Origin of the sequence: Microvirga aerophila, assembly GCF_003332305.1 — a bacterium.
Taxonomy (GTDB): domain Bacteria; phylum Pseudomonadota; class Alphaproteobacteria; order Rhizobiales; family Beijerinckiaceae; genus Microvirga; species Microvirga aerophila.
In genome coordinates, this window is record NZ_QOIO01000007.1 from 1 (window position 1) to 56,171 (window position 56,171).

General features: G+C 61.8%; 54 protein-coding genes and 5 pseudogenes (1 of these 59 running past the window's edge). 24 read left to right on the top strand and 35 right to left on the bottom strand.

Translation table 11 applies throughout. The features are described 5' to 3' along the window. Positions 1-778: LuxR C-terminal-related transcriptional regulator (locus DRB19_RS05025; RefSeq protein ID WP_114184953.1), on the top strand; the 778-nt coding region annotated here is incomplete at its 5' end. A gap of 214 nt (positions 779-992) precedes the next feature. Here DRB19_RS05025 and DRB19_RS05030 read toward each other — a convergent pair. Continuing rightward, positions 993-2,906 (bottom strand): adenylate/guanylate cyclase domain-containing protein, encoded by a 1,914-nt coding sequence (locus tag DRB19_RS05030; RefSeq protein WP_162815588.1) that lies wholly within the window; start codon positions 2,904-2,906, stop codon positions 993-995. Between the two features lie 414 nt (positions 2,907-3,320). Here DRB19_RS05030 and DRB19_RS05035 point away from each other — a divergent pair. The 3 genes and pseudogenes from DRB19_RS05035 to DRB19_RS05045 all read left to right on the top strand — a co-directional run. Further along, positions 3,321-3,689, top strand: a pseudogene (locus DRB19_RS05035) (adenylate/guanylate cyclase domain-containing protein); the annotation flags it as partial. A 56-nt stretch (positions 3,690-3,745) separates the two neighbouring features. Then, entirely contained in the window at positions 3,746-4,444 is a 699-nt protein-coding gene (locus DRB19_RS05040; protein ID WP_114184955.1) for an IS6 family transposase, read from the top strand. 77 nt (positions 4,445-4,521) lie between these two features. Next, positions 4,522-5,244 carry an NAD(P)H-binding protein gene (locus DRB19_RS05045; protein WP_114184956.1) on the top strand — a complete coding sequence of 241 codons (723 nt, stop codon included), beginning with the start codon at positions 4,522-4,524 and terminating at the stop codon, positions 5,242-5,244. Between the two features lie 216 nt (positions 5,245-5,460). Here DRB19_RS05045 and DRB19_RS05050 read toward each other — a convergent pair whose 3' ends face one another. From DRB19_RS05050 to DRB19_RS05100, 11 genes and pseudogenes are all read right to left on the bottom strand, one after another. Next, positions 5,461-7,062: an N-acyl-D-amino-acid deacylase family protein gene (locus DRB19_RS05050; RefSeq protein ID WP_114184957.1), complete on the bottom strand. Its 1,602-nt coding sequence runs from the start codon at positions 7,060-7,062 to the stop codon at positions 5,461-5,463. Positions 7,063-7,315: 253 nt separating this feature from the next. Continuing rightward, a complete protein-coding gene (locus DRB19_RS05055; RefSeq protein ID WP_114184958.1) occupies positions 7,316-8,377 on the bottom strand; it encodes a D-TA family PLP-dependent enzyme in 1,062 nt (353 codons plus the stop codon). 12 nt (positions 8,378-8,389) lie between these two features. Further along, positions 8,390-8,596, bottom strand: a complete 207-nt coding sequence (locus DRB19_RS05060) for an SDR family oxidoreductase (protein WP_245439283.1) — start codon at positions 8,594-8,596, stop codon at positions 8,390-8,392. A 56-nt stretch (positions 8,597-8,652) separates the two neighbouring features. Beyond that, positions 8,653-9,666 carry an ABC transporter ATP-binding protein gene (locus DRB19_RS05065; RefSeq protein ID WP_114184960.1) on the bottom strand — a complete coding sequence of 338 codons (1,014 nt, stop codon included), beginning with the start codon at positions 9,664-9,666 and terminating at the stop codon, positions 8,653-8,655. Continuing rightward, positions 9,663-10,715 carry an ABC transporter ATP-binding protein gene (locus DRB19_RS05070; RefSeq protein WP_114184961.1) on the bottom strand — a complete coding sequence of 351 codons (1,053 nt, stop codon included), beginning with the start codon at positions 10,713-10,715 and terminating at the stop codon, positions 9,663-9,665. The genes DRB19_RS05065 and DRB19_RS05070 overlap by 4 nt, the downstream gene beginning before the upstream one ends. 3 nt (positions 10,716-10,718) lie before the next feature. Further along, positions 10,719-11,585, bottom strand: a complete 867-nt coding sequence (locus DRB19_RS05075; protein ID WP_114184962.1) for an ABC transporter permease — start codon at positions 11,583-11,585, stop codon at positions 10,719-10,721. After that, positions 11,585-12,526 (bottom strand): ABC transporter permease, encoded by a 942-nt coding sequence (locus tag DRB19_RS05080; RefSeq protein WP_162815589.1) that lies wholly within the window; start codon positions 12,524-12,526, stop codon positions 11,585-11,587. Before DRB19_RS05080 ends, DRB19_RS05075 begins: the two co-directional genes overlap by 1 nt. Positions 12,527-12,592: 66 nt before the next feature. Next, positions 12,593-14,068: an ABC transporter substrate-binding protein gene (locus tag DRB19_RS05085; RefSeq protein WP_373867405.1), complete on the bottom strand. Its 1,476-nt coding sequence runs from the start codon at positions 14,066-14,068 to the stop codon at positions 12,593-12,595. Positions 14,069-14,162: 94 nt separating this feature from the next. After that, positions 14,163-14,924 carry a creatininase family protein gene (locus tag DRB19_RS05090; RefSeq protein WP_114184964.1) on the bottom strand — a complete coding sequence of 254 codons (762 nt, stop codon included), beginning with the start codon at positions 14,922-14,924 and terminating at the stop codon, positions 14,163-14,165. Positions 14,925-15,394: 470 nt separating this feature from the next. Further along, positions 15,395-15,541, bottom strand: a pseudogene (locus DRB19_RS31015) (MurR/RpiR family transcriptional regulator); the annotation flags it as partial. A 146-nt stretch (positions 15,542-15,687) separates the two neighbouring features. Next, positions 15,688-16,491: an IclR family transcriptional regulator gene (locus DRB19_RS05100; RefSeq protein WP_114184965.1), complete on the bottom strand. Its 804-nt coding sequence runs from the start codon at positions 16,489-16,491 to the stop codon at positions 15,688-15,690. Between the two features lie 146 nt (positions 16,492-16,637). Here DRB19_RS05100 and DRB19_RS05105 point away from each other — a divergent pair, with 146 nt between their 5' ends. The 8 genes and pseudogenes from DRB19_RS05105 to DRB19_RS05135 form a co-directional block, all read left to right on the top strand. After that, the gene (locus DRB19_RS05105) at positions 16,638-17,462 is read left to right on the top strand and encodes a transporter substrate-binding domain-containing protein (protein WP_373867404.1); all 825 of its coding nucleotides are present in this window, start codon (positions 16,638-16,640) and stop codon (positions 17,460-17,462) included. 20 nt (positions 17,463-17,482) lie between these two features. Further along, the gene (locus tag DRB19_RS05110) at positions 17,483-18,142 is read left to right on the top strand and encodes an amino acid ABC transporter permease (protein WP_114184967.1); all 660 of its coding nucleotides are present in this window, start codon (positions 17,483-17,485) and stop codon (positions 18,140-18,142) included. 17 nt (positions 18,143-18,159) lie between these two features. Beyond that, on the top strand, positions 18,160-18,813 hold the full coding sequence (locus DRB19_RS05115) for an amino acid ABC transporter permease (protein ID WP_114184968.1): 654 nt from the start codon (positions 18,160-18,162) through the stop codon (positions 18,811-18,813). Between the two features lie 11 nt (positions 18,814-18,824). Next, complete coding sequence (locus tag DRB19_RS05120) at positions 18,825-19,589, top strand: amino acid ABC transporter ATP-binding protein (protein ID WP_276330598.1); 765 nt, start codon at positions 18,825-18,827, stop codon at positions 19,587-19,589. 42 nt (positions 19,590-19,631) lie between these two features. Continuing rightward, on the top strand, positions 19,632-20,093 hold the full coding sequence (locus DRB19_RS05125) for a RidA family protein (RefSeq protein WP_114184970.1): 462 nt from the start codon (positions 19,632-19,634) through the stop codon (positions 20,091-20,093). Between the two features lie 205 nt (positions 20,094-20,298). Further along, on the top strand, positions 20,299-20,772 hold the full coding sequence (locus DRB19_RS31020; RefSeq protein WP_245439284.1) for an ATP-binding protein: 474 nt from the start codon (positions 20,299-20,301) through the stop codon (positions 20,770-20,772). Then, complete coding sequence (locus tag DRB19_RS31025; RefSeq protein ID WP_245439293.1) at positions 20,742-20,978, top strand: response regulator; 237 nt, start codon at positions 20,742-20,744, stop codon at positions 20,976-20,978. Before DRB19_RS31020 ends, DRB19_RS31025 begins: the two co-directional genes overlap by 31 nt. A 306-nt stretch (positions 20,979-21,284) precedes the next feature. Then, a pseudogene (locus tag DRB19_RS05135) lies at positions 21,285-21,606 on the top strand (transposase); the annotation flags it as partial. Here DRB19_RS05135 and DRB19_RS05140 read toward each other — a convergent pair. Beyond that, positions 21,603-21,953 (bottom strand): annotated as a pseudogene (locus DRB19_RS05140) (IS6 family transposase); the annotation flags it as partial. The pseudogenes DRB19_RS05135 and DRB19_RS05140 sit on opposite strands and share 4 nt — an antisense overlap. A 564-nt stretch (positions 21,954-22,517) precedes the next feature. On the opposite strand from DRB19_RS05140, the gene DRB19_RS31820 reads away from it, so the two are divergent. After that, a complete protein-coding gene (locus DRB19_RS31820; RefSeq protein WP_114184971.1) occupies positions 22,518-23,396 on the top strand; it encodes a lytic transglycosylase domain-containing protein in 879 nt (292 codons plus the stop codon). A 134-nt stretch (positions 23,397-23,530) separates the two neighbouring features. After that, complete coding sequence (locus DRB19_RS05150; RefSeq protein WP_114185073.1) at positions 23,531-24,832, top strand: YeaH/YhbH family protein; 1,302 nt, start codon at positions 23,531-23,533, stop codon at positions 24,830-24,832. A 281-nt stretch (positions 24,833-25,113) separates the two neighbouring features. On the opposite strand, the gene DRB19_RS31660 is transcribed toward DRB19_RS05150, so the two are convergent. Next, positions 25,114-25,611, bottom strand: a complete 498-nt coding sequence (locus DRB19_RS31660; RefSeq protein WP_338067352.1) for a DUF2934 domain-containing protein — start codon at positions 25,609-25,611, stop codon at positions 25,114-25,116. On the opposite strand from DRB19_RS31660, the gene DRB19_RS29760 reads away from it, so the two are divergent. Further along, positions 25,610-25,837 (top strand): hypothetical protein, encoded by a 228-nt coding sequence (locus DRB19_RS29760; protein WP_147021779.1) that lies wholly within the window; start codon positions 25,610-25,612, stop codon positions 25,835-25,837. The genes DRB19_RS31660 and DRB19_RS29760 overlap by 2 nt on opposite strands. 552 nt (positions 25,838-26,389) lie before the next feature. On the opposite strand, the pseudogene DRB19_RS05160 reads toward DRB19_RS29760, so the two are convergent. Both DRB19_RS05160 and DRB19_RS05165 read right to left on the bottom strand, forming a co-directional pair. Beyond that, positions 26,390-27,274, bottom strand: a pseudogene (locus DRB19_RS05160) (enolase C-terminal domain-like protein); the annotation flags it as partial. Between the two features lie 60 nt (positions 27,275-27,334). Continuing rightward, the gene (locus DRB19_RS05165) at positions 27,335-28,036 is read right to left on the bottom strand and encodes an IS6 family transposase (protein WP_114184973.1); all 702 of its coding nucleotides are present in this window, start codon (positions 28,034-28,036) and stop codon (positions 27,335-27,337) included. 41 nt (positions 28,037-28,077) lie between these two features. Between DRB19_RS05165 and DRB19_RS05170 the strand changes: the two genes are divergently transcribed. The 3 genes from DRB19_RS05170 (at position 28,078) to DRB19_RS05180 (ending at position 30,748) form a co-directional block, all read left to right on the top strand. Next, positions 28,078-29,067 carry a sensor histidine kinase gene (locus DRB19_RS05170; RefSeq protein WP_114184974.1) on the top strand — a complete coding sequence of 330 codons (990 nt, stop codon included), beginning with the start codon at positions 28,078-28,080 and terminating at the stop codon, positions 29,065-29,067. A 116-nt stretch (positions 29,068-29,183) separates the two neighbouring features. Beyond that, complete coding sequence (locus tag DRB19_RS05175) at positions 29,184-30,389, top strand: gluzincin family metallopeptidase (RefSeq protein WP_114184975.1); 1,206 nt, start codon at positions 29,184-29,186, stop codon at positions 30,387-30,389. Next, complete coding sequence (locus DRB19_RS05180; protein WP_114184976.1) at positions 30,389-30,748, top strand: hypothetical protein; 360 nt, start codon at positions 30,389-30,391, stop codon at positions 30,746-30,748. Before DRB19_RS05175 ends, DRB19_RS05180 begins: the two co-directional genes overlap by 1 nt. Before the next feature lie 228 nt (positions 30,749-30,976). Here DRB19_RS05180 and DRB19_RS05185 read toward each other — a convergent pair whose 3' ends face one another. From DRB19_RS05185 to DRB19_RS05210, 6 genes are all read right to left on the bottom strand, one after another. Beyond that, on the bottom strand, positions 30,977-31,423 hold the full coding sequence (locus tag DRB19_RS05185) for a hypothetical protein (protein ID WP_114184977.1): 447 nt from the start codon (positions 31,421-31,423) through the stop codon (positions 30,977-30,979). Positions 31,424-31,450: 27 nt separating this feature from the next. Continuing rightward, the gene (locus DRB19_RS05190) at positions 31,451-32,842 is read right to left on the bottom strand and encodes a TfuA-like protein (RefSeq protein ID WP_114184978.1); all 1,392 of its coding nucleotides are present in this window, start codon (positions 32,840-32,842) and stop codon (positions 31,451-31,453) included. After that, on the bottom strand, positions 32,839-34,113 hold the full coding sequence (locus DRB19_RS05195; protein ID WP_162815591.1) for a YcaO-like family protein: 1,275 nt from the start codon (positions 34,111-34,113) through the stop codon (positions 32,839-32,841). Before DRB19_RS05195 ends, DRB19_RS05190 begins: the two co-directional genes overlap by 4 nt. Before the next feature lie 4 nt (positions 34,114-34,117). After that, positions 34,118-37,258, bottom strand: a complete 3,141-nt coding sequence (locus tag DRB19_RS05200) for an ATP-binding protein (protein ID WP_114184980.1) — start codon at positions 37,256-37,258, stop codon at positions 34,118-34,120. Between the two features lie 60 nt (positions 37,259-37,318). After that, entirely contained in the window at positions 37,319-39,697 is a 2,379-nt protein-coding gene (locus tag DRB19_RS05205) for an AI-2E family transporter (protein ID WP_114184981.1), read from the bottom strand. Between the two features lie 198 nt (positions 39,698-39,895). After that, the gene (locus DRB19_RS05210) at positions 39,896-41,188 is read right to left on the bottom strand and encodes an App1 family protein (protein ID WP_114184982.1); all 1,293 of its coding nucleotides are present in this window, start codon (positions 41,186-41,188) and stop codon (positions 39,896-39,898) included. A 145-nt stretch (positions 41,189-41,333) separates the two neighbouring features. Between DRB19_RS05210 and DRB19_RS31455 the strand changes: the two genes are divergently transcribed. Then, positions 41,334-41,459: a hypothetical protein gene (locus tag DRB19_RS31455; protein ID WP_276330599.1), complete on the top strand. Its 126-nt coding sequence runs from the start codon at positions 41,334-41,336 to the stop codon at positions 41,457-41,459. An 81-nt stretch (positions 41,460-41,540) separates the two neighbouring features. Here the strand turns inward: DRB19_RS31455 and DRB19_RS05220 are convergent, their stop codons facing one another. The 5 genes from DRB19_RS05220 to DRB19_RS05240 all read right to left on the bottom strand — a co-directional run bounded on the left by DRB19_RS05220 (position 41,541) and on the right by DRB19_RS05240 (position 45,119). After that, positions 41,541-42,563 (bottom strand): ABC transporter substrate-binding protein, encoded by a 1,023-nt coding sequence (locus DRB19_RS05220; protein WP_114184983.1) that lies wholly within the window; start codon positions 42,561-42,563, stop codon positions 41,541-41,543. A 46-nt stretch (positions 42,564-42,609) separates the two neighbouring features. Next, the gene (locus DRB19_RS05225; RefSeq protein WP_114184984.1) at positions 42,610-43,401 is read right to left on the bottom strand and encodes an ABC transporter permease; all 792 of its coding nucleotides are present in this window, start codon (positions 43,399-43,401) and stop codon (positions 42,610-42,612) included. Next, the gene (locus DRB19_RS05230; RefSeq protein WP_162815592.1) at positions 43,398-44,216 is read right to left on the bottom strand and encodes an ABC transporter ATP-binding protein; all 819 of its coding nucleotides are present in this window, start codon (positions 44,214-44,216) and stop codon (positions 43,398-43,400) included. Before DRB19_RS05230 ends, DRB19_RS05225 begins: the two co-directional genes overlap by 4 nt. Positions 44,217-44,423: 207 nt before the next feature. Then, positions 44,424-44,741, bottom strand: coding sequence for a 30S ribosomal protein S21 (gene rpsU / locus DRB19_RS05235; protein WP_114184986.1), 318 nt, complete (start codon positions 44,739-44,741; stop codon positions 44,424-44,426). A 168-nt stretch (positions 44,742-44,909) separates the two neighbouring features. Next, positions 44,910-45,119 (bottom strand): cold-shock protein, encoded by a 210-nt coding sequence (locus DRB19_RS05240; protein ID WP_114184987.1) that lies wholly within the window; start codon positions 45,117-45,119, stop codon positions 44,910-44,912. Between the two features lie 379 nt (positions 45,120-45,498). On the opposite strand from DRB19_RS05240, the gene trhA reads away from it, so the two are divergent. Then, the gene (gene trhA, locus DRB19_RS05245; protein WP_245439285.1) at positions 45,499-46,143 is read left to right on the top strand and encodes a PAQR family membrane homeostasis protein TrhA; all 645 of its coding nucleotides are present in this window, start codon (positions 45,499-45,501) and stop codon (positions 46,141-46,143) included. Between the two features lie 80 nt (positions 46,144-46,223). On the opposite strand, the gene DRB19_RS29765 is transcribed toward trhA, so the two are convergent. Further along, entirely contained in the window at positions 46,224-46,394 is a 171-nt protein-coding gene (locus tag DRB19_RS29765) for a hypothetical protein (RefSeq protein ID WP_162815593.1), read from the bottom strand. 186 nt (positions 46,395-46,580) lie between these two features. Between DRB19_RS29765 and DRB19_RS05250 the strand changes: the two genes are divergently transcribed. Together DRB19_RS05250 and DRB19_RS05255 are read left to right on the top strand one after the other, a co-directional pair. After that, complete coding sequence (locus tag DRB19_RS05250) at positions 46,581-47,330, top strand: extensin-like domain-containing protein (RefSeq protein ID WP_114184989.1); 750 nt, start codon at positions 46,581-46,583, stop codon at positions 47,328-47,330. 63 nt (positions 47,331-47,393) lie between these two features. Next, a complete protein-coding gene (locus tag DRB19_RS05255) occupies positions 47,394-48,380 on the top strand; it encodes a L,D-transpeptidase family protein (RefSeq protein ID WP_114184990.1) in 987 nt (328 codons plus the stop codon). Positions 48,381-48,448: 68 nt separating this feature from the next. On the opposite strand, the gene DRB19_RS05260 is transcribed toward DRB19_RS05255, so the two are convergent. The 3 genes from DRB19_RS05260 to DRB19_RS05270 all read right to left on the bottom strand — a co-directional run bounded on the left by DRB19_RS05260 (position 48,449) and on the right by DRB19_RS05270 (position 50,767). Then, on the bottom strand, positions 48,449-48,724 hold the full coding sequence (locus DRB19_RS05260) for a hypothetical protein (RefSeq protein ID WP_114184991.1): 276 nt from the start codon (positions 48,722-48,724) through the stop codon (positions 48,449-48,451). A gap of 155 nt (positions 48,725-48,879) precedes the next feature. Continuing rightward, positions 48,880-49,698, bottom strand: coding sequence for an alpha/beta fold hydrolase (locus DRB19_RS05265; protein WP_114184992.1), 819 nt, complete (start codon positions 49,696-49,698; stop codon positions 48,880-48,882). 313 nt (positions 49,699-50,011) lie between these two features. Further along, positions 50,012-50,767, bottom strand: coding sequence for an EAL domain-containing protein (locus DRB19_RS05270; RefSeq protein WP_114184993.1), 756 nt, complete (start codon positions 50,765-50,767; stop codon positions 50,012-50,014). Positions 50,768-51,042: 275 nt separating this feature from the next. On the opposite strand from DRB19_RS05270, the gene DRB19_RS05275 reads away from it, so the two are divergent. Continuing rightward, positions 51,043-51,987 (top strand): homocysteine S-methyltransferase family protein, encoded by a 945-nt coding sequence (locus DRB19_RS05275; protein ID WP_114184994.1) that lies wholly within the window; start codon positions 51,043-51,045, stop codon positions 51,985-51,987. A 12-nt stretch (positions 51,988-51,999) separates the two neighbouring features. Here the strand turns inward: DRB19_RS05275 and DRB19_RS05280 are convergent, their stop codons facing one another. Beyond that, entirely contained in the window at positions 52,000-52,395 is a 396-nt protein-coding gene (locus tag DRB19_RS05280; protein ID WP_114184995.1) for a DUF1622 domain-containing protein, read from the bottom strand. Positions 52,396-52,546: 151 nt separating this feature from the next. Next, positions 52,547-53,299 (bottom strand): L,D-transpeptidase, encoded by a 753-nt coding sequence (locus DRB19_RS05285; RefSeq protein ID WP_114185075.1) that lies wholly within the window; start codon positions 53,297-53,299, stop codon positions 52,547-52,549. Between the two features lie 245 nt (positions 53,300-53,544). Here DRB19_RS05285 and DRB19_RS05290 point away from each other — a divergent pair, with 245 nt between their 5' ends. Beyond that, entirely contained in the window at positions 53,545-54,120 is a 576-nt protein-coding gene (locus DRB19_RS05290; protein ID WP_114184996.1) for a tyrosine phosphatase family protein, read from the top strand. A gap of 4 nt (positions 54,121-54,124) precedes the next feature. Here DRB19_RS05290 and cueR read toward each other — a convergent pair whose 3' ends face one another. Both cueR and DRB19_RS05300 read right to left on the bottom strand, forming a co-directional pair. Continuing rightward, entirely contained in the window at positions 54,125-54,580 is a 456-nt protein-coding gene (cueR, locus tag DRB19_RS05295) for a Cu(I)-responsive transcriptional regulator (protein ID WP_114184997.1), read from the bottom strand. Further along, on the bottom strand, positions 54,577-56,171 hold the 3' portion of the coding sequence (locus tag DRB19_RS05300; RefSeq protein WP_114184998.1) for a heavy metal translocating P-type ATPase. 937 nt of this gene lie beyond the right edge of the window; only the last 1,595 of its 2,532 coding nucleotides appear in the window; the start codon falls outside the window, past its right edge; its stop codon occupies positions 54,577-54,579. The genes cueR and DRB19_RS05300 overlap by 4 nt, the downstream gene beginning before the upstream one ends.

A 56,171-nucleotide genomic window follows, 5' to 3' on the forward strand; every position in this document is an offset into this window, starting at 1 on the left:
TGAAACTGTCGATCACGAGTATCGCATTGTTCGGCCCGATGGCAGCATGCGTCGGATCCATGCCACAGTGTTTGCCATCTTTGACCAGCATGGAAGGGTTCGGCGGGTGGCCGGCATTGCCCGGGATGTCACGCAACATGACGGCTCGATGGTGTACCTGGTGGACACTGATGAAACCTCCCGACGTGAGCTGTCGCTTCGGCTTCAGGAGGCAGGCTACCAAGTGAACAGGTTCGTATCCGCCCAAGCCTTCCTCGACGTCGCACCCGTGGTGGTGCCAGGCTGCGTGGTGCTGAGAATTCACGGGTCCGACCCCGACGAACTGATGTTACCCAGAGGGCTGAAGGGACGTCGCTTGGCCTTGCCAATTATCGTTGTCGGCGAAGCCGGCGGCAATGTGTTGTTTGGGGTTCAGGCCATGAAGGCGGGAGCGGCCGATTTCTTAGATGTGCCGTATCGTCCAGACCAATTGATGGAGGCGGTGGCGTCTGCGCTTGCGTCGATCCAGGACCGGGTGGAACGGGATCGGGCAGCGGACTTCGTGCGCGCGGGCATCGCCGCTTTGTCTGTCCGTGAGCGGGAGGTGCTGGATGGGCTGCTGGCTGGCGGCACCAACAAGACGATTGCCCGAGACCTCGGGATCAGCCCCCGCACGGTTGAGGCTCACCGGGCCCGCATCATGGAGCGCCTAGGGGCACAAAGCCTGCCTGAGCTGGTGCAGGTTGCCATGGCGGCGGGCTTGCAGGCGTCGGGTCGCTCCGATAACGGCACTCGCTGATCATCCTGAGCAAGGCACGGTGTTTGAAGCCGCGGGTCTACGGCGAAGCCCGACTGCACGCGCCGCAAACGAATGTCTTGTTATGGCACTGAGCCGAAGTAAGCCGAACTTCCGCATAGGTGGGATAAGCGGACCTTCATCCAATCCGCTCAACGTTACACATTGACCCGATCCGGACATTCCATGGATCGCCAACTGACACGTTCGGTCGAGTTCACTCCGGCATGCCCAGCTTGCGCCATGCCGCGTAGATCCGCGACCGCTGGGCCACGTAGGCCGGATGATCGGATTGTTCCAGGGCCTTGTAGCGGGTCAGCGTCATCCCGGGCACGGCCCGCAGCCATCTCACCATCGGTTCACGCGCTTCCGCTTCGCGCCCCGTGAACACGTAGGCCGCCGCCAGCCAGCCATATGAGCTCGGAAAGCCCGGATCGGCATCGATTGCCTGCTGGATTGTCTCGACGGCGGCCTCGTCCTGCCCCAGGTGCAGTTGTGCCCCGCCGATGTACAGCAGCCAGTACACCAGGAACGGATCGCGCGGGCTGAGGCGGATGCCTTGCCGCACGTACCCTTCCGTCTTCTCTGGTTGGCCGAGGAGAGCATAGTTCCACCCCATCTCGGTGTAGGGGACGGCCAGGTTGCGGTTCAGGCTCACGGCCCGCTCGGCCGCCGCAATGGCCTCCGCGCTACGCCGCTGTGCCCGACGCAGCAGCGCCTTGTACTGGTGAGCCGCGGCATCGTCGGGCTTTAGGACAATGGCCTGGGCGATCAGTTCGTCAGCCTTCTGCAACGGGTCCGCAGGCGCATCCGTCCAGCGGTTGAGCACGTCCCGGATGTGCGTGAAGCCTAGGCCCGTGAGAGCAATGACCACGTGGGGATCCACCTTCAGGGCCTCCTCGAACAGGCGTCGCGCCGCCGCATTGTTATCCCTCGTCTGGCTCGCGTAGATCAGCGCCCAGCCGCGCATAGCCAAATCCGTCGAATCGGGATTGACGGGGCGCTCCCGCTGGCCGCGGCGGCTCTCAATGTCAATGAGCTTGACCCTGAGCGCGGAGGCAATCCCCGCCGTGATCTCGTTCTGCATCTCGATCAGGTCGGCGCGCGGACGGTCGAACCGCTCCGCCCATAGGTGAGCCCCTGTCTCGGCGTCGATGAGCTGGGCATTGACCCGCACTAGGCTGCTGCTGCGTCGGACGCTGCCCTCGAGCACGTAGCGCACGCTGAGGTCGCGGCCGATCTGCCGGATGTCGACGGGCTTGTTCTTGTAGGTGAAGGCGGTATTGCGCGCGATGACGAAGCTGCCGTCGATGCGTGACAGGTCCGCCGTGAGGTCCTCCGTGAGGCCGTCGGCGAAGTACTCTTGGTCCGGGTCGCCGCTCAAATTGTCAAAGGGGAGCACGACTAGGGACAGGCGGGATGCGGTGCGGCTCGGATCGGCTCCCACGGTGTTCGGTGCCGCTGCTGCGACAGGGGTGGTGGATGGCTTAGACGGGCCTTGGTTCCTGGCAAGAAAGAAACCGGTGCCGCCGAGAACTACGAGGGCTACCGCCGCGGCGACAGGAACGAGCCAGCGCCGCCTGTCTGGTGCCTCGGACGAGGCGTTAGCCGTGTAGGCGTCGAAGTGAACCCGATAGCACCGGACCGGCCGGGCGATGTTGCGCACGCTCTGCTCCCCCAGGTCCTCGAACTCGACGGGCAGCCGGTCACGAACCTGATCACGAATCGAGCGCGAGACGCAGATGCCGCCAACATCAGCCAAGGCTTGCAGGCGCGCGGCGATGTTGACGCCGTCACCCAGGACATCGCCATCCTCGATGACCACGTCGCCCAGATTGATGCCGATCCGGAACCGGATGCGGTGCTCCTCCGGGAACGATGTCTCGCGACTAGCCATGGCGAGCTGGAGCTCGGCCGCGCAGCGCACGGCCTCGACGGGACTGGCGAATTCGACCAGCAGGCCATCACCCATGGTCTTGACGAGCCGCCCGCCATGCCGGGCGATGGCCGGGTCGATTAGGGCTCGGCGGGACGCCTTTAGGCGTGCGATCGTACCCTCCTCGTCGAGCCCGATCAGCCGCGAGTAGCCCGCCACATCAGCGCACACGATGGTCACCAGCTTGCGCTCCATTGAGCGCTCCATGAAGCGGTTCAACCTAACGTCTGAAGCCTACCCCCAGGGCATCGGCGGGGGAAGCCATTGCCCGCGCTGCGACCTGCGAACAAATCGGAGCATACGTCGCAAGCTCACTGTCCGAACGGCAGGTCTTGGCACCTCTCGGACGTAGGCCCAGAGTCTGCTCTCACGACGAACATCGGACGCTCCTGGAGGTCGAGAGATCGGCAGAGGATGACCCTGAGCCGACTTTGGCGCTGAGGCAGCATAGGTCACGATCCCCCTAAGATGGTCGACCGTCAGACCGTCGCCTCCAGAATGTCCCGATGGTATCATGATCGGGCTGTGTGACGACGGTCGCTTGGTCAAGGACCAAGCGGTCCACTGACACCGACTTCAGCCGGCAGATCTCCTGAAGGAGAAGCAGCCATGGCGACAGCATGGGTTGAGCGGCGGTTGGCAGCGATCCTGGCCGCCCACGTCGTCGGGTACTCTCACCTCGTGGAACAAGACGAGGCGGGCACCCTGGCGGCCCTAAAGACGCTCCGCCGCGAGGTCATTGATCCGCTCCTGGCCGAGCATCATGGGCGCATCGTCAAGTTGATGGGTGATGGGGCGCTCGCAGAGTTTGGTTCGGTCGTTGACGCTGTGGCCTGCGCGGTCGCCGTGCAGAAGGGTGTGGCGGATCAGCAAGACAGCGTCCCATCCGAGCGCCGCATCGTCTTCCGCATCGGGATCAACCTCGGTGACGTTGTGGTCGAGGGCGATGATCTGCTGGGCGATGGCGTCAACATGGCACCGTTGCATTAACCGTGGTCGTGTAGCGAGGGATAGCCAATCGAAGAATCGTTCTGTTGTCTCTGTTCAAGCGCCGCCGTTTTCCCGTCGCGATCATCCTGCTGTGCGTGCGCTGGTACTGCAAGTACGGGATCAGCTATCGCGATCTCGCCGAAATGATGTCCGAGCGCGGGGTCAGCGTCAATCCAAGCACGATCTTTCGTTGGGTCCAGCGCTATGCCCCAGAGATTGAGAAGCGGGTGCGACCATACCAGGGGCATCGTTCAGGCTCATGGCGGGTGGATGAGACCTATGTACGAGTTGGCGGACGCTGGCAATACTTGTTTCGAGCGGTTGATAAACATGGTCGGCTGATTGCCTTCATGCTGTCCAATCGGCGGGATGCTGGAGCGGCTTATCGCTTCCTGCGCAAAGCTCTAAAGGCCATGAGCGGCTATCCTCCCTCATCCATCACGACCGACAAATTGGCTTCGTATCCAAAGGCCATCCGGCGCTTGCAGGGCGAAGGGCTGCTATCGAAGAATGTTGAACACCGCACCTCGAAATATTTGAATAACATCATTGAGGCAGATCACGGCGCGTTCAAGCGGATAATTCGGCCGACGCGCGGCTTCCAAACGATGAAAACCGCCGCCGCGACCCTGACGGGTTTTGAAACAATGCGCATGATCCGCCGCGGTCACTGCATCCAGCGGAAGCGTCAGGCGACAGGCGAAGTCCGTCTCGTCAATCAGCTCTTCGGTCTTGCAGCCTGAATGACCCGCTCGACGGCGTTCGCTATGCCCCTTTCAAGTTGCTGCAATAGTGCCCCCCTGAAAGGGCTGGCTCGGGCGTGGAAGGGCGTGTTGGTGACTACGACCAGCCGGACACCCTGGCCCAAGCCTATTCCGGCCTCGACCGCCTGCTTCTGATCCCCACCTCAGATCAGCGTCCCGGCAAGCGGGGTGAGCAGAACGTTGCGGCCATCAAGGCAGCCATCGCGGCAGGCGTGAAGCACATCATCTTCATGTCGGCCGCTGGCACACGTGAGCAGGAGGAGCCGAACATCGGCGCCTCCTACTGGGTGGGCGAGCAGTACCTGATCAAGAATGCTCCTCGCTGGACCATCCTTCGCATGAACTACTATGCCGAGGCGCTTGCCATGGAGGTGGCCTCTGCTGTGGGATCGGGAGCGCTCACCGGGGTTGCCGAGAACCGCGTGGCATTTGTCACCCGCGATGACATCGCTGCTGCGGCAGCGGGCATCCTGCTCGGTCAGGGACACGCGGGCGCGATCTACAACGCCACGGGTGACAGGGCCTACACAGGTGCGGAGCGGGCCGCCCTGATCTCTGAGATCACTGGCAAGCCACTTGGCTTTGTCGCGGTCCCGGCGGATGCGCTGCGAGGAGGAATGGCGAAGGCAGGACTACCGGAGAGTGTCATCAACACGTGGGTGAGCATCCAGAACGACTTTGCGGCGGGAGCATTCGACATCGTGACAGGCGACGTGGAACGTCTCGCAGGCCGCGCCCCGAAGTCGCTTCGTGACGCACTGTCGCCAGCACTGCGCTGAGGTCCGGAGGCAGGCCGGAGAATTCCGGCCTGCCTCATCATGCACTTGCCAGCTCCATTATGGATTTGGCCTGTCTACCGGTAACGTCAAGAAATGGCACTTTTCGGAAGTAAGACGAATGTCAGGGCAGGAACAGCGGACGTTCCTGAGGAGGAGGGGATCGGCAGAGAATGACCCTTTGCAGACCTTTGATATCACCCCCCGCGCTGACACCTCTCACGACAGAACTGGAAGCATGCGACCGGGTTGAGCTCCAGTCGGCGCACCGTCTTGGATGATGGCTTCGCCATTGACCCAGACATGGCTGATGCCAACAGGCATCAGCGTAGGTTCGTCGAAGGTGGCGCGGTCCGCGACACTCTCTTCGAAGAGAACGATGTCGGCCATCATGTCCGGCCGGACCAATCCGCGATCCAGAAGCGAAAAGCGTTGCGCGGCAATCGACGTCATGCGCCGTACGGCATCCTCGAGGGAAAACCAGCCCTTGTCGCGACGCAACGGGCCAACGATCCGAGGGAAGGTGCCGAAGGCACGCGGGTGCGGTTTCGTGCCGGGGCGAGGCAGGCCGTCCGACCCGACCATGTGCAGACGATGGCAACAGGCCGCATGCAGATCGCTCTCGTCTAGCTGAAAAAGAATGACGCCTGTTTGCCCATCATCCTCTTCGACAAGGCGAATGAGAAGGTCGTAGGGTGCAGTCGTCTCGCGCTCGGCCGCCGCTCGCATGCTCAGGCCCTCAAGATGCTTGAGCCCGGGGTTGTTGACGCCCGAAATGCGCACATTGTCCCAGCCGATCAGGGAAAGTTTGCTCTGGCCATGGAAAGCCGGGCCGCCATTCTCGACCCAGCGGCGCAGGACAGGCCCAATTTCGGGATCGCGCAGCCTCTGCTTGAGCTGATCGAGGCCGCCTTCGAGCGCGGCTGGGGGAAGAAGCTGCAGGAGATAGGTGCTGCCGGCCGGATAGGGGTACATATCGAAGCTGATGTCGATCCCTTCCTTCCGTGCGGCTTCGAGAGCTTCCAGAGTGCGAGGAATCTGCCCCCAGTTGGGTCGCCCAGCCGATTGAAGATGCGAGAGGAGACCAGCCGCACCGGACAGCCGGAGAATCTCGATGAACTCTTCGATCGCGGGCACGAGCTGGTCTTCATAGCTGCGCACATGCGCGGTCATCAGCCGTCCGCGCGCCTTCACTACCTTCGCTAGCGCCACCAGCTCGTCGAGATCGGCGAAGGCGCTCGGGGGATAGACCAGCCCGAGAGAGAGGCCGATGGCACCCTGCTCAAGCTGCCGATCGAGCAGGCTCTCCATGGCCGCAATCTCGTCTGGTGTCGGCGGGCGCCGGTCATAGCCCATGACTGCCAGCCGCAGGGCTGCGTGGCCGACTAGCGAGACGACATTAATGGCGACGCCTTGATGAAGACGCTCACGATAGTCCGAGAAGTCATCGAAGATCTCCTCAGGCGCCAATTGCCCGAGCAGTCCCGCGAAATGCTTGCGCAGGTCCTCCCGGGATCGTTCCCGAGCCGGATAAAGAGAGAAGCTGCAGTTGCCGACGACCACAGTGGTGACGCCCTGTAGCGCCTTTTCAGGTCGGTTCGGTTCGCGAATGCAGATCAGATCGTCATGGCAATGAGCATCGATGAACCCCGGCGCAAGATAGCGGTCCTGGGCATTGATGATGGTCGTCTTTGTTCCTGCTGCGAGATGCGAGCCAACGGCGGCGATCCGTCCGTCTACCACATGCACGTCACCCCGAAACCAGGGAGATCCTGTTCCGTCAATGATCCGGGCGTTCCGGATAAGCCAGTTCTGCGTCATTGTATCCTCGATAGCACAAAAGGGGAGTGTGGTCCTAACGTTTCAGCCTCTGGCCTTGCCTATCGGGAGGGGCATGTATTCGGCGAAACCCGTGATTTTTCAGCAACCGGCCAGCCGCGAAAAACGCGCTAACGTCGCGCCCGACCAACCTAGTCCAGACCTCGCGCCGGTCGGCATCGGATTGGCGTTGGGGCGCGGGATACCACGATGGGATCTCCAGACAACGCGTCGGACCAGGGCAGGTGGAGACACGTCAGGCAACCTTGCCGCGCGCGGCGACGGGAACCGTGCCGACGACGTCATCGCCGCGCACGAGCGTCACCTCGTCGAAGAGATTTGACACGGGGCAGGCGTGGTTGGGAATGATGCGGACCATATCGCCGACCCGGGGCTTTGCCGTCGAGCGTGTCAGATCGACGGTGCCGTGCTCCTCGCTCAAGGAGGCAATCACGGCGTCGGGGTATTCGACGATGCGGCCGAAGCCCTGAAGGCCCAAAGTGTCGCTGGTGAGCGTCTTCGAGCCTGCATCGAGGATTGCACGCGTGTTGGTCGGGCGCGACACCACAGTCGCGAGAACCGACAGGGCGCAGTCCTCAAAGCCGCCGACGCCCTCATGAACCTGGAACCGGTCAAGATAGATGTAGGTGCCGGGACGGTACTCGGTGGCCGCACCGTTTTCGCCGCTGTGCCAGAGGTCCGGCGTCCCGCCCGTCGAGACGATCTCCGGCGCAAGGCCGGCTTCCCTTAATAGAACGGTGGCGCGTGCGAGCCACGCATTCGCCTGCGCTGTTGCGCCTTTGGCTGGATAGGTCATTAAGCCAGCAAAGCGCAGTCCGTCGGACGCATTGATGTAACGAGCAAGGGCAAGCGCCTCCTCGGGCGTCTGCACGCCTGCCCGCGCTCCGCCCGTGTCACATTCCACAAGCACGGGGAGGGTGATGCCGGATTCAGAGAATGTTCGCGAATATCCGTCGATGGTGGTGATACTGTCTGCAGTAACCTTGAGAGCCGCGCGCTTGGCGAGCGCCAGAAGGCGTTTCAACTTGGGCTCACCGAGAAAGTTGTAGGGCAGAAGAATGTCCCTAAGACCGGCGTCGACCATCACTTCGGCCTCGCCGATTTTCTGGCAGGTAATCCCGATGGCGCCGAGCTCCATCTGCCTCTTGGCAAATTGCGGCAGTTTGTGCGTCTTGATGTGGGGGCGCAGCTTCACGCCGTTCGCATCGGCATAATCCTGAGCGCGTTTCAAATTGACTTCAACGCGGTCGATGTCGATCAGGACGACAGGGGTATCGAGTTCATGAATCTTGGCCATCGGGAATTCCTCTCACGAGATCGCTCGGACGAAGGGCAGGTTGCCGGCCGTGAGGCCGCCAACCACCGGCAGGGCGACTCCCGTAATTCGGGCCGCCAAAGGCGATGCGAGAAATACTGCCGCATTCGCCACGTCGACGGGCTCTACAATGCGGCCGAGAGGGTATGGGCGGGGACCTTCTCCAGCAGGCGAGAAGCCTTCCTGACCCGATGGTCTCACGCTTTGGTCGCGAGGATCGCTTAGGGCCATCCTATGAGCGACGTGACCACAGGGTATCACAAGAGGTTCTCCTGGTTTTCGAACTCACGTTGTCCGGCGAGTTCTGCCTGCCGGATACACGCAACGCTGTGGTCTCGTGAGACGTCCTCCCGCGGGGGCACGATTTCCGCGCAGGCCTGTACGGCATAGGGACAGCGCGTGCGGAACACGCAGCCTGAAGGTGGGTTGAGCGGGCTCGGGATATCACCTTTTAGAATAATGCGATCACGCTTGGCGCGGGGATCGGCAACAGGCACAGCCGACAGAAGCACCTGGGTATAGGGATGACGTGGATTGGCATAGACCTCCTGGGCGGGTCCCATCTCCATGATACGCCCGAGGTAGAGAACAACGATATCATCGCAAAGATACTCGACGACTGACAGGTCGTGCGAAATGAACACCATCGTCAAACCGAGCTGCTGCTGCAACTCTTGCATCAGGTTCAGTACCTGCGCCTGAACGGATACGTCGAGGGCGGACACCGGTTCGTCGGCGATGATCAGTTCGGGCTCCACGGCGAGTGCGCGGGCGATACCGATGCGCTGACGCTGGCCCCCGGAGAATTCGTGCGGATAGCGACGCGCGTGCTCCGGCCTTAAGCCGACGCGGCCAAGCAACTGCGCTATGCGCTCCTCGCGTGCTGCGCCCCTGGCAAGGCGGTGGGTGTCGATGGCCTCGCCGATGATGTCTCCGACGCGCATGCGCGGATTGAGGCTGGAATAGGGGTCCTGAAAGATGATCTGCAGGCGCCTACGATAGGCGCGCAGCTCCTTTTCCGACAGCTTGAACAGGTCGACGCCATCGAAAATGGCCTCGCCCCCGGATGGTTCTATGAGCCGGAGAATGCAGCGCCCAGCTGTCGTCTTGCCTGAACCCGACTCTCCCACAATGCCGAGGATGCAGCCACGACGCACGTCGAAAGAGACGTCCGACAAGGCACGCACAGTGCCGCTGCTGGTCGGAAACTGTTTCTCGAGGTTACGAACCGACAAAAGGGCGCCGTCGTTAGGTTCACTCGCGTTGGTCATAGGTCGTCGTACCTCCAGCACCGCGACAGGTGATCTTCGGACACGGGGATAAGCGGTGGCAGCTCACGACAGCGGTCCACGACCAACGGGCAGCGCGGGGCAAAAGCACAGCCCGTCGGCAGGTCGAGTGCGCTCGGGACGTTGCCTGGGATGGCGTTTAGCAGGCGTCGGCCACCCCCCTCGGTACGGTCGCGCCGCACATCCGGGATGCAGGCGAGGAGGCCGCGTGTATAGGGGTGGCGCGGACGTTCGAAAACGTTGAGCACCAGTCCTTGCTCGACCACCCGGCCTGCATACATCACGACGACCTCGTGAGCGATCTCGGCCACAACGCCGAGATTGTGCGTGATGAACAGGATGCTCATGCCGATCTCCTTCTGGAGACGGCGCAACAAATCCAGGATCTGGGCTTGGATGGTGACGTCGAGGGCGGTCGTCGGTTCGTCGGCAATGAGCAGCGAAGGGTTGCACGAAAGCGCGAGGGCGATCATGACGCGCTGGCGCATGCCGCCCGACATTTCGTGCGGGTATTGATCGAGCCGGCGCTCCGGCGCCGGAATCTCGACGAGTTCCAGCATGCGCTTGGCCCTGACTCTTGCCTCGTCCCGGGACACAGACTCATGCAGGAGGATCATTTCCATGATCTGATCGCCGACGGTAAATAGCGGGTTCAGGCTCGTCATCGGTTCCTGAAAAATCATCGCAATCTCGCGGCCCCTGATGGCACGCATGCGCTTTTCGGGCAGCTGCGCGAGGTCGACCACGTCGCCTCCGCGCAACCGGTAGAGCACACGGCCGCCGACGATGCGGCCTGGATGGGCGAGCAGCCGCATGATCGTGAGGCTCGTCACCGACTTTCCCGATCCCGATTCGCCGACGACCGCGAGCGTTTGCCCCCGGCTCAGCGAAAAGCTGACGCCATCGACCGATTTCACTGTACTAGCGCCCTGAATAAAATAGGTCTGCAGGTCCTCGACCTTGAGCTGAACGTGAGGAGGGAGCGCCAGAGCGGCACCGGTCCCCACTCCTGAGGAAGCTGTTATAACCATCGCTCAGAGATCCTTTCTCAGGCGCGGGTCGAGAAGATCGCGCAGGCCATCGCCAACGAGTTGCAGCGACAACACGGCGAGCACAATGGCAATCCCCGGAAATAGAGTCATCCAGTCTGCACTTCCTACATATTGCCGGCCAGCAGCGATCATGGTGCCCCAGGTCGGGACCTCCGGGCTCACGCCGACTCCGAGGAAGGACAGGCTCGCCTCTGCCAGCATGGCGTAGGCGAAGATGAAGGTCGCCTGCACGAGAATAGGCGAAACGAGATTGCGCAGGACGTGGCGGAGCATGATCCGCCACGTTGGAACACCGAGAGCCCTCGCGGCCTCAATGTAGGGCAGTTCGCGGATGATGAGTGTGGATGCGCGTACGATGCGGGCGAGGCGCGGTGCATAGACGATGCCGAGTGCGACAATGACCGTAGCCAGGGAGGGGCCAAGTGCAGCGACGAGCGAGATCGCCAGCAGGATGTCCGGAAAAGCCATCATGGCATCGATGATCCGCGCGACAATCCCGTCAGCCTTACGGAAAAAGCCCGCAACGAGGCCGAGCGTGATACCAATGGCAGCCGCGAGCAAGGTCGCGGCTGCCCCGACAAGAAGCGACAATTGTCCCGCATAAATCGTCCGGCTGAAGATGTCGCGGCCGAATTCGTCGGTGCCGAACCACCACCGCCCGCTCGGTGGTTGCAAGCGGTTGACCACCGAGAGCCTGTTAGGAGCATAGGGCGCGATCAGCGGGGCCAGCACCGCGAAAACAGTGATAGCTCCAAGCACGACCAAACCGATCAGGAGTGATTTGCGCTGGAAGACGAGGCTCACGAGGCCTGGACGCCCAGCAATCGCAGGAGACGAGGTGACAGCCATCAGTAACGCACCCGTGGGTCGACGACCAAATAAAGCATGTCGATGACAAAGTTGATCAGCACATAGAGGGCTGCGATGACGAGAAGCGCGCCCTGAATGACAGGATAATCCCGGCGCAGCACGGCGGAAACGACGAGATTGCCGACACCCGGCAGACTGAAGACGGTTTCGGTTACGACGGCGCCGGAAACGAGAAGCGCCGCCGTTAGGCCGATCACGGTTAGCACCGGGATGAGTGCGTTCTTGAAGGCGTGCTTCATCACGACTTGAAACTCACCCATGCCTTTCGAGCGAGCCGTTCTGACATAGTCATCGTTGAGCACGTCGAGCATAGACGCCCGCGTGAAGCGGGTGATTAGCGCTGAACTTACGATTCCGAGCGTTGTTGCGGGCAGAATGAGGTGGGACAGCCGTACTATGAAGGAGGCATCGGGGCCGCCGTAGCCCGACACGGGGAACCAGCTGAACCGGACGGCAAAGACCTGGATGAATATAAGGCCAAGCCAGAAGCTCGGGATGCTCGCGGCAAGCATGGCAAGCGTCGTGGCGACTTGATCGAACAATGAGCCGCGCTTGTAGGCCGCCAGAATACCCACCGGCAGCGCGATGGCGCTAGCGATCAGGATCGAGAACAGGGTCAGGAAGAACGTGGGCTCGGCGCGTTCGGCAAGGGCGCTGAGCACGGGCATGTTGAGGAAGATCGACTGGCCAAGGTCGCCTCGAAGCAATTGGCCGAGAAAGTAGAGATATTGAAGGATGAGAGGCCGGTCGAGCCCCAATTTCTCGCGCAAAGTTGCGATGTCGGCGGCTGTTGCGTCGGGCCCCAGCATGACGGCGGCGGGATCGCCGGGAGCGACGCGCACTATGACGAAGACGATCGTCACGACTGTGAACATCACTGCAATCATGCCGAGGAAGCGCCGGATCACGTAGCGGGTCATGGCTGCCAGGCTCCTGATTGTGCAGGGAGGTGGGCGGCGTTTCAGACGCCGCCCACCTCCCTCATGTTACTGCTTCAAGGATGCGTTCCAGAAATAAGGCCATGGTGACGCGGTGAAGCCCTGAAGTCGCGGAGACTTTGCCGTAAGGGCGTTGAAGTCGCCGACCTTGTAGAAGGGCACTTCCTCGTAGATCAGCTTCTGGATGTCGGCCCAGATCGCGATGCGCTTCTTCTGATCCATCTCGGTGTTGAATGCTGTCAGAAGCTTGTTCTTGGTCTCGCTCGCCCACCAGCCTGGGTAGGTGTCCGGCAGAGGCGCGATGAGCGCCGGCTCGGGCAGGAAGGGGCTGTGCGTGATGAAGATATCCCACACGGCCGGCTCAGCGCGACGCTGAACGAGCGTTGCCCAATCCACGACCTGCAGGTCCACCTTGAAGCCCGCCGCTTTCAGATATTCGGCTGCAACCTGTGCCATCTTGTAATGGAATTCATACTGGCGGCTCGTCAGGATGCGGATTGGCGACCCGTCATAGCCGGCCTTCTTGGCGAGGGCGGCCGCCTTGTCGGCATCGCCCTGGTTGTAGGCTTCCGTACCGACTTCCGTGCGCCAGACATAACTCTTCGGGTACATGGCGCCGTCGACCGAGTAGAATTCCGGCTTACCGAAGGCCGCCGCCAGCATGTCCTCCGCGTTGAGGGCCGCCTGGACGGCCTTGCGAAGGTCCAGCTTGGTCATCATTCCCTGCTTGTTGTTCATGATGAACATGGCCCAACCAAAGGATTCGAGCATCAACGGCTCAGTCTTCGACTGACCCCTTAGACGATCGTAGGCCTCGACCGGCAGCAGGTCGGCATAGTCGAACTGGCCGGCGAGCGCACCCTCGACGCGGGTATTGGCATCCGGGACGGGTACAAAGCGGATCTCATCGAGATACTGCTTGCGGGCCCCGCCGAATCCGTTGGGTTCACCTTCCCGCGGCTTGTAGCCATCGAAGCGCACGAGCTGAATGTATTGATCGGCTTTGCGCTCCTTCAACCGATAGGGACCAGTGCCAATGACCTCCTTGATGGGATTTTCCATGTGATCGGCCGGCATTACGACTGCAGCCGAATTGTTGAACGCGAGCAGGGCCGTCAGGGCTGCGAAGGGCTCCTTGAGGGTCAGGCGTACCGTGTTGTCGTCGATAGCCTCGATTGCCTGGATGTTGCCGGCGACCAGCTTGCCGCGCGAGGCGAGATCGGTCCAGCGCTTGAGCGATGCCACCACGTCTTTCGCGGTCATCGGCTGACTGTTGTGGAATGTCACCCCCTGACGCAGCGGGATGGTATAGACCTTGCCGTCGGCCGAGACTTCCGGGAGCTTTTCAGCCAGGAGCGGCGTCAGTTCCCAGTTCTTGTCGAAGGTGTAGAGCGTCTCGTAAAAGTGCTGCGTGATCATGCCAAGCAGATCGCCCGCGGAGACCATAGGATCGAGCGTGTTGGGCTCGCCGATCGTTGCGACCGTTGCGGCGCCTCCACGCTGCTGCGCTTCGGCAGGCTGCATGCTGCCGAAGGTCAAGGCGGCGACGGCCGCACCGACATAACGTAATGTTCTCAACATCCCTACTTTCCTCCCTCTTGCATTCACGTGGGCCACCTCAGCGCGCACGCGCCAAGCTCTTGACGACATGCGCCAGCTGATCGACCACAGCGGCGGTAATCCGCTCGCCCTTGTCAACGCTTGCGCTCGACGGGTCGCCGACCACGCCAGTGCCGTCGGACATGTCCTTCATGCTGCGGAACAGGGCTCCGCGGGCCGGCAGGATCATGTCGGCATTGGCCCAGCCGTAGGTTTCAACATAGCTCATTCCGGAAATGAGTTCTCGCTGTACGCTCTCGGGCGCGGTCAGCAGCATGAGAGACGTCTCGAACTCACATGCATGATTAATGCCGGCGAAGCCGGATTCTCGAATGGCGCTCAGCTCCTTGGCGGCGAGACGCCACCACGTCAGCATGGCAATGCGGCAGTCCCGGTGTTTGGCTCCGAAGCTCTCCAACAGAACCTGGCCGATGGCTTGGTTGCCGCCGTGACTGTTGAATAGGACGATGTTTCGAAATCCGTGCCTGACCACGGATTCGAGGATGTCGCCGACGTAGAGTAGGAAGGTTTCGTGCCGGACGGACAGCGTGCCGGCGAAATCCATGTGGTGCTCAGAGCAGCAGATCTTGACCTGTGGCAGGATGAGCACCTCCTCGCCGAGCCGCTCCTCGAGTACCCGCAGGAAGTGGTCGCCGATGCAGGCATCAGTTTCAAGAGGCAGGTGCGGTCCATGCTGCTCGATGGCCGCCACGTTGAGCACCACTGGAATGTTGCGGTCGAGCGCCGCGATTTTGTTGGTGGTGAATTTTTCCCAGCGCATGGGCCGTCGGCTCCTCTTGATCCTGCTTCGACCAGGGAAATGACGCGTTCTGCGACGCGGAACATTGCAATTGCCTCCTCGTCGAGGCGCACACCGAGACCTGGTCCGTCGGTGGGAATGCGCACGTAGGGTGCCTCGAAGGTGAGCGGTATCGCAAAAACATCGTGCTTGCGGATCATACGTCCAAATATGTCGCCGGGCCATACGCAACTGCGCGCTCCCGCCGACTGGTGGACGTACATCGCCTCGAGAATGCCAAGATCGATCTCCGAGCCGTGCCAGCAATAGGTGTTGGCGGTCGAGGCGATATGATCCAGCGCCTGTGCCGTCGCCTCATAGACATGTTCTGCAACCGCCCGACCTGTCTTGTCCAGCTCCTGCCGCTCGGCGGTGATATACATGCGCCCGAGGGCATAGTCCTGGGCGAGGCGTATCTTGAAGTCCGTGAACCCATCACAGCCCATACGCCGGGCAAAGCGGATGATCGTTGGCTCGCTGACCTCCGCCTGCGCCGCAAGGCTCTTGGTACTGATCCCCGTCGCCGCTTCGACGTTGGAGAGGATTATATTCGCGACGTTGCGCTCGGCACGGCTCATTTCAGGTGCCAAGAGGCGCATGGTATCGATCAGACTACTCACTTGGCGCACCGCGGCTTTGTCCCTTGAGAGTCTCGGAGGGCTTATGTTTCATAGACATGTGACGAAGGTAACGGAAGGCCGGTTCTTGGAAACCTGTTCGATGCTCCAGCACGGCAATCATACCCTTATATAATTGTGCCTGAGAGTTCGTTGGCACTTGCGACGAGGCGCGTGAGCAAGACTTCGCGCGCATCGGTCTCGGTATTGACCGGGATAGTGAAGCATAGGGTGGCAACGGCGGCACCCGAGCGGTTCCGGATCGGGGCCGCGAGACAACAGGTGAAGCTATCCGCCAAGCCTTTCGTCAAAAAGTAACCATCTGCGCGGGCCTGCGTTACGTCTGATAGGAAGCTGCTCAGCTCTAGGAGCCGGCCGTCCGGAAGCTGAAAATCTCCTGCCGGCACGAAGTTCTCGATTTCCTCGGAACTCATGTGATCGAGCAATAGTCGACCGGAGGCCGTCCATGGGATCGGAACCTCAATGCCTATATCGGTGGTGATGCGGAACAGACCAGTCCCATCCCGTTGGTCGATCACGACGTACTTGCGTCCCTTCAGGGCGCAGAGCTGTGCCGTCGCACCGGTTTCCGCAACCAGCTGGTCGAGTGTCTCCCTGCACCGGCGGTAAAATGGATTTGCATCTGCGTAGGCGCGCCCGAACAGATGTGATGTCTTCCCGAAATAAACGTGTCCCTCCGCACCGACGCTCTCTAGGATGTCCGCCTCAATCAGCCTGTTGACGATCTCATAAGTGGTGGAGCGCGGCGCATTGATGAGGTGTGCAATATCGCCGATGCGGGTCGGCGCCCGCTGATGGAGAAGAGTCTCAAGAAGATCGATGACACGGTCGATTCCGCGCTGCCGCTCACGCGCCGCCGGGGCAGATAAATGTGGTGTGTTCTTCAGTGGGCGGCGAGTCAGGTCATCCATTCAAGAACCTTTCAGGGCCGGAATTGAGCCCTTGCACCAAAACCTTAACAGGCCTAGCGTTGCGATGTCCGAAATACAAGACTGCTATCTGATATATTGGACACAACCAGGGGAAGGCAATGTCGAAGAGCATCAGCAGAATTTTGATGGGACTAGGCGCGCTTGTCATGGCCGTAGGTGCAATCGATGCAGTTCAGGCACAGACTTCGAGTAAGCTTCAGGAGGTGCTTCAGCGCGGGAAGCTCATCGTCGGAACTGGAAGCACGAATCCCCCTTGGCACTTCCGCGATGAGAAGGGCCAGCTGGCCGGCTTCGACATCGACATTGCTAAGATCATCGCTAAGGGCCTGTTCAACGATACGAACAAGATTGAGTTCGTGACGCAGGCATCGGACGCGCGCATTCCGAACATTACGACGGGAAAGGTCGATATCACCTGCCAGTTCATGACCGTCACGGCTGCGCGGGCTCAGCAGGTCGCATTCACGCTTCCTTATTACCGCGAGGGCGTCGGCCTGCTACTCCTGAAGGGTGGCTCTTACGCGAACTACGACGCGCTGAAAGCCGCTGGAGATAAAGTTACGATTGCAGTGCTACAGAACGTGTATGCAGAGGAAATGGTTCATCAGGCTCTGCCGGAGGCCAAGGTCGACCAATATGACAGCGTTGACCTGATCTATCAGGCTCTCAATTCGAAGCGCGCCGACGCCGCTGCGACCGACATGTCGTCCCTGCGCTGGTTCATGAAGCAGAATGCCGGTCGTTATCAGGATGCCGGCTACGCCTGGAATCCCCAGACCTATTCCTGCGCCGTCAAGCTGGGCGATCCGGATTGGCTCAACTTCGTCAACATCGCCCTGCGTGAGGCAATGCTGGGCGTCGAGTTCAGCGAGTACAAAGCATCGTTCGAACGGTGGTTCGGGGAGGCGCCTCCTGAGCCGAAGATCGGCTTCCCGAGTGAATTGCGCTAAGGCGGCAAGAGCGTACGGATATGGGCTATACGCTCAACTTTGCGGTGATCTGGGCGAACCTCGACAAACTCCTGTCGGGGCTCGCCCTGGGTCTTGGCCTCGCCCTCGGGGCGGTAGCCATGGGAACTGTGATCGGTCTGATTGGCGGGTTTGCGAGCGTCGGCCCGTCCAAGCTTGGGCGGAGGATTGCGGGGGCCTATGTGACGGTGATCCGAAACCTGCCGATCCTCGTCATCGTGCTTCTGGCCTACTTCGCCCTTCCCGAGTACGGGATCAGGCTGGATAAAGTTCAGAGCTTCGTCGCCTCACTTGCCATCTATGCCGGTGCGTATTTGACCGAGGTGTTCCGCGCCGGTCTTGTTTCAGTGCCGAAGGGTGTTGTCGAGGCTGGGCGCGCCATTGGCCTGACCCGCTTTCAGATCAGCCTTTATGTCGTCATGCCGATCATGCTGCGAAATGCACTTCCTGCGCTCGGCAGCACCTTCATCTCGCTGTTCAAGGATACGTCCATTGCCGCCGCGATCGCCATTCCGGAGCTGACATTCCAGGCGCGCAAGATCAATGTGGAGAGTTTCCGGGTCGTCGAGACGTGGATCGTGGCAAGCGGCCTCTATATCGCCACCTGTCTCGTCATTGCAGCTGGCCTGCGAAGCCTTGAGCGCCGATTTCCTAAATTCTGAGGCTGGAGAAGGGCGGCATGGAGACATTCTTCAGTGAGTTGTGGATAGCCAGGGACGCCCTGATGGAGGGCTTCGTTCGGACCATCGAGGCGTCCGTCGTTTCAATTCTGATCGGGACGGCTTTGGGCCTGCTCATCGGCATTGTTCTCGTTTACGGGCCACTGGTCGTTCGGCTCTTATGCCGGGCCTACGTGGACGTGATGCGAGGTACGCCGGTGCTCGTGCTCATCCTTGCCTCCTTCTACATCCCGTCTGTCGTGGGCCTGCACCTCAGTGCCTTTCAAGCCGGGCTCCTGGCCCTGATCTTGTTCTGTGGAGCGCATATCGGCGAGATCGTTCGAGGAGCTCTCCAATCGATTCCACCGGGTCAAACGGAGGCTGCGCGCAGCATCGGCCTGACGTTCCCGCAGATCCTGACCTATGTGCTCCTGCCTCAGGCGCTTCGCTCGATCTTGCCGACCTGGATCAACACCGGCGCAGAACTCGTGAAGGCATCGACGCTTCTGTCTGTCATCGGCGTGGGCGAATTGCTGCTGAAGACACAGGAGATCGTCGGCCGCAACTTCATGACGCTCGATTTCTATCTCTTCGCAGGCCTTCTTTATCTGCTGGTCAATCTCGGAATTGAGCAGGCCGGCAAGGCACTCGAGCGGCGTGTCGCCGTTCGTTAATGGAGCTTCATGTGCGTCCTCTTCTGCAGATTCAGACATTGCACAAGCGATTCCATGATGTCGAGGTCCTCAAGGGTGTCAACCTGGAGGTCCGCGAGCGGGAAGTTGTATCAATCATTGGATCGAGCGGGTCTGGCAAGACTACCCTATTGCGGTGCGTGAACCTGCTGGAGGAGTTCGACAGCGGCCAGATTCTGCTCGACGGAGAATCGATCGGCTACCGCATTGGTGGCGACCGCCGCCGCCGGTTGTCCGATCGGGCGTTGTCACGACAAAGATCCATGACCGGCATGGTCTTCCAGAGTTTCAACCTCTTTCCGCACCTGACAGCCGCCGGAAACATCATGCTCGGTTTGAGAAAGGTGCGTCGTCTCCCGAAGGACGAGGCGCGATCCATCGCTGAGAAGTGGCTTGGCCGTGTCGGTCTCTCTCAGCGTGCTGATCATTACCCGAGCCAATTGTCCGGGGGGCAGCAGCAGCGCGTTGCCATTGCCCGCGCGTTGGCGATGAACCCAAAGCTTGTCCTGCTTGACGAAATTACCTCGGCACTGGACCCGGAACTGGTTCAGGAGGTCCTTCTCACGGTCAAGAGTCTCGCAGAGGAAGGATCCACACTTTTGATCGTCACCCATGAGATGCGGTTTGCGCGCGATGTCTCGCACCGAGTTGTGTTTATGGAGCAGGGACAGATCGCAGAGCAGGGACCTCCGGCGGAGATCTTTGGTAATCCCAAGAGTCCCCGCCTGGCAGAGTTTCTGCGCAGTGCGCGTAGCTGATCCGTCGAAGGCAATGTCTAGAAATTTGAGGAGGCACCATTCATGACCCCTGAAGAGAAGCTCACATCACTCGGTCTCGTGCTGCCGGAGGTTCCGGTGCCCGTAGCGAATTATGTGCCCTATCGCTGGGCCGGAAATCTGCTGTATCTCTCGGGTCAGGGGCCCAAGCGCACAGACGGCACCTATCGTCCGGGTCGCCTAGGGCGCAATGCAACCATTGAAGAGGCCTATGAGGAGGCCCGCCTGACAGGGCTTAACCTGCTGGCGGTCGCAAAATCGGCTTTGGGTGAGCTCAGTCGCATCGAAGCCGTGATCAAGCTGCTCGGAATGGTCAATGCCGAACCGGACTTCTCCGATCACCCCAAGGTCATCAACGGCTGCTCAGATCTGCTGGTCGAGGTGCTGGGTGATGCTGGGCGGCACGCCCGCTCGGCGGTCGGCATGGGCTCGCTGCCCAATCGCATGACCGTTGAAATCGAAGCCATCCTTCTCGTCCGCGACTGAACGAAGAGAAGCAGGCGGACGCTCGGTGAAGTGGTTGTGCTGGAGACGGTCCTCGCCGGCGGTCTCTGGCGCTCCCAGGCAGATCTGAGCCAGCTAGAAAATGCAATCCTCAATCTGGCAGTGAACGCCCGCGATGCATGCTGGATAGCGGCAAACTCACCATCGAAACCGCTAAGCCTGTCTGGACGAGGCCTATGTCGAGGTATTGGCCGAGCCGGTCCTAGCCGGGCAGCATGTGCTCGTGGTCGTCTCAGACACCGGAACCGGAATGGACAAGGCCACGATGGAGAAGGTGTTCGAGCCGTTCTTCACCGCCAAGGAAGCTGGCAAGGGAACATGGCTGGGACTGAGCCAGGTGTACGGCTTCGTTCGTCAGTCCAATGGGCATATCCGGATCTACAGCGAACTGGGCGAAGGTACGACGATCAAGATCTATCTGACCCGCCTGATCGGCTCTGATGGAGAACCTGCTGAGATGCCGGCAAAGAGCTCCGCAATGCTGAGAGGCGCGGGCGAGACCATTCTGGTTGTGAAGACGAGCCCGATCTATGAACGTACACCACCGAGGCCCTGCGGGATCTCGGATAGCGTGTCCTCGAGGCTGGCGACGCTCGCGAGGCGCTGGAGATATTTGAGCGGCATCCGGAGATCGAACTCCTTCCTACTGATGTCGTTCTGACCGGAGAAATGAATGGGCGTGCCCTTTCGGATGAGGTTTGCCGGCGCAGGCCAGAGGTGCCAGTTCTGTTCACCACGGGCTATACCTCGAACGCCAATGTCCACCATAGTCGCCTCGACCCTGGAATGCATCTGATCGGGAAGCCCTTCACCTATGCCGAACTAGCCTACAAGGTTAGGCGCATGCTCGATGGAGATCAGTGCTAATCGCCTCTGGTCTTTGAGCGAATGTCCTGAAATTGCACGCCTGAGACCTAAGCTCGAAGGCAGCAATCCTCATCGAACCGGACGTTCTGAAAACGCACTGAATCTCGGTTTGTGACCCATCGCAAACCTTCAAGAAGTGTAAGTTCCGTGGTTCTGATCCTTCGCAACTGGCACGCTTCAGTTGTGGAGCCTCATGCCCGTATTGTCCGAGAATATCCTCGCTTGGGCGAATTCCGCCCTGCTGTTGTAAGCTTCTTTCTAGAGGCTGTTATGGACCCGGCTTGAGGTCATCGCCGTTGAGGCGAGATGACCTCTGCTCGCAAACCTTACCCCTCTGATGTGTCTGATGAGGAATGGGCGCTGGTGGCGCCCTATCTGACGCTTCTGCCCGAAGACGCCAGCCAGAGAGAGCGCTCCCTGCGCGAGGTGTTCAACGGCCTGCGCTACATCATCAAGACGGGTGCGCCCTGGCGCTGGATGCCCAACGACCTGCCGCCCAGGGCCGCCGTCTACCAGCAGGCGCAGCGCTGGCTGAAGGCGGGTTGCTTCGAGGGAGCTGGCGCACGACCTTCGCGCGGTCCTGCGTTTGGCCGCTGGGCGGGATGAGGAGCCCTCGGCTGCTACCTTACGCAGGAACCGCTTTGCAGCAGCCAAGTTGCGGCGTTCGCTGAACCAGAACTCAACCGTGTCGCCATGGCTGTCGATTGCGCGGTAGAGATACATCCACCGCCCGCGGACTTTGATATAGGTCTCGTCCACGTGCCATCTCCGGCTGACGGCTCGCTTGCGCCGGTTGAACTGCTCGAGCAGCATCGGGGCGTAGTGGATCGTCCAGCGATGGATGGTGGCATGATCCACTGTCACGCCTCGTTCGGCCATCATCTCTTCCAGATTGCGCAGGCTCAGGCCATAGGCCAGGTACCACCGCACGCACAGAAGGATCACTGAGCGATCGAAATGACGGCCTTTGAACACAACGCACCTCCGGAGCTTCTCGGAGGCGTAGGCCAAACTCAGTTACCGGACGGTTTGCGACAGTTCCCCCGAAGATGGAGCGTGAAGCTACAGCCTGCAAATTGAGAGCAACAGAAAGGCTTCCTCACTGTGTTGGCCGGAGTGAGGAGGCCCTGCGGTTTATGAGAGCTTGAAGGCCTGACGCGGCTCTCGGCAGGGCAAAAGCTCGGGCTCGAAGTAGTTTCAGCCAGATCGAACAAAAATGGTGCCCTCCGCTCTCCCGGATAGGGAGGGAAGTAGCGGGACCGTTTCTGTTCCAGAGGAAGACGAACGGTGATACTGGCCACTGCAAAGCTTGAGGCGGATTATGAAGAATGCCCAGGAACGGCTTGAAGCAGGCCGTATCTCGTGCCCCCGCTCATCATAAGCGCGGTGGCGATTGCAAGACGGCGTCGCTTGGCTCGTGCCAGAGCGATATCTCAGCACATCGGACAACTGAGCGAAAACGGCGGCTGCGGTCGTACATGATCTCTCAACACTTTTGCTTAAAGCTGAGTAATCCGCCAGCCCTGAGGGACTTTGGCAATGTTCAGTTTGCGTCACCTTGCGTATGCGACTGCTTTCCTATTCTTGTTCCCGAGCTCAGGTTCCGCAAAACCTGATTTTAACGTAGCCGAGATCGACGTTGATCAACAACTGGCGTCGCTTCCATTTCCTCCCAACATCGAGCTGATCTCGACATCTGACATTCTGGAGGTTGTTTCTTCCTCCCGTGTCCTGCGGGCTCGAACCGCGCATCTACCTGCGATCGTGGAGGAGGCTGCAGTTCAAGGGGTGCCGCCGGCCCTGGTTGACGCGGTGGTGCGGATCGAGAGCCGGTACGATCCTACCGCTGTTGGCCGCGTCGGCGAGATCGGCCTCATGCAGGTGCGACCGAAGACTGCGGCGCTGCTGGGCTTTCGGGGCTTACCGGCCGACCTGACGGAGCCTCGGACCAACCTGCGCTTTGGCGTGGGTTATCTGGCCAAAGCGTGGCGGTTGGCCGGTGGCGACCTCTGTCGCGCTCTGATGAAGTACCGCGCCGGCCATCGATCCGAAACGATGAGTGCCCTCAGCGTCGAATACTGCCGACGGGCATGGCTGCACCTTGCCGCTGTCAGGACCGAGCTCGGCACCCCAACAGAGGCCCTTGCGACCCCATCGATCCGCACGCCAAAACATGCCGCTCAGTTCAGTCGCACCGTGAACCGTACCGCCACGACCGCCTTTCAGCGCCGGCATCGTATCAGCCTCAACAAGCGGGGGCGCGGTGTTGCCGTGGCCAACATAGCTCGGATCACAACCGCTCGAGTCCGAATGGCAACACCCGGGAAACACCGCACGATACGGCTTGCTGACCAAGCCTCTCCCCAGCCCCTCAAACGCCAACCGAGAGCATCGAGAACTTGGATTGCATTCCGCTAAGCTAGCCGAATGCTCAGCCATGGCATCAAGTCCGGGAACGCAACCTTGAGCGTGCATATCTGTTGACCTGACGAGGTCTCTGACAGGAGAGCCCCCATGACCCGGCCGAGGATTTGCCGCGAGCGTTCGTCGCAATGAGTATAATCGACCGTCGTTTGAATCCGGGCGGCAAGAGTCTGTCCAATCGCCAGCGATTTCTGCGCCGGGCCAAGGCTCTTGTGCAACGTGCCGTGCGGGATGGCTCCAGTGAGCGGGGCATCAGCGACCTGGAGCAAAGCGGCGAGATCGCCATTCCAGCCGAAGGAGTGCGCGAGCCGCGGTTTCGGCGCGCGGCAACAGGTGGGGTGCGAGACCACGTTCTGCCTGGAAACAGACGGTTTGTCGAAGGCGACACGATCGAACGTGGGTCGGGCGGCCCAGAAGGCTCGCCTTCGGCAGGGAGCGATAGCGGAGGAGAGGACGAGTTTCGCTTCGTCCTCAGCCGTGAGGAGTTCCTCGACCTTTTCCTTGAGGATCTCGAGCTTCCGGATCTCGCCAAGCGGCGCCTCGCGACGTCGGAGGCACAGGGCTTCAGACGGGCAGGCTACTCCGCCACGGGCTCCCCGGTGAACCTTGCCCTGCTGCGCACGATGCGCCATGCGCTGGCCCGGCGCATTGCCATGAAGCGCCCCAAGAGGCGTGACCTGGTGCAACTCGAACAGGAGATCCGGCTTCTTGAGCATCAGGGCGGATCTAACAACCGGCTGGCCCTGCTGCGGGAAGAACTGACGCAATTGCAGCAGCGCACGCGCAGGATCCCTTATGTCGACCCGGTGGATCTGCGCTATCGCCGGTTGGAGCCGGCCCCAAGACCCATCGCTCAAGCCGTCATGTTCTGCTTGATGGATGTATCTGGCTCCATGTCCGAACACATGAAGGACCTGGCCAAACGCTTCTACATGCTGCTCTATATCTTCCTGACGCGACGGTATCAGCACGTGGAGATCGTCTTCATCCGCCACACGCATGAAGCCAAAGAGGTGGATGAGCAGACCTTCTTCCACAGCCCTGAGACGGGCGGCACGGTGGTGTCGTCCGCCCTGCTTGAGATGCAGCGGATCGTGGCGGAGCGGTATTCGCTGCAGGACTGGAACATCTACGCGGCTCAGGCATCGGATGGGGACAATTCTCCAGACGACAACAGCGCCTGCGCTGCCCTTTTGACCGACGCTATCCTGCCCCTGTGCCAGTACTTCGCTTACCTTGAGGTTGGGACTGAGGAGAACAGAGCGCCGGCTGGCTTCATCAAGCACCGGTCCGCCCTCTGGCAGACTTACGGGCCGTTGCGGGATCAGGGTGCCCTTGCAATGCGCAGGGTCACTCATCGCCGAGAGATCTACCCCGTGTTCCGCGAGCTGTTCCGCCGCGGGGGCCTTGAGGAGGCAGGGGCGCCATGAGCATATCCACACATAACCGCCTCCTCTATGAAGGATCCGATTGGGACTTTGGAATGCTCCAGCGGAAGAAGGCAACCCCGTCATGATCGGAAGTGGGCTGATGGCCTGCACCCCGACGAAGAGGGCTGAGATGATGCTGTTAGGCATCGTTAACTTGAGCCCGCAAGGGCTGTCTGGGGTCAAGATCCTACAGCCTTAGCGATCCAAAACCGGTATCGTGCCGTGGTCCGAAAACTCAGGGGAGCAAAAGCTACGCCTTTAAGCTGATGGTGCCGCTAGCATTAAGCTTGCTCTTCTGACCTTGTCGGCGCCCCGGCTGAAGCAGCTTGACCGACTGGTTGATCGCTGCGTCCTGCTTCACTGACGTTGTCGCCGCCGATTTCGCGTTCTGACTGCTTCCAGTGTTCCCGCGCACGTCCCTCTGGACAGCCTTGCTCTCTCCAGATCTCCAAGGCGCGGAGCCTGATCCTTTCCTCTCGGATTCGCTCCTCCCGATCGGGCATCGTTGGCTCATCGCGTTGGTGATACGGGCCACAGTTTCGATACACTCGCCTGTCCTTGATAATTGCTCGAGCTGAAGGTAGTTCGGATTGCGCCGTCGACAATCCGATTGCGGCGGCGTTTTGGAGGTAGCAAGCACCTCGGAACGGTGACACGCGAACGTGCTTGTATCTGAGCTCTGCCGACCTGTCGCGAAGCCCGCCGTGGATCAGCCTCGCCCCGGGGCACCATCTGTATGATACTGTTGCTGCAGGCATACCCGGACAGGAGGCGCCCATGACACGGGACGAGTTGGCGGGCAAGCTGCACCGCCTTGACCCAGGAGCAAGTCTGATCGTGGAAGGGGATGTGCTGACGCGCCTTTTCGATGTGGTTAAGCTGTCGCAGGCCTCTCCTGAGGCCCTCAAGTCCATCTCGGATTTTGCACTTGCGCATGACTGCACGTTCTCGTTCGACCGGCAGGTTGGTGCAGCACCATGCTTCGAGAAAAACGATATCCTCTAGGACAGGAGCAAAGAAAACAGTCGCGACGGTAAAGTTCCGACGTTGTCGAGATATTTTTATGCGCCCCATGAAGGAATAAGTCTGCCGATACCTGCGTTAGCTGATCCTGGAACAGCACCATACAGGCAGGATAATCTTATGGAACGCATGCGATCTCCACAACATGTTCACGGTAGCACTGCAGGTCATGCGAATACTGCTTGCACTGGTCCATCGTTCCAGCGTGCATCGATCCTTTTTGTTGCCTCTCTCGGTTTATTCATTGGAGCAAGCCTTCTGCTGGCCAGCCTGTGATGGACCGCGCCGCGAGGTATTTCGGAACGGCACCGCCAACTTTACCAAGTAAAGGTCGTTTTCTCCTGTTTTCAGATCTTCCCCGATGGGTCCAAGCAAGTGAAAGAACGTTACTGCCGTATCAGCGAGTCGTAGGTTCGAGCCCTACATCACCCACCAATCTTTTCAATAATTTACCTATCGCTTGCGTCGAGCCTGCTTCCCAGAAAGCCGGATTGGGAAGCGTATGAGAAGCAAGCACTGCTAGCGAGCGATTTTCTAGCCTCCAGCAGCGCTAAACAGGTGCTCCCGAATTGAGCCCTCTTTCATCTCGATCGAGAAGCCCGGCCGTTGAGGCGGCATATAAGCTGCATTCCGGATCACGCAGGGATCGACGAAGTGCTCGTGCAGGTGGTCCACATACTCGATCACCCGCTCGTCCTTGGTGCCCGACACGCACAGATAATCAATCATCGACAGGTGCTGGACATACTCGCACAGGCCGACGCCACCCGCATGGGGCCAGACAGGCAAGTTGAACTTGGCTGCCATCACCAGCACCGCCAGTACTTCGTTCAGGCCGCCGAGCCGGCAAGCATCGATCTGCACGATGTCGATGGCGCCCCGCGTGATGAACTGCTTGAACAGGATGCGGTTCTGGCACATCTCGCCGGTTGCGACCTTCATGGGTGCAATGGCCTCACGGATCTTGCGGTGACCCTCCACATCGTCGGGACTGGTCGGCTCCTCAATAAAGTAGGGCTGGGCGAATTGCAGTTGCCTCAACCAAGCGATGGCCTGATCCACCTCCCAGACCTGGTTGGCATCGATCATCATCTTCACATCCGGACCGATCACATCGCGGCAGATGCGCAGGCGGCGCATGTCGTCCTCGACATCGCGGCCCACCTTCATCTTGATGTGCCGGAACCCAGCCGCGACTGCGTCGAAGGCAAGCCGGGCGAGCTTCTCGTCACTGTAGCCGAGCCAGCCAGCCGAGGTAGTGTAGCAGGCATAACCCTCCCGCTGCAGGATCGCCTTCCGCTCAGCCTTGCCGACCTCGGCCCGGCGGAAGAGCTCCAGCGCCTCCTCAGGCGTGATTGCATCGGTGATATAGCGAAAGTCGATCACCCGGACGAGCTCCTCAGGGCTCATGTCCGCAACCGGCGTTGTCAAATTAACTGAGAGCGGGCGCACTGAGGGAAACTCGATCACCGAATGGACTTAAGCGGCAGTGCTGACTGCGGACTTCCACTCCGCCATGGCATTGAGGCGGTGAAGATGGGTAGCAAGGGCAGAGCGGCGGGAGTGGGGTGGGACGAAGAGGTTGCGAACTGCTGAGAAGATACTGACGAACTTCTGCAGGCCTCCGGGAGATCGAAACCCTTGCATTGCTTGCTCTCGCCGTCGCAACGGCAGATGCGAGTTCTCCGCGCGATTGTTGAGCCCTTTGTGTTGCCGATGCTCAATTGCCGGCATGACCTGCCGTCGGGCGGCAGCATACGAGCCGAGCTTGTCGGTGATCATCCGTCGCGGTGGACACCCCTGCTTCTTCAGCAGACGCTTGAGCAAGCGCTTGGCCGCTTTGGTGTTGCGGCGAGCCTGGACGATCTCATCAAGGACATAGCCGTCCTGATCCACCGCCCGCCACAGCCAGTGCGTCTCGCCAGCAATGGTGATCACGACTTCGTCGAGGTGCCAGATATCGCGGCGGCTCGGCCTCTTGCGCCTGAGGCGGCGAGCGTATTCAGGTCCGAACTTTAGAGCCCATCGGCGTACCGTCTCATAGGAAACCACGATACCGCGCTCGAGCAGCATCTCCTCAACCAAGCGTAGACTCAGCGGAAACCGAAAGTAGAGCCAAACGGCATGAGCGATGATCTCGGGCGGGAAACGGTGGCGCTTGTAGCTGATGGGATGGGTCATGCTGCGGCTCTTAGCTCATAAGCCGCTGACCAAAAGTTACCGTGACATCACCGGTCGAGCAGGTGGTCACCATCGACGGCGAGGCCGGACAGCGCGCATTCAGCCTCGCGGTCGCGGTGGATCACAAGCAGGTCGTGGAGTTGCGGGAGGCGTTCGGCTGGGACGTTGTGCGCGTCCTTGCACCCATTGCGGCTGTCCTTGTCCTGTTCGCCTGCTTGCAGGTCTGGCTCGGCCTTCGTCCATTGCGAACGGTGAACCAACAGCTGAACGACGTTCAGACGGGGCGGATGCGGCGCATGACCCGGCGTTTTCCGAAAGAAATCGCCCCCCTCGTCGACAGCATCAACAAGCTGCTCGACCGCCAGGAGAACCTCGTTCGAAAAGCGCGCGACCGCGCCGGAGCGTTGGCCCACGGCCTCAAGACGCCTCTCACCATTCTGGGCAACGAAGTGCGACGTCTCGAGCAACGGGGCATGCGCGATGAGGCGGAACGATTGCACGAGCAACTAGGCGCAATCCGCGGTCATGTGGACCGTGAGGTTGCGCGGGCGCGCACTAGCGGCGCCTCGGTGGGTTGCGGCGCCTATACGGCGGTGGACGCCACCGTCGCGCGGCTTCTGAGGCTTCTGCAGCATATGCCGCGAGGGGGTGATCTTGTCTGGGAGACCCAGGTTCCGCCGGATCTGAGCGTCGAGATGGATCCGCACGATTTTGGCGAGGTGATGGGCAACCTGCTCGACAATGCGCGCAAGTGGGCGAAAAACAACGTCGCCGTTCGGGTGGACACGATGGGCGAGAAAGCCCGCATCACCATTGAGGACGATGGTCCGGGTTTCAAAGGCATGCGGCCGGAGCGCGGTATGACAGGTCGTTCCGACACGACCTCCAGCGGCCTTGGACTCGGCATCGTCGAGGACATCCTGGCCGAGTATGAAACCACGTTGGACATTCAAGGCAGCGGGCGGTGCAGTGTCTCGTTCGAGATTCACGTCTGTCCAGAGATGCCTGTCCTGGCCGATAGGGCTGCTTAGACGCGGGATCAGATCCGGCGAGGGCTGGGTATTCCGGGTCTATCCATCTCAGGCCGTCTTGCGCATCGGGCGATCAGCCCGCAAGCTGGATCAGGATCGATCTCAGCGGCTGTGTCATGACTTTGTTCTATGACCGACGGGCCCAGGAATTCGGAACCCGCGTCCGGCTCTTTCCTCAAGCGCCGTTTCTGGCCGGCTTCGCCGAGCCGGAGGTGGTCTGGTTGTCGCCTGCCGCAGGAAGCGTCGGGCCTGGCCCGTCCGATGACCGAATGTACGTGGTGGACGCCATAGACAAGCGCGAGCCGTACCAGTTTCCCTATCTCCCGCCTTATCGCGGACCCGCAAGGCCCCCGGTGCTCCCCGATGCGGAGGGCCACTTCGCGCATCTTCCAGTCACGTCCCGCGACTTTCTTGCGGTCCACATGTACGGGTCTGTTCGGAGGGTTTTGGATATCTTCGAGAGCTACCTCGGCGACAGGATCGAATGGCAGTTCGGCCAGCATTTCCGGCGGCTTGAGATCATTCCCCTCATCGACTGGGACAATGCGCAATCAGGGTTCGGCTATATCGAATTCGGGCGGAGCATAGCGGAAGACGGCACCGCTCTGCCCTATGGTCTCAACTTCGACGTGATCGCCCACGAGATCGGTCACTCGATCCTGTTCTCGCTCATGGGGCTGCCCGAGAGCGGTCAGATGACAATCGAGTTCCGGGCGTTTCATGAGGCATCCGCCGATGTGGCGGCTCTGATCGCCGTGATGCATTTCGATACGGTGCTGGATCGCCTGCTGCGCGCCTGTCGCGGCAACATCTATGTCCTCAACGAGCTCAATCGCCTCGGCGAGGTGGCGGATACGAAGCAGATCCGCCTCGCGAGCAACGGCACGCGCATGTCGGACGTGGGAGCGGAGCCGCATGACATGTCCCGGCCTCTCACGGGGGCGTGTTTCGATATCATCACATACATCTATGCCTGCGAGCTCGCCGACCGGGGCCTTGTTCCGCGCGAACTCTGGGCGCAGGCCTACGAGACGAATATCTCCGGCATACAATCCGAACGCGTCTCGCAGGCCTTCGCGCGCAGCTACGCCAATCGGCATTTCGCCTTCAAGGCCGCTCTCGCATCCGCGCGCGACCTCTTCGGCCGCTATCTCGTGTCCGCCTGGCAAGACCTTTCGCCGGATCAATTGAGCTTCGGCAGTGTTGCGGGCGCGTTGCTGGACGCCGACCGACGTATTTCGAGAGGCCGTCACCATGACGAAATCTGCGAGATCTTCCGGTGGAGAAGGATCGATGTCCCCATCCGGGCACTTCAGGTTTAATGTCGTGGTTGCGCGTCCCGGTGATCCGGCGCATCGGCGGGTTCCTGCCGGTTGCCGGGTGGCTCCGCATTCCCTTGGTCCTGAGGCTCCAAATCGTTGAGAGCCACAAGCCCTCTGACGACTGTGCCCGGAGCAAGGTGTTCGATGCGCAGGTTGAGCGTGACCAAGAAGGATTTAGCCCGCACGGGGCGATCGATTTCAAGGGCTACGGCTTCATCCCCTTCGTTACAACCACTAATCTCCGGGATGCAGCCGCACTGGCTGAAGGCGCCATCGACTCCTCCGAAGGGCCGATCGGCTCTGCGATCGGCGGGTGCAAGCCTGAGTTCGTTCCAGTATTGCTCGTATTGGGGGTATAACGACCGCTCCATTGGGCCGAGAACCCCCTCGATCCGTGCCGAGACTTGCCCGTTTCGCCCTCTCTCGCAGGCCGGTTCGAACGTCTGGATGAGAAGGTGCCTTGCCGTGAAAGGGTCGGCGTCAGCTGGACGGGGGATCAGGACAGTGACGTCATTCAACGCGCTGTCTTGATCGAGCCTTCCAACGAAACCGCCCAAAACGGATGCCATTGCAACATCTCCATCCGATCATTCGATCAGCTTGCCGCCGCGGTGCGCCATCTGCCACGCGATAGAATAGGCGACCGGTTGCTTTGCGGCGTTGAAGTTCCGTTTGAGGATCAGTTCCTCGAACGTGTCGCCGAATGCCTGGAACTGGATGGTGGCATCGAGCTTGTCGACTTCCCAACTGAGATAGGGCGAGTTCCAACCGCAGCTGCCGTTCGCCTGGGTTCCCGGCGCTTCGACGAGCACAACCATCGGCTCGGGCAACGTGTAGCAATGCCCTTGATAGCAGTACCCGTAAACGAGAACGAGCGATCGATTTTGGGTTAGGGGTGACGGAAGGAAGTAGACCGTCACCTCATCTGTCGTCAGATGATAGAAGGGGACGCCATACAGGGTGATCCTCGACGGGCGGTATCCCATCGTCTGCGGATGAGGTCGATTTTGGGTAACTTCGAGGAGATCAGTCATGGAGCCGCTCCTTCGTCCTGAATAGTGTCATGGGAAGTTGTTGCGGTCGTCAAGACTGAGAGCCGGGGGTGTAATACCTTTTTGGGTGCTGTGCTGCCTATAGTAATACTCTCGAAGGAGAGCGCGGCTCATTGTTGACGGATCATCGTAGCCCAGTCGCGCCGCAAGCTGTTCGGGTCGGACGGTAAAGAGCCGACCCGGCGCCAACTCGCGACAGAACCACGCCTGAAGGTCTGCCGGTGAGATGCCGCCCGTGTGCGTTGCCACAGAGTCCTTGCCCATCTCCTCAAGGGCGCGCTTCTTGGCCTCCGCCCGTGCGGCCAATGCGTGAAGCCATCCACGCGATCGCAGGGTGTTGAGCAGCGCGGCCCTGATAGCCTCATCGGAGAGATCCACAACCTGCCTCACGAGAGCCTCCTCCCTGAGGAAGGCTTCAAGTTCCATCTCGTTGAGCCTGCTTTCCCGAAGGGTCCTGCTCAAGCCCGCTCCAAGTTCGCGCAGCCAATCCCGCAGGACGTTTTCCAACACATCGTCCGTGGGAGCCAAGCCTCGACGCTTGGCTTCGTGAAGGGCAAGAGCCCGGCTGAGGGCTTCCCGGCGGATTCTTGCATGGTCGCGGGGAAGCAGACGAAGCTCATCCAGCACGTCCTCGATCAGAAGCAAGCCGTCGCCTTCCGATGACAGGGCCCTCGCCGCAGCCCGGTCGCGCTCCCATGCCTCCGTGCGCTCGAATGCAAAACCCGGCATGAATGGAGCAGGATCGGGCGCCATGAATTGCCGAATTGCCGTCAGCATCGCAACTGCATCGAGCCTTTTGCGATTGACGCGCCCGGTTGGAAGCCAATCTTCCAGAGCCGTCAGTTCCCGCGCATCGGCTCCCGCAATTCGACTCTGTCGAATGAGATCCGGCCAGTGACGATCGGCATAGAACGTCGCCTTGCCGTGATCGAGAAGCTGGCCACGCGTTTCATCGCCGATCAGGTCTGCGGCGCAGGCTGCATCGAGGGTGGCGCGGATATCCACCATCGCGTCGCTGAGCGGGATGTAGCCGAGTTCCGCGGGGCCGTGTTCGACCGCCACCTCGTCGTCGTCCTCGATCCGACCGATTTTCAAGTCCTCGAAGATTGTCCCGACCCCGACCATGCCGAAATCCGCCAGTTCCGCAGCCCTCAAGGCTCCCATGCTGGCGGCCCCGAACACGTGGATGCCCGCCTGAAGCGCCCACAGGATTTCCTTGTGCCTGACGGCCGGAACGTTTCGAAAGAAGCCGTCGATGAGCCCGATGGCGCGAAGACCAGGGGTTGTTTCAACGGCTCGCAGAATATCGCCATGTGCTGCCGGAGGCCGGCACACCGCCTCCACATGTTCCTGGACTTCGGCCGCTGAGATCGTCGGGCCGCAGAAGACCACGATGGTCATCGCATCTTCTCCAGATGTCTCCGGGCCCGCGACCCCGGGATGATATGGGGGCTGGGCGGCCCCTCGAGTCCGGGTATGACGACACGCGCAACGGCAAAGGGGGCGTCGGCCGGTGACAGGTCCAGAACCACGATCTCGCTGAGGCCCGCCGATCGAAGCTGCGTCGCGATATGGGAGAGATCCTCATCGATCGTCTCGAAAGTGCAATGGGGGACATTGTCGAAGCGGCAGGCAGAGGAACTGGAAGCGAGACGGCCACGCCACTCGGCAAGTTGGCCCGGATCGTCCATCCGGTGGTAGAAATCCGGCCCCACCTCGTCCCGTGTCCCGGCGATGACGGTGGCGCGAGACTGGGCTGCTTCGAGAAGGGCCCTCACGAGCGCGATGCCCCTGTCGGGATGGCAGCCATGACCTTCCGCCGGCAGAGGCATGACCCCGGGACCTCCATCGCGTTCCATGATGTGACATCGAAAGGCCGCGATACCGATGTCGGAGGTCAGGTCCCAGACCGCGCAGAGGAGTCCCGCGGTCTTGATGCGGTCGATCACCAGAAGAGCGTCGTCATCATCGACCGATGCGAGATCCAGCCGCCGGGCATCAAGGGCAGTGTGGTCCAAGCCGAATAAAATGTGACAATCCCGTTCGATCACCTCGCAGGCGGCGTGCACGAGCGCCTCGGCCCGATTGTTCCCGGACGCGAGCCCGTTCGTGCTCGCCAAAAAATATCCGCTGCCTGCGGGGGACGGAAGGGTGAAGTTTACATGCGCGATCTCGTAGGGGAGCAGACAGGGCGCATCGTCCTCAAGGTGGCGGCCCTCGATCCACAGGGTTTTCGTGTCGTCGGAAAAGTCCACGCCGGTGCGACGTGAAAGACGCCCCACATCGAGAAGCCGATAGCCTTTCTGGCGGAGCTCCCGTGCGTCGGCCCAGAGCAGTGGGCCATGCAGGCGTTCGGCGTGGAAGGTTTCGACGGCTTCCATGATGGCCGAAACCTTGGCGGCCGCGCGGGTCATGCCCTTGCCCTGGAAAACCGCGTTTGATCGCGCGTTCGGGCGCACTGCCACCGCAACCGGCAGACCGATTACGTCCAGGCCGGTGATGTCGGCGACCCGCGTGATCTCCATGGAGGCGAGAAGGGGCTGCAATCGCGTTAGGGTTTCCTCGGGCTCGATGGCGCGATGAGCGCCGCGCCGAAAAGTCTTGGGTGTGGCAGTCCCGTTGGTCGGGAAAGACGCTGGCCAACTCTCGACGGAAGGGTTGGGGCCTGCCATGCGATCACCGCAGCCGATCCAGGACACGGGTTGCCCGGTTCCGGTCCTGGGTTGCGGCGGCTTCCGGCAAGGATCCAATCGCGCCCTTGAGGAGGGTGGAGCCGGCGGAGCGCTCGCCGCTTTGCGCCAGCAAGGCCGTCTTGCTTGTCGCGGCGCGGAGGAACAGCGAATGGGCGGATTGCGCGGAGGCAACCGCGAGAGCCTTATCGAAGGCCGCGAGGGCATCGGCGGTCCGCCCGAGGGCCAAGAGAAGCTCGCCTCGCCGGCGGTGAAGTTCAGCGGACCAATACTGGAGGCCTGTCTCCTCGGCGATTGCGACCGCTTCGTCGATGACGTCGAGACCGCGTGCGTGCTCTCCCGCGAGGCCATGAACATCGGCCAGCATTTCAAGATAGGCCGGAAAGTCCTCTTGCGTGCCGATCATTCTCTGGGTCGCGAGCCCATGCTCGATCAGGTCGCTTCCGCCTGCCGGATTCCCAGCAAAAGCCATGGCCCACCCGCCGAAGATTTCCGCCTTGGCCTCGACGTCTCGAAATCCCAGCCCCCGCGCGAGTCGGTTCATGCGCCGTGCCCTGTCGGCCACTCTTTCCACATCGCCGAAGTAATGAAGCAGGTTGATTTCAGCTTCTTCGAAATGGCTCCGGCTCGCCAAGTGATCGAGTTGAGCCGCGTGACGGGCGCATGACTTGATGACCGCGGCTGCCCGGCTTGGAAAGCCTTGAATCCAGAGCGAGAGCGCCTTCTCGCCGAGGGCGCAGACCTTGGGGTCGTGCCCGCCGTACAGAATGGCGTCGGTACCATGTTCAGCGGCGTCGTAAAGGTCGAGGCCCTCGCGGATATGCTCGCAGCAATGCTTCTGCTCTCCCAGCATGAAGAGCGTTGCCCACTGGCAGTGATGAGCCTGCAACTTCAGATGCGGATCGGAGATGCTGAGGGCAACGTGCGACAGCCGATCAGCCCGCTGCCGCATGATTGTGAAGTCGGGCGCGGTCCGCCACCAGCCCCAGTGCGCCGTGAAATGGCGCGAATCCGGAGACATGCCTTCGCACAGGGAAACCGCCCCCTGGTAGTTATCCTGGACCTCGGGCGCGCCCGGTCCGGCGGTGGTGATGAGCAGTGGTCCCAAGGCCAGGCGGATGTCCAGCTCGGTCTCGTCCCGCTGCGGGCCTGGGGCCAACTCGGCGCACAGGGCAAGGGCCCGTTGCAGCAGGTGGACCGCCTCGACATTCGCAGGCCGCAAGGCCGCGTTTTGGCCGGCGATCCGCAGTTTCGCTATCGCCTCGCGCGGGAGCCCGGCCTCTGCCAGATGGCGAGCGAGAATCTCGGACGCCGCTTCCGACGAGTCTTGGAAATCGGCTTCGAGAACTTCCGCGATGCGTTGGTGGACCGCCTGTCTTCGGGCCTTCAGCATGCTGTCATAGGCGCAGACCTGCAGGAGCGCATGCCGGAAGGCGAAGACCGGCTGGGGCAGGTGCGCGTCGAAGGTCAGAAGACCTTGGGTGATCAGCCGTCTCACTTCCTTTCCAAGAGTAGCGGCATCCAGATCGGCTGCCTTTTGAAGCAGGATGAGGGAGAAGGAGCGTCCGATTGCGCTGGCGATTTGCGCGACTTGCTTGCCTCGTCCCGACTGATCGAGGCGCGCGGTTAACATGTCCGACAATGTTCGTGGAATTTCCACGGCCCATTCCGACCGCTGATCAGGGCTATCCGCAGTTGCGGATGCCAGCACCGTCCGCGTCAGCTCTTCGAGGAAGAACGGATTGCCCTCCGCGCGATCGACGATATGTCGGACCTGCTCGCGGGGCAGATCCACTGGTCCTGCCATATGCCCAACGAGCATTGCCGCGGCGGCCTCGGATAGCGGTGCGAGCTCGATCCGAGTAATAGCCTCCGGGTCGACGTCGCGAAGAAACGGACCAGACCTTGTCGTGACAATCATTAACACTGGAAGTTCGGCGAGACGGTCCATCAGGCGTCGCAGGAGCTCCAGGGACGTCGGATCAATCCATTGTGCGTCCTCGACAATGATGAGCATGGGGCCGCGCGCTGACAATCGCGCCGTAAACTCCAGCAGTGCCGAAAAGGTGTCCTCCTTGAGTTGTTCCGGTGTGGACGGCGGAGGCGCCTCATGACTCGATGGGACATGTGGCAGGAGGTTTGCGAAGTATGGGGCCGCCTCAGGATAGGGCGGTACTGCTTCCGCCAGGAGCCGGTTGAGACGAGCCTCAGGGATGCTCGGATATTTGTCGGGCCGCATCAGCAGCACTCGCTCGAGCAATGCGGCGACAGGATACAGCGGGGTGGCCATGTGGAGCGGCGAGCATTGAAACACCCAAGCATAAGTCGCCTCGTCGGCGAGACTTGCGCGGACGGAGGCGGCGAGCCGCGACTTGCCAAGTCCAGCTTCTCCCGTCACGACAACGGCCTGTCCCCGCCCGTGTCTGGCGGAATCCCACCGGTCGAGAATGAGCGATACCTCGGCATCGCGTGACAGAAGCGGGGTATCTGTTCCGGATCGCGCTCCTTCGAAACGGGACTTCTGCCTGCGCTCGCGCAGGGCCGCGAAAGCCTGTTGAGGCTGGGAAAAGCCTGCGAGCGCCAGCGCCCGCCCTGGCCCGAAGCGGAAGAGGGTGCCGACTAGACTGCGGGTGGATTCCGCGACGAGAACCGTGTTCGGGGCCGCTGCGGCCTGGAGGCGGCTTGCTAGGTGAGGGGCGATCCCCACGACCTCGCGACGGCCATGGCCGTCGCCGGATAATTCGCCGGCGACTACCCGTCCGGTCGCAATCCCCACGCGGACGTGAAGCTTGACGCCTGCGCCCTTGATAGTGGGGGACAGCTCGCCGCAGCGCGCCGTGATGGCCAACCCTGCGCGTATGGCCCGCTCGGCTCCGTTCTCATAGGTGATGGGATAGCCGAAAAAGGCCATCCCGCCGTCGCCGGCATAAAGATTGACCCTCCCGCCGTATTCCTCGACCGCCGCGGTGCACACCTGGTGAAAGGCCTGGAGGATTTCACGCAGCTCCTCGGGATCGAGTCTCTCCGCGAGCGGGGTCGATCCGACGAGGTCATAGGCGAGGGCCGTGACCTGCCGTCGTTCGACGAGGCCCGTCAGCCGGCGTTCTGGCTCATGAGGGCGTGCCATATCTGCCTCTTCGATCCGAAGAGTATCATGGCCGGTCGAGGTTGGGCGAGGGCCTAGGTCTCAGGCGGTGGCTGATTTGGGCCTGCTTTCGATCTCCGCCATCAGGTCGTCCGCCATCTCCTGAAGCCGGTGGCGATCGGCTTCGGAGAATTGACGAGGTTCCGTGTCGATGACGCACAGAGAGCCGACGACCAGCCCGGCCGAAGTTCGCAGGGGAGCGCCGGCGTAGAAGCGGATGCCCTTTTCGAGCACGAGCGGGTTGTCGGCGAAGCGGTCGTCCTTGGTCACGTCCTCGGACACCATCACGCCCTCCGCCGCAACCACATGGCCGCAGATGGATTCTTCACGGGGGCTTTGACGGGCCGCAGCGGGATCAGCCGACGCGCTTGGTGCGGCGGGCAGGGGTTGGTGCTCGTCCTCCATCAGCGACACGAGGGCGATGGGAGCGTCGAACGCTTGAGCCACCCTTTTGGCCACTGCGTCGAACTGATTGCCGCGCGCCGACGTGAGGCCGAGTTCGCGCAGCGCAGCAAGCCGCTCGTGCTCGTTGTCCAGAACTGGCGGAGCCGTCTCGCCGACGGCCATCTCGTGGGACACCCACGCATTCACCTGATTCACACAGGCGTCGAGGGAAACCATCACCGCGTCGGCCCCCATCTGCCGTGTCGTGTCCTCCATCTGACCGGTGTGAGACGGCAGGTTCCAGCAGCATACGATGAGCTTCAGGTGTGGTGCGCGCCGCCGCAGGCGGCGGCAGATATAGCGGGCGAACACCTGCGGCTGAGGATGGAGATAAGACAAGCAGACAACTTCCACACCGGAGATGTCGAGCTGCCCCAAAGCGCCTTCCGTGACGGAGATCGGGGGCAGCACCCGCGCGCCGATATCCTTCTCCTCCAGCACCTGCGCCAGCATTTCGGCGGCGGCCCGGTCGAGTTCCGTGCGGCCGGCAATGCACAGAACCGGCGTGCCCGACGTGCGGGGCAGGACTTGGCCGGAATCTTCCGCGTCGTCCGCATCGTCCGCTTTCGGTTCCTTTTCGCGGACGTGATCCGCCACCTCCTGCACCACGCAGGTGGCGGTGGTCGCCACCTGACGGCGGTAATTGGTGTCCGTCGTGCTGCGCTGACGGTCGTTCTCGGCCAGGCGGAGGGCCGGCAGGCCTACGTGGTCGTAGAACTCGCGGGAGGAATGCTCGTCCACATAGTCCTCCGCCATCTCGACGGCCTCTTCCAGGTTCCCGGCAAGAAGACGTTGGTAGAGCCGCTCCTCGGGAGCCAGAACGGGATCGCTGCCGAGGAGGACGCCGAGGAACTCGAGACGCGGCACATAGCGGCCGATCACCACGAGACAGACCGTGAGCGGCGTCGCCAGGAACAATCCGACGGGTCCCCACAGGGTGGTCCAGAAGATCGCCGCCATGATGATCGCAAGGGATGAGAGGCCTGTGCTGGAGCCGTAAAGCCACGGCTCGACCACATTGTTGCTGATGAGCTCGGCCAAAAGAAACAGACCAACGACCCACAGCAGCATCGACCAGCCGGGATCCACCGCGAAGGCGAGCGCTATGGGAAAGAGCGCGGCCAGGAACGGGCCCAGATAGGGCACGAAGCGGAGCACGGCTGCAAGCAGCCCCCAAAGCACGGCGTTGGGAACGCCGATGAAGTAAAGGGCAAGGCCAATCGGCACGCCGTAGGTCAGGTTCACCACAAGCTGCATCAGGAGATAGCGGCTCACGCGGCTGGCCGCGTCGTTGAGCGCCTGCGTGCTCTTCTGGAGGTCGCCCGCTCCCGCAAGCTTGATGAAGCGGTCTCGTAGGTCTTCACGCTCAAGCAGAACGAAGATCACGAAGATGATCACGAGTCCCGCCGTAGCGAGCGGCGCAAGGAGCGGACCCACGACAGTCTGGATGATTTCCAGGGGCTTGGCCTCGGCGCGTTCAAGCCTGACGGTGACGGGCTCCTGTGGGGCGGTGCCGCCGCCCAGGGTCCGGCTGGGCTGCTCCTGGGGCTTATCTTCCCCGGAGATTTCCTTGCTGAGGTCCTGGATCGTCGTCGTGACCCGGTCCACGACCCCGCCCCCCGGGGCAGAGCTCTGCAGGGAGCGAATCTTTTCCGTGATGGTGGTCTGATAACTTGGCAGATTGTTGGCGAGCTGGACGACCTGGCGCCCGACCACATAGGCAACCCCGCCGATCAGGATGAACGCGAGGGTCACCGCGACCAGCACGGCCGCGATCCGCGGAAGCTTCAGCCGTCTGAGCCAGTTCACAAGAGGCGTCAGCGCAAAGCTGAGCAGAATGGCCAGGGCGAACGGGATGAAAATATCGCGGCCGAAATAGAGCCCGCCAATCGCCAGGACGATGCCGCCTGCGGTAAGGATCGGGGAATGGGCAGTAGGCGAAGCCGGCTGCACCGGAGGCGGGGCCGGGTCGGCCATATGGGTAACCTTCCAGTCAAGTTTACTGGAAGACAACTCGACACCCGCCTGTTGGATCCTGACCGTTTAAGGCCTTGACCGTTCCTGAGAGGCTGGTTCACCAAGGAGAAGCGTCTACGCAGCCCTCATCCATCGAGACGCTTCGCTCCTCAGGATGGTGTCGCGCTTTATGTGGGCACTGAGGCAAGCTCCGCCGGGCTAGGTCCCTTCCTTGTCAGGGCCGTGCTGCGAGCCGCGCGCAGCGGGTTCGACGACGACGCTCGGCGGTGTTGTTCCTGGCCCTGTCTCAAGAATGTCCTTCAGCTCGCCTTGTGAGACCGCCTCCACGGTCTCTCCCTTCGTGGAGCGCTCGATGCGCCGCGTCGTCGGCTGTGCCGTCCCGCCGGCATCGGCAGCTTTCTCGCTCTTGACCTCCGATATGGTCTCCGGCGGGACAAGGCCGAGCTTCACTGCGTGCTCCGCCATTGCGACGCTGTCGGCCGCCAGCAACAGGGTGCTGCCGACCCGGGCAACGGCCTTGGCCAGCTCTTCGATCTCCGTGACCCGCGAGGAGCTGCGCGAAACGTTCCTGATATAGACCGCCAGCACCCGGCCCGGATGCTCATCGACGATCTGCCGGTAGATCTCGGGATCGTGCTGCCCGCTGTCGCCGATGAGAATGAACGGCAGGTCCTTGTAGAGCGCCAGCATGTTGTGGATCAGCTCGCGCTTATGGTCTTCGGCCTTGCGGGGCAGGGGGCTCTTCCACGAGACGCCCCATTCCCGCAGAAACAGGATTGGGCCCACCGGGATGGCATGGAGCCTGAAGAACTCCTCGAGCACATCGTAAATGCCCCACGGCGCCCGCGAGACGTAGAGCATGGGGTTTTCCTGCTGGCCGGACGCCCCATCATGGAGTGCGCGGTACAAGGCCCCGACGCCCGGGAAGGCGATGCGGCTCTCGGCATCCTGAACGAAAAGCCGCCAGAGCATCTTGAGCTTGTTGGCGACCCCGGTGCGCATGACGGTGTCGTCGATGTCGCTGATGACCACATACCGGCAGCTGGGAGGAGGAATGAAGATTTGAGCCTGGGCCTGAACCGGTTGCGGCTGCTCCAGCGACAACTCCATCGTATGCCACGGGCGATCGGTTGCCGGCGCATCGACCGGGGACAAATGGACCCTGAAATACCCATCCCGGTCGGTGGTGAAGGCTTCTTCCGCACCATAGAACCGCGCTGTCACGACCGCGCCCGGCACGGCGCGGCGCACGATGCGCCGGCTGATGTCGCGCATGTTTTCGAGAAGGTCTCGCCGCTCTGCTCCCGGATCGGCCTGCGACTGGCGGAACACCCGGCCGATCAAGAAAACCTCATCCCTGGACCCGTATCCGCGATAGGGTTCGAGAACCACGCCCCTCTCGCCCTGCGCCCTCCGGACAGGCCGGCCGGCAACGCGCAGGATGCCGACGAGCGCGTCCCTCAGGTTCGTCATGATGCGGCTGAGACCCATCACGTTCGCTTCGCGCCGATGCGCTGTTTTCCGGTTAATTCCATGCGCCGATCCCAGAGCCGGCTCTATCGCCGCCTCCACGGCACAACGACGCGGCCCGCATGATGGTTCAGACGAGGGCCGGGCCGAGGCGCAATCTCTGCCGATGCCGACGCCGCACCATTCGGTCGGCGCCACGGTGATTGGGGTCTGGGACTATGTCGCTGGAGGCGGCGCGGTTTTGGGTGTATCGGTCCAGTCGGCCGTGCACGAGCCCTTCACGCTCGCCTAAGGCATCTATCGCGGCCTGTCTCCCCACGGTCATCCCGGGGCCGCGAGAGCGGAACCCGGGATGACCGATGCATTGGCAGCCTTAGCTTGACGCTTTCTTGACGAAGCGGTCGTCGAATGTCGCCGCGAGGTCGATCTTGGCGTCCTTCAGTTCCGGGTCGAGCTGCTTGAGCATGTCCATGACGCTCGTCATTCCGTCCGGCGGTACGATGCCGGTGCGGGAATAGCTCTCAAGGGAGTTCTGCACCGCCTTGATGTAGAGCGCCTTGTCGCCCAGGTGATATTCGGGCGGGACCGTGTCGGCGACGTCTTCCGGCTTGGCCGTCTGGAGACACTTGAGCGACTTCACGAAGGCGTTAACGAGGCGCTGGGTCGTCACCGGGTTGGCGTCGATGAAATCCTTCTTGCTGTAGAGCGTCGCGGCCGGGTTGGAGCCGCCGAACAGCGCCCGCGTGCCGGCTTCCGTACGGGTGTCGATGAGCACCACGATGTCCCCGTCGGATTCTAGCTTGGCGATCACGGGATCGAGGTGCGAAATGATGTCGATCTCGCCCTTCTGCATGGCGGCCACGCCGCTCGCGCCCGAACCGACGCCGATGATGGCAGCGTCCGAGGGCTTCAGTCCCGCTTTCACCATGGCGTACTGCGCCATGAGCGCAGTGGACGAGCCCGGGGCCGTCACGCCGATTTTGAGGCCCTTGAAATCGGCTGCGGACTTGATCTTGTCCGCCTTGTCCTTCTTGACGGCGATCACGATGGCCGGGAAGCGGCCGAGCTCCGTGATGGCGCGAACGTCCTGGCCCTTCGCCTGCATGCGGATCGTGTGCTCGTAAGCGCCCGTCACCACGTCGACCGATCCGCCGATCAGCGCCTGGAGCGACTTGGCTCCGCCGCCGAAATCGTTGATCTCGACCTCGAGGCCCTCCTCCTTGAAGTAGCCCTTCCTCTCGGCGATCGTCAGCGGCAGGTAATAAAGCAGCGGCTTGCCGCCGACGCCCAGCGTCACCTTGCTCTTCTCGGGCTTGGCCTGGGCGAAGGCGTTCGGAGCAATGCCCGCAGCCAGGGCGGCCGCGCCTGTTCCGATGAGAAATGTACGGCGTTCCATCCTAATCTCCCTGCTTGGATGCAGTGTTGTGGCAGCGAAGGATTGCCTAACCCTGCCCGTTTGTCGATGGGGCCGGACGCCAGACCAGCAGTCGCCTTTCGATGAATGTCACGACCATGTCGATGAGGATCACGAAGACGGACAAGATCACCATGCCGGCAAAGACGCCGGTGACGTCGAACACGCTTTCCGCCTCGTGGATCTTGTAACCGAGCCCCGCCGAGGACCCCAGGTACTCGCCCACCACCGCGCCCACGAGGGCAAAGCCCACCGAGGTGTGCAGGGACGAGAACATCCAGGTCAGCGCGGCGGGCCAATAGACGTGGCGCAGGAGCTGGCGCTCGTTCATGCCGAGCATCCTGGCATTGGCGAGCACCACCGGGTTCACCTCGCGCACGCCCTGGTACACGTTGAAGAACACGATGAAGAAGACCAGCGTAAATCCAAGGGCCACCTTCGACCAGATGCCGAGGCCGAACCACAGGGCGAAGATCGGCGCGAGCACCACGCGGGGCAGGGCATTGGCGGCCTTGATGTATGGATCGAACACGGCGGCGAGCAATGCCCGCCGGGCGAACAGGAACCCGAACAGGATACCGCCGCCGGCCCCGAATGCGAAAGCCAGGATCGTCTCCAGAAGCGTGATGCCGAGATGCCGCCAGATCTCGCCGGAGGCGAACTCCTTCCAGACCCGCGCCAGCACCTCGATGGGAGTCGAGAAGAAGAACTGCGTCTGTCTGGTGGGAGCCAGAATCGGGTAGGCGGTCAGGACATGCCACAGGACCAGAAAGCCAATGCCCACCGCGATCTGAAGGAGGGTCAGCTTCAACCGCTTCATGCTGAGGCTCCTTCTCCCTGGGCGTAGGCCTTCTGCACTTCGGTGCGTAGGCTTGCCCAGATTTCCTTGTGGATGTGATGGAAGGCCGGGTCGAGGCGCACCTCGGCGATGTCGCGCGGGCGCGGCAGCGTGACCGGGAACTCGCCGATGATGCCGGCGGCGGGGCCGGCCGACATGACAACCACTCGGTCGGCGAGGGAGATCGCCTCCTCCAGATCGTGGGTGACGAAGAGCACGGCCTTGCGATTGGCGGCCCAGAGATCGAGCAGCAGGTTGCCCATGATCTGCCGGGTCTGCGCGTCGAGAGGGCCGAAAGGTTCGTCCATCAGAAGAATTTCAGGGTCCCGGATCAGCATCTGGGCCAGGGCGACGCGCTTTCTCTGCCCGCCCGAGAGCATGTGCGGATAGCGATCGACGAAGGCGGCCAGACCCAACCGGCGCAGCCACTCGCGCGCCTTCTGGTCTGCCTCCCTGCGGCTCACGCCTTTCGGCTCCAGGGCGACGGCGACGTTCTGAAGCGCTGTCTTCCACGGCATCAGCGCGTCCTGCTGGAAGAGATACCCCGCCCTGGCATTGAGGCCGAGGAGCGGCGCGCCGAAGATCTCCACTTGACCGTCGGAGGGCTTGAGCAGTCCCGCGGACGCGTTGAGCAGGGTGGACTTGCCGCAGCCGGTCGGTCCCACGATGGCAATGAACTCGCCGGGCTTCGCCGCAAGGTCGATGGCCTGCACAGCCGTGTAGCCGCTGCCCCCGTCCCCGAAGGTGATGGCGACGTTGCGAAGCGAAACGGCTGGAGGAGTCGTTGCTGTGGACATGGGGCTGGACGTTTCCCGCGCCTGTCTGCGGCGCTTGGAACTCATCCTACGGTCTCGCTCCCCGATGGCAAGAGCCACGGTCCGGCAAGGCGTCTTCTGCCGATCGTCCGCCGCTTCCAATGCGAGCGGAGACTCCACCAGCGATCATCGACGCCGCGCGATGCCGCGCGGCGGAAATACTGCTAGATCCGAGCGCAACGGCTCGTTTTAGGCCTTCACGGCCTCTGCCGGTTGAGCGGCTGGGCGGGGGCTGGTGCCGGGACCACGCCCAGGGCCACCACGTCCGCCGCCGGCAAAACGCGGCTTCGGCTTGGGAGCCGCGATCAGCCCGTCCCGGATGGCCTGCTTGCGAGCCAGCTTCCTTGCGCGGCGGACGGCTTCGCCCTTCTCGCGCATCTTCTTTTCCGATGGCTTCTCGTAGGCTCTTCTCTGCTTCATCTCGCGGAGGATGCCTTCACGTTGCATCTTCTTCTTGAGAACCCGGAGGGCCTGATCGACGTTGTTGTCGCGTACGAGAACTTGCAAATTCTTTCCTTCCAAGGACTGTCAGAAACACTGCGAACAAATGCGTGCGTTGGAGTTTTATAGCCGAATGCCCGCACGCGGCTGGCCACTTACTCAAAGGCGAAAGGCCGCGCCCGTGGGCACGGCCTCGAATCAATGGCGCGAAAGGGGCGCGCCAGATCGTCTGGCTTAGGCCGTCTGAATGTTGTTGACGGCGATCTTGCCCGAGCGGCGGTCTTCAGCCGTGTCGAAAGCCACCTTCTGGCCTTCGACGAGGCCGCGCATGCCAGCGCGCTCAAGAGCGGTCGCATGGACGAACACGTCCTTGTCGCCGTTGTCAGGCTGGATGAAGCCGAAGCCTTTTTGATCGTTGTAGAACTTAACGGTGCCCGTATTCATGGGGTAATCCTTAGCAATGCGTCAGTGCACGTGAGGGCGAAGCCACGCAGTAAGCGTGACCGCGAACTCGGTTCGTCGATGTTTGGGAGAGCGTCTGAACGTGCGCCTGGCATGCCAAGGCGTAACGGCCCGATTGTTCGGCCAAAGTCGATTTTCGGACCTTGCCCGCCAAGAATGGCTTTTGCAAGGCTTAATCCGAGAAAAGGTGTTCGTGCGCCCTGAGCCTCCGCCGCTACCCTCAAAGGACGCGCAAAGCGGCGTTTCGTCAAAATTCTTTGGAATCTCGGGCGAAGGGCATGGTCCTCAAGCGCGACCTTATGATCCTGGACGTGGAGCGGCGTTCCCCTAGAACCATCGGGAGAACCGTGGAGAGACGATCTTGAGGTGGGATTACGACAAAGGGGAGATCCTGGCCGACGGCATCGTTCACGGATTGGGCATCGTATTCGGGGTTGTCGCCGTCACCGCGCTGTTCCTTGCCACCGCCCGGACGGTCGGGCCCTGGGAACTGACGTCGGTTCTGATCTATGGCGGCGGCCTGCTGACGGTGCTGACCGTTTCAGCGCTTTACAATCTCTGGCCCGTCTCTCCGGTCAAATGGATGCTGCGCCGGTTCGACCATTCGGCCATCTACCTTCTGATCGCCGGAACCTATACGCCCTTCATCACCCAAATGAAGGCAAGCGCCGAGGCAATGGCCATGTTGGCTTGCATTTGGACCATGTCCTTGGTGGGAATCGTCCTGAAGCTGCGCTTCCCAGGTCGGTTCGATCGGGTCTCGATCGGCCTCTATCTCCTTTCAGGCTGGAGCGGAATCGTCGTGTTCGAATCCCTGTTCGGTACGTTGCCCAGCTCCACCTTTTGGCTCCTTGCGGCAGGCGGCATCTTCTACACGACCGGCGTGATCTTTCATCTTTGGGAGCGCCTGCGCTTCCAGAATGCGATCTGGCACGCCTTCGTGCTCATCGCGGCCGCCTGTCACTATGGAGCGGTGCTCGATTGCATGGTGCTCGCGCGCGCATGACCGCATCGCGCCCGACGAGGAACGATGGGCGCGACTTCAATGTTCAGAGCGCTGGTAAACGGAAGGGCTGGCGGAGATCGTCAGCTGATCCCGTCCTGGTTCTTTTCGCAGTCCCGCCTGGGGGTCTGCTGAGGGGCTGATCTCTGCTGTTGCTGGGCCAGGACGGCGTCGTCGGAGGTGTTCGCCGCGAAGGTCGGCGTCGCGGCCGTAGCGGCGGTCATCAGGATGGCGAGGGAGAGTGCACGCAGCATTGTCTGTCCTTCCATGGGCCTATTGCCTGAATGCTAACGTCCCCGAGGCAGGATGACCAGGGATCAGTCTCGTAACTTTTCGGTCAATGGGTTCGGTGGATGCCTGTTCAGGTTCCGGAGAGGGAACGGGCCATACCCGCAGAGGGTTATTCCTACCGAAACTGAGCCATTGCCCTGGGAGGCTTTATGCGACTGGACCCACGCAGAAAAGCGAGCTGGGTCGGTATTCTGTTCGCCCCGATGCTGGCGTTCACGTCACTTCACGCCGCAGAAGACGCGTCAGGACCACCACTGCCGCCCCCACGGCCCGACCGGACCCCGGCCCCAATGGAGCCCCAGGCCAACCAGGGGGCATCCACCGCTCCAACTCAAACGGACGCGGAATCGGAGGAGAGCGCCAAGGCCGCGCGGGAATGCGCCGACCGTCTCACGAAACTTGGTGTACGTTTCGAGACGCGGCCCGCCGTTCAGGAGAACGCGTGCAGCATCAAGGGGCCAGTCCTTGTCTCGTCGCTGCCGGATGACGTTGCGGTTTCGCCTGCCTCCCTCATGACGTGTTCGGCTGCGGAAAGCCTTGCCAAATGGACCCGCGAGGTCCTTCTCGCCGAGGCGGATCGGCATTTCCAGACCAAGCCGACCAAGATTCTCATCGGGACCTCCTACCAGTGCCGCAATCAGCGTTCCGGGGCGAAGCTGAGTGAACACGCCTTTGGGAACGGTCTCGACATCATGGGCTTCGAATTCGCCAAGCGCTCGGCGCTGACCATCGGAACACATGCGGACGGTTCGCCGGAAGCCGCCTTCCAGGCAGCCGTTCGGGCTGGGGCCTGCCCGATCTTCACGACGGTGCTCGGGCCTGGCTCCGATGCGGCCCATGGGGATCACCTTCACGTCGATATGCGCGAACGCAAAGGTGATTACCGCATCTGCCAATAGGAATTCTGGAACAGGGAGCAGGTCTCGTCCCTTGTCTGATCACCGGTTTCGATGGAGAGCAGAATGAGGGTATGGGCGATTGCGGTTCTCGGCGCGTGGAGTTTGGTTGGGACTGCTCTTGCGGCTCCTCCACCGAAGGGTCTCGAACGGGACGCGGTGAACAACACCGATCTCGCCGCCAAGGAGGAGGGGGGCGTCAGCCCGGCATTGATCAAGGCGCAGGTGCTCCTCGATCGCGCCCGCTTCTCGCCAGGGGTGATCGACGGCCGCAAGGGCGAGAATGTGCAGAACGCTCTCAAAGCCTTCGAGAAGGCCCGTCAGTTGAAGGTCGACGGCGAGCTCGACGACGAGGTGTGGGCCAAGCTGAATGAGACGTCGCAGGATCCGGCCCTCGTCGAATACACGATCGCCGAGGAGGACGTGAAAGGCCCCTTCGCCAAGGAGATCCCGGATAAGCTGGAGGATCAGGCCGACCTCGAACGTCTGGCCTATACGAGCCCCGAGGAGCTCTTGGCCGAGAAATTCCATATGGACGAGGATCTGCTGAAGGCTCTCAATCTGGGCAAGAGCTTCGACAGCGCGGGAACGTCCATCGTGGTGGCCAACGTCATGGCCAAGCGCGAGGGGCACGAGCAGAAGGTGGCCAAGATCGAAATCAGCAAGAGCGAGCACGTCCTGCGCGCCCTTGCGGAGGATGGGTCGACCATCGGTGTGTATCCGGCCTCCATCGGCAGTGAGGAAAAGCCTGCACCCTCAGGAACCCATACGGTTCGCGCTATCGCTCCGAACCCGACCTATACCTACAATCCCGAATATGCCTTCAAGGGCGTGAAGGCGAAGGAGAAGTTCGTGATCAAGCCTGGCCCCAACAATCCCGTCGGCTCCACGTGGATCGATCTCTCCGTCGAGTCGTTCGGCATTCATGGGACGCCCGAGCCTGCGAAAGTCGGCAAGGCCTATTCGCAGGGTTGCGTGCGGTTGACCAATTGGGACGTCGCTGAACTCGCCAAGATGGTCAAGAAAGGCACCACCGTCGCCTTCCTCGACTGAGGCGGTTGCCCGCTCTCCGCACTGGCCTATGACAGGCCATGAATGACCGGCTGACCGGCGCGAACCGGTCAGTCGTCGTTCGACGAGTTCAGTTCGCTTGGCTTCAGGCCTTCGTCCACTTCCGTATCGTGCATCCGCACGAGCCATTCCATCTGCTCTTGCACGAAACCCGGATCACTGTGGAACCGCATGGCGCAGGCTACGAGGAAGATGGCGATCTCAGGGAGGTCCTCGTCTCCCAGATCAGGCAGGACCAGCTCCAACTCGGTCATGTTGCTGGCCGTCACGATGGCCGCCTCCGTCGGCGGAATGGTCACGGCCGGTGCTTTCATATCGTTCGTCATCGTTCGGGTACCCTTTAGTCTCACGCGCCGAAAAATCACTTTAGAGATAGGGCAGGGGCTATAAAAGACGACGTCGAGGCGTTCGTGAGAGCCAGCCCTCAGGCTGCTTCAATATCGCGGGTTGCGACAACGAACATGGTTGCTCACTCCCTCCGTCAATGGGGTCTCAGGAAACGTGCGGTTGCCTGCGCGACGGCCCGCGCTCGTTCCACGGGCAGCATGTGGGTCTCCTTTTCAAAGAGCTTCAGTTGTGCCGCCGGGATCATGTCGGCCGTTTCCCGATAGGCCTCTATGTCGAAGAACTGGTCGCGGGTTCCGCCGACGATCAGGGCACGGGCGCGGATACGCCCGAGCCTCGAGCGGTCTCCTCCGAAATCCTCCTCCGCAACCGCTGCGAGGCCCCGCACGATCGTCTCCGGATCGCTCATCTTTTTGTGAAGGTGGAGGCGCTCCTGTCGGAGGCGCAGCCGGATGAGCCAGTTGAACCACGGGCGACGGAACACTGTGCCAAACTCGCTCATAAGGCCGGGGAGATCGCCCTGCCAAGCGCATTCCAGCTGCCGATTGATGCTATGACGGCCCTCGGTCGAGAAACGATGCGCGCTGACCATCAGGATCAGCCGCTCGACGAGATCGGGATGATCGGCCGCAAGACGCATCGCCACGAACCCGCCGAAGGAGATCCCCATCAAGGCGGCGGGGCCGATTTCGGAACGGATGATTTCGGCGAAATCCCTCGCGATCGTTTCGACATCGTAGCCAGCCGGTGGGGCGGGGTCGTAACCGAAGATGTAGAGCGGCCTGCCGGACGGCAGGATTCGGGCGATCCGCTTGGCGTCGCGAACGGTCCGAGCCGGAGTAGGACGCCGCACGAATGCCTGTCCACCGTTGAGCACGACAATGGGATTCGGACCGTCGCCGATTTTCACATAGGGAATTCTGTTCAGGAACAGACCTGTTTGAGCGTCTTTCATGAGTCGAGTTCTTGCCGGAGCAGCAGGCCCTTCGGGATGAACCGGAGTACGCTTCTGAGCGATCGGCGTGTCTTGCTGCGAGGAGAAGTAAAAAGCTGCTCTAGGGCGCGGGCTTTGAAAGCTCGCGCATCGACGCTCGCACCAAGACGTCGGACTGGTGTCGAAAAGAACAGCGATGTGAGCCGACGGACGCGGAAGGGCGGCGGCGGCTTGGCCCGGCGGTTGGCTTTTTAGAACCTGTCGTGCCTGCGGTCAACTGCCGCAACCGCGCTGGGCGGGACCCCGGTCGCGGCAATGGGCTACGCCCCTTCACTCATGCGGGAAACGTGATGCCCGGAAGCCTCTCGACGGCAGGTCTTGCAAACAGGAACCCCTGGAAGAGTTCGATCCCGGCATCGCGGAGCACCGAGAATTCGGCCTGCGTCTCGATGCCTTCGGCGATCACTGTGATATCGAGGGCGCGAGCCATCGTCAGGATGCCGGCAATGATCGCCTGTCGTGCGGCAGAGTCCGCGATTCCGCGAATAATCTCTATGTCGATCTTGAGGATGTCCGGCTGGAAACTCGCCAGGAGGTTCAGGCCGGCATAGCCTGCCCCGAAATCGTCGATTGCCGTGATGAAGCCGAGGCGCTTGTACTCGGCTACAATCCGGGCGACGTGGCCCGTATCCGCCATCCGCTCGTTTTCGGTGAATTCGAACATGATGCGGCTCGTGTCGAAGCCAACACGCCGCGCCGATTCGAGCGACGTTCGGATGCAAGCGGCAGGCTCATAGACGGCATTCGGCATGAAGTTGATGGAGAGACGCGCGCTGCCGTCGTCCGGGAACAGCATGCCGGCCAGTTCGATGGCTTTGACCCGACAGGCCTGATCGAACTTATACCGCCCGGCATCGTCCACTTGGCTCAGGATCTGGCCAGCGGACTGGCCGTCGGTGCCCCGGACAAGCGCCTCGTAACCCCAGACGGTCTTTCGGTCGATGTCGATGATTGGGTGAAACGCCATCGTGAATGCGAACGGGAGAGGCTCGCCGCCCCGACAGCCATGGCACTTCATCCTCGCATCCATAGCCACCACCTCCAATCGCGCCCGGATCCTCACGGAACCAATGCGCGAGGTCCGACTAGATATTCATCATGACCCGCGCTGCCGCAACGGATCGTTCACTCGAGGCAGCAGGATAGTCATTGCGTGGTTAAAGTTATCGATCAGGGACCTCCCGCCGGGAGGACGCTCACCCCTACGGGTGACATTGACAAATCCGACTCTGGGGCAAATCCTGCCGCCGGGCACGTCTGCGAGAGCAGGCGATGGGGCGTTTCCTTGCAACCGGAGGCGCTCGCATGACTGATGGTCGAACGGCTTTCCCATCATCCGACGGAACGGTGTTCCTGACGGATGGCGGTCTCGAAACAACCCTGCGGTTCCTAAGAGGGATCGATCTTCCGTGTTTCGCCGCATTCCCGCTTCTGCTCAACGATGATGGCAGGCGGGAACTCGCAAGCTATTTCGAGCCGTATATCCGGACAGCCCAGGAACGGAAGGTGGGCTTCATCCTGGACACGCCTACATGGCGCGCCAACCCCGACTGGGGCGCAAAACTCGGTTATTCGACGCAAGCGATTGCGGACATCAACCGACAGGCAGTCGCGTGGGCCAAAGCGCTTCGTGACGAGAATGCCGAAGGCGAGGCGCCCATCGTGATCAACGGGGCCATCGGGCCGCGCGGCGATGGCTACCGCCCGGGCGATCTTATGACCGCCGAACAGGCGCAGGACTATCATTCGATTCAGGTCAACGCGTTTCGCGACGCACGCGTCGACATGGTGACGGCGGTTACCATGAACTATGCGGAGGAGGCGATAGGTGTCGCCAACGCGGCGCAGGCCGCGGGCATTCCGGTGGTGATCTCGTTCACGGTCGAAACGGATGGTCGGCTCGCGTCCGGCGAGACGCTTCAATCTGCCATCGAGCGCACGGACCATGCGACCGGGAGCGCGCCTGTCTACTACATGATCAACTGCGCGCACCCGACCCATTTCGAGAGCGTCCTATCGGGCAATGACGCGTGGATCCAGCGCCTCGGCGGCGTGAGGGCGAATGCATCGACCAAGAGCCATGCGGAGTTGGACGAGGCGACGGAGCTCGATCCAGGCGATCCCGTTGATCTGGGGCGGCGATACCGCGGCTTGCGGGAGCGGATCGGCACCCTGTCCGTGCTCGGCGGCTGCTGCGGGACCGATCACCGGCACATCGCGGCCATCTGCGACGCGTGCCTGCCTGCGTGATCGGGACTGCTTTTATGCTCCGTCGGCTCGCGGCGGAGAGGCTGGATAGGCAGGTTCGCCCTTATGCCTGTCCCAGGGCCAGCGTCCCTCGATTTCCACCTCAAGCGAGAAGCTCAGGAAAGTTCGGATCAGAACGATGCCGCCCAGAACGGCAAGGCTTTCAAGAGTCTGATCGATGGCAACCGTGTTGATGATGTCCGCAGCCACGAGGAACTCGAGACCAAGAAGGATGGCTCTTCCAAGATTGGATCGGAAAAGGATGAAGGCATCGTCCCACGATGCTCCCCGCAACACCTGCCACAAGGCCGCGACGGTGGCGCCGACCGTGCCGAGAACGATGATCGCAATGCCGCCGATCTCGACGGATCGGATTGTCAATCTCAGCGCCGGGAGCAGCCATTCGTCCATGAGCAATCCTTCCCATACAGGATCAACTAGGGCGGTGGGATACAACCCACTATAGGCACGGGTACAAGGCGGCGGCAGGGAAAACGAGGGCAAGGCGTCATCCCAGACGCCGAAGGCGCTCCGGGATGACGCGGATCAAGGAGTTGCGCCGCTACCGCCAAATCACCCGTGGGAGTTCAGCGACCTCCTCTTCGGGCTCATTGAAGAAGCGGCGGTTTCCGTTCAGCACGACCACCGGAGATCCGACCGGAACGCGGTTGTACAGGTCGATCACGTCTTGGTTGAACATGCGGATGCAGCCACTCGACACGGCTTGTCCGATGGACCACGGCTCGGTGGTGCCGTGGATGCGGTACATGGTGTCCCGGCCCCCATCGTAGAGATAGAGCGCGCGCGCACCCAAGGGGTTCCTGAGTCCGCCTTCCATGCCGCCCGCCCAGGGGCGATTGCGCTCCGGCTCGCGTCTGATCATATCGGCGGTGGGGGTCCAGCGCGGCCACTCGGCCTTGCGTCCAACCCGGGCGCGGCCGCTCCAGGCCAGGCCTTCATTGCCGACGCCAATGCCATAGCGCATGGCGCGCCCGTTCTCGCGCACCAGGTAGAGAAAGCGCGCATCCGTATCGACCACGATCGTGCCGGGCTCCTCGCGGCCTTGATAGGCGACCTCGCGACGGAGGAACTGCGGATCGACCTCGGAAATGTCCGTGGCCGGAAGGGCGTATCGCTCATCGGGACGCGGTCCATACATGGCTGCATAGGTCGGATCGATTCGCGGCCTGAGGTTTTGCTCAGGGGCCTGCGAGGTCGAGACGCACGCGGCCAACGCGAAAGGAAGCAGGATCGCACCCAGTCGGAACAGCTTTTGCAGACGGGAACGGTTCAAGGCCGGGTCGGAAGCAGACATCAGTTGGGACTCGCGGTTTCTGGTTTTTGAAGGCTTCGCCATCGATGGGAGTTGAGGAAAGTCAGAAAGCTCAGCCGTGGCCGGATAGTGGATCATCAATGGCTGAAATGTGGCAAGGTTCCGGCGGTGCCTTGCCGGTCACAGTTTTGTTATGGCCGAATTCAGGCGTAGCTCGTTACTGACGTGCCCTTGATAATGTGAAACAAGGCTCGCTCAACCTGCCCGCATAGAAAAGTCGGTCCCTTATGAAATCCTCCATCTCTCTTTTGACCATCTGCGGAATCTCGGAGCTGCCTGATCAAGGTGCGCGATCCGTCACCCATGTGCTGTCGATCCTGGATCCCGACCATCCCGACCCGGAGGCCTTCCAGGCCTACGATCCCCACCACCGGACGGTCCTTCGCTTCCATGACATCATCGAGCCCCTTCCGGGGATGATCCTGCCGGAGCCGGAGCATGTACGGGCCGTGCTGCAATTCGGCGAGGACGTGGCGCAGAACCCATCCTCGAAGGCCGAGGGGCATCTGCTGGTTCATTGTCATATGGGTGTCTCGCGTTCGACCGCCGCAATGGCCACTCTGATGCTGCAATCGGAGCCGGAGGAGAGCGAGGACCGGATCATGGAGCGTCTGGCCGAGATCCGGCCTCAGGCATGGCCGAATTCCCTCATGATCGGGTTCGCGGACGATCTTCTGTCGCGCAACGGCCGTCTGGTGGATGCCCTGCGGCGGCATTACGCCAGGCAGGTCCAGCGCGACCCCAAGATGGCTCGGTTGATGCGGGAGCTCGGCCGCGGGCGGGAAGTGGAGATGGCGGTCTAAGCGCTCACGGGCGAAGGCGCTCCTTCGCAAGTCCGAATTTGGGAGCAGCTCGCGACGAGGCATGGCGCGTCTCGCCGCTGGCCAGCTCCTCGATGATCGGGCAATCGGGCCTGCCGTCGCCATGACAGTTGTTCGCCAGATGCTTGAGGGTTCCGGCCATCTCCTGAAGCTCTGCGATCTTGCGCTCCAGCACATCCACATGGGCGAGCGCCATGCGCTTTACGTCCATGCTGGCGCGCTCGCGATCTCGCCAGAGGGAGACGAGATCGGCGATCTGCTCCACCGAGAACCCGAGATCCCGCGCGCGGCGGATGAAGCGAAGCGTGTGGACATCGTTGTCTGAATAGACCCGGTACCCGGCTTCCGTCCGCACGGTTTTCGGGATCAGACCGATGGACTCGTAGTACCGGATCATCTTGGCTGAAACGCCAGACGCCTCGGCTGCCTGACCGATATTCATGCCGTTTTCTCCGTGAGTTGGTGCCTGGGATCAGGTTCAGCCTTTGCCCCGATGGGAGCCTCGAACCGTCGCAACCGGAGCGCATTGCCAACGACGAACACGCTGGACAACGCCATGGCGCCGGCCGCCAGGATGGGCGACAGCAACATGCCGTTGACGGGATAAAGGACGCCAGCCGCCACTGGAATCAGCAGCGCGTTGTAGGCGAAGGCCCAGAACAGGTTTTGCCTGATATTGCGGATAGTCGCCTTTGACAGCGCGATCGCGTTGACGACGCCCCGGAGATCGCCGGACATAAGCACCACGTCGGCGCTTTCGATGGCGATATCCGTCCCGGTGCCGATGGCAATGCCGATATCGGCTGCCGCGAGCGCCGGCGCATCGTTGATGCCATCACCCACGAAGGCGATCTTTCCCTGCCGGTCACGCAGGCCCTCGACGGCAGCCACCTTGCCGTCGGGCAGCACCTCCGCCTCGACCTGATCGATCCCGACCTGTCGGGCGATGGCCTCCGCCGTCCGGCGGTTGTCGCCGGTGATCATCGCCACCTTCAGGCCAAGCGCATGAAGAGCCGCGATGGCTTCCGGCGTCGATGGCTTGACCGGATCGGCGACTGCGATGACCGCCGCCAGCCGCCCGTCGATCGCCACGTAGAGAGTGCTCTTGCCCTCCTGGCCGAGGCGCGCCGCCACCGGATCGAAGTCCGACACACTCAGCCCGAGCTTCCCCATGAAGCGATCAGCCCCGACATCGACCTTCTTGCCCTCGACCATGGCCGAAACGCCGAACCCGGGTATGGCCTCGAATTGGTCGGCAGAGGCGGGATGCTGGCCCTGCCGCTTGGCCGCTTCGACGATGGCTTCGGCGATCGGATGCTCGGAGCGACTTTCGACGGAGGCCACGAGGCGCAGGACTTCCGTCTTGGAGAAACCCTCCGCCGTGACGAAATCCGTGAGATCGGGCCGCCCCATGGTCAGCGTGCCGGTCTTGTCGAGAGCAACGACGCCCACTTCCTTCAGGCTTTGCAGAGCCTCGCCCTGGCGAAACAGCACGCCGAGTTCCGCCGCCCGGCCCGTGCCGACCATGATCGAGGTCGGGGTGGCCAGTCCCATGGCGCAGGGGCAGGCGATGATGAGCGCCGCGACCGCATTGACGATGGCGAAGCTCAAGGCTGGCTCCGGGCCGAAGACCAGCCAGACCAGGAAGGTGAGGGCGGCCGCCGCCATGACGGCAGGAACGAACCATGACGTGACCTTGTCCACGAGCGCCTGGATCGGCAGCTTCGACCCTTGGGCCTGCTCGACCATGCGGACGATGCTGGCCAGGACCGTGTCGGCCCCGATGCGCGTGGCCCGGAACGTGAAACTGCCGGTCTTGTTGATGGTCCCGCCCACAACTTGGGCTCCTTCGGCCTTAAGGACCGGAACCGGCTCGCCCGTGATCATGGCTTCGTCCACGAAGGAGGATCCTTCGATCACCTCGCCGTCGACCGGCACTTTTTCACCGGGACGGACCTGAACGAAATCCCGGACGCGGACCTCCTCCAGCGGGACTTCGAGGCTCTCGCCATCGCGGATCACCCGCGCGGTCT

Bases quoted from the DNA above. Each gene is read 5' to 3' on its own strand.
- DRB19_RS05030 (WP_162815588.1), bottom strand. From the start codon at position 2,906: ATGGAGCGCAAGCTGGTGACCATCGTGTGCGCTGATGTGGCGGGCTAC.
- DRB19_RS05050 (WP_114184957.1), bottom strand. From the start codon at position 7,062: ATGACGCAGAACTGGCTTATCCGGAACGCCCGGATCATTGACGGAACA.
- DRB19_RS05055 (WP_114184958.1), bottom strand. From the start codon at position 8,377: ATGGCCAAGATTCATGAACTCGATACCCCTGTCGTCCTGATCGACATC.
- DRB19_RS05065 (WP_114184960.1), bottom strand. From the start codon at position 9,666: ATGACCAACGCGAGTGAACCTAACGACGGCGCCCTTTTGTCGGTTCGT.
- DRB19_RS05070 (WP_114184961.1), bottom strand. From the start codon at position 10,715: ATGGTTATAACAGCTTCCTCAGGAGTGGGGACCGGTGCCGCTCTGGCG.
- DRB19_RS05075 (WP_114184962.1), bottom strand. From the start codon at position 11,585: ATGGCTGTCACCTCGTCTCCTGCGATTGCTGGGCGTCCAGGCCTCGTG.
- DRB19_RS05080 (WP_162815589.1), bottom strand. From the start codon at position 12,526: ATGACCCGCTACGTGATCCGGCGCTTCCTCGGCATGATTGCAGTGATG.
- DRB19_RS05085 (WP_373867405.1), bottom strand. From the start codon at position 14,068: ATGCAGCCTGCCGAAGCGCAGCAGCGTGGAGGCGCCGCAACGGTCGCA.
- DRB19_RS05090 (WP_114184964.1), bottom strand. From the start codon at position 14,924: ATGCGCTGGGAAAAATTCACCACCAACAAAATCGCGGCGCTCGACCGC.
- DRB19_RS05100 (WP_114184965.1), bottom strand. From the start codon at position 16,491: ATGGATGACCTGACTCGCCGCCCACTGAAGAACACACCACATTTATCT.
- DRB19_RS05105 (WP_373867404.1), top strand. From the start codon at position 16,638: ATGGGACTAGGCGCGCTTGTCATGGCCGTAGGTGCAATCGATGCAGTT.
- DRB19_RS05110 (WP_114184967.1), top strand. From the start codon at position 17,483: ATGGGCTATACGCTCAACTTTGCGGTGATCTGGGCGAACCTCGACAAA.
- DRB19_RS05115 (WP_114184968.1), top strand. From the start codon at position 18,160: ATGGAGACATTCTTCAGTGAGTTGTGGATAGCCAGGGACGCCCTGATG.
- DRB19_RS05125 (WP_114184970.1), top strand. From the start codon at position 19,632: ATGACCCCTGAAGAGAAGCTCACATCACTCGGTCTCGTGCTGCCGGAG.
- DRB19_RS31820 (WP_114184971.1), top strand. From the start codon at position 22,518: ATGTTCAGTTTGCGTCACCTTGCGTATGCGACTGCTTTCCTATTCTTG.
- DRB19_RS05150 (WP_114185073.1), top strand. From the start codon at position 23,531: ATGAGTATAATCGACCGTCGTTTGAATCCGGGCGGCAAGAGTCTGTCC.
- DRB19_RS29760 (WP_147021779.1), top strand. From the start codon at position 25,610: ATGACACGGGACGAGTTGGCGGGCAAGCTGCACCGCCTTGACCCAGGA.
- DRB19_RS31660 (WP_338067352.1), bottom strand. From the start codon at position 25,611: ATGGGCGCCTCCTGTCCGGGTATGCCTGCAGCAACAGTATCATACAGA.
- DRB19_RS05165 (WP_114184973.1), bottom strand. From the start codon at position 28,036: ATGACCCATCCCATCAGCTACAAGCGCCACCGTTTCCCGCCCGAGATC.
- DRB19_RS05175 (WP_114184975.1), top strand. From the start codon at position 29,184: ATGACTTTGTTCTATGACCGACGGGCCCAGGAATTCGGAACCCGCGTC.
- DRB19_RS05180 (WP_114184976.1), top strand. From the start codon at position 30,389: ATGTCGTGGTTGCGCGTCCCGGTGATCCGGCGCATCGGCGGGTTCCTG.
- DRB19_RS05185 (WP_114184977.1), bottom strand. From the start codon at position 31,423: ATGACTGATCTCCTCGAAGTTACCCAAAATCGACCTCATCCGCAGACG.
- DRB19_RS05190 (WP_114184978.1), bottom strand. From the start codon at position 32,842: ATGACCATCGTGGTCTTCTGCGGCCCGACGATCTCAGCGGCCGAAGTC.
- DRB19_RS05195 (WP_162815591.1), bottom strand. From the start codon at position 34,113: ATGGCAGGCCCCAACCCTTCCGTCGAGAGTTGGCCAGCGTCTTTCCCG.
- DRB19_RS05200 (WP_114184980.1), bottom strand. From the start codon at position 37,258: ATGGCACGCCCTCATGAGCCAGAACGCCGGCTGACGGGCCTCGTCGAA.
- DRB19_RS05205 (WP_114184981.1), bottom strand. From the start codon at position 39,697: ATGGCCGACCCGGCCCCGCCTCCGGTGCAGCCGGCTTCGCCTACTGCC.
- DRB19_RS05210 (WP_114184982.1), bottom strand. From the start codon at position 41,188: ATGGGTCTCAGCCGCATCATGACGAACCTGAGGGACGCGCTCGTCGGC.
- DRB19_RS31455 (WP_276330599.1), top strand. From the start codon at position 41,334: ATGCCGACGCCGCACCATTCGGTCGGCGCCACGGTGATTGGGGTCTGG.
- DRB19_RS05220 (WP_114184983.1), bottom strand. From the start codon at position 42,563: ATGGAACGCCGTACATTTCTCATCGGAACAGGCGCGGCCGCCCTGGCT.
- DRB19_RS05225 (WP_114184984.1), bottom strand. From the start codon at position 43,401: ATGAAGCGGTTGAAGCTGACCCTCCTTCAGATCGCGGTGGGCATTGGC.
- DRB19_RS05230 (WP_162815592.1), bottom strand. From the start codon at position 44,216: ATGTCCACAGCAACGACTCCTCCAGCCGTTTCGCTTCGCAACGTCGCC.
- DRB19_RS05240 (WP_114184987.1), bottom strand. From the start codon at position 45,119: ATGAATACGGGCACCGTTAAGTTCTACAACGATCAAAAAGGCTTCGGC.
- DRB19_RS29765 (WP_162815593.1), bottom strand. From the start codon at position 46,394: ATGCTGCGTGCACTCTCCCTCGCCATCCTGATGACCGCCGCTACGGCC.
- DRB19_RS05250 (WP_114184989.1), top strand. From the start codon at position 46,581: ATGCGACTGGACCCACGCAGAAAAGCGAGCTGGGTCGGTATTCTGTTC.
- DRB19_RS05255 (WP_114184990.1), top strand. From the start codon at position 47,394: ATGAGGGTATGGGCGATTGCGGTTCTCGGCGCGTGGAGTTTGGTTGGG.
- DRB19_RS05260 (WP_114184991.1), bottom strand. From the start codon at position 48,724: ATGACGAACGATATGAAAGCACCGGCCGTGACCATTCCGCCGACGGAG.
- DRB19_RS05265 (WP_114184992.1), bottom strand. From the start codon at position 49,698: ATGAAAGACGCTCAAACAGGTCTGTTCCTGAACAGAATTCCCTATGTG.
- DRB19_RS05270 (WP_114184993.1), bottom strand. From the start codon at position 50,767: ATGGATGCGAGGATGAAGTGCCATGGCTGTCGGGGCGGCGAGCCTCTC.
- DRB19_RS05275 (WP_114184994.1), top strand. From the start codon at position 51,043: ATGACTGATGGTCGAACGGCTTTCCCATCATCCGACGGAACGGTGTTC.
- DRB19_RS05280 (WP_114184995.1), bottom strand. From the start codon at position 52,395: ATGGACGAATGGCTGCTCCCGGCGCTGAGATTGACAATCCGATCCGTC.
- DRB19_RS05285 (WP_114185075.1), bottom strand. From the start codon at position 53,299: ATGTCTGCTTCCGACCCGGCCTTGAACCGTTCCCGTCTGCAAAAGCTG.
- DRB19_RS05290 (WP_114184996.1), top strand. From the start codon at position 53,545: ATGAAATCCTCCATCTCTCTTTTGACCATCTGCGGAATCTCGGAGCTG.
- cueR (WP_114184997.1), bottom strand. From the start codon at position 54,580: ATGAATATCGGTCAGGCAGCCGAGGCGTCTGGCGTTTCAGCCAAGATG.